Origin of the sequence: Nocardia abscessus, assembly GCF_015477775.1 — a bacterium.
In the GTDB taxonomy this organism is placed as follows: Bacteria; Actinomycetota; Actinomycetes; order Mycobacteriales; family Mycobacteriaceae; genus Nocardia; species Nocardia abscessus_A.
Genome location: NZ_JADLQO010000004.1, coordinates 344261 through 400914 on the forward strand (window position 1 = coordinate 344261; position 56654 = coordinate 400914).

A 56654-nucleotide genomic window follows, 5' to 3' on the forward strand; every position below is an offset into this window, starting at 1 on the left:
CTACACCACCGGCTCGCTGCCGGTGCAGTACTTCAAGGCGTGGCGCACGATCCTCAAGTTGTCGCTGCCGAACAAGTACCTGAAGGCCACCGCCGACGATGCCCCCGAGACGGCTTCGGAACGCAGGTTCGGCGGCACCACCAAAGCCACCGTCGATCCGGTGACCGGTCGGCGCCGCGGCCTGCGCACCGCGCTGACCCAAGGCCGTCGCCGGCTCGCCAGGCGCACTGTTTCCGCAACCCGCTGAACTTCGCGTGGCGGGGGTCGGGGTTCGGGGCATCCGAGCCGACCACCCCCGCCGTGTGCGGAGAGATCGCCGGGTTTGATTGACTCGGGCGGTGCATCCTGAGGTTCTGAGCGTCTACGAGGTGATCCGGCGGCGCCGTGACGTGCGCGCGGAGTTCACCGGCGAACCCGTGGACGACGCGACACTGTGGCGGCTGCTGGATGCCGCGCACCGGGCGCCCAGCGTGGGAAACTCGCAACCCTGGGACTTCGTGGTCGTTCGCGAACCGGCGACGCTGCGCAAGTTCGCCGACCATGTGGCGCACAAGCGCGTGGAGTTCCGGGACGCGCTGCCACCCGAGCGCGCCGCGACCTTCGAGCCGATCAAGATCGAGGGCATTCTGGAGAGCGGCACCGGCGTCGTGGTCTGCTACGACCACGCCCGTGGCGGACCCCAGGTACTCGGCCGGGCCACGGTGCCCGAAACGGGCATCTATTCCGCGGTGCTCGCCATCCAGAACCTGTGGCTGGCCGCTACCGCCGAAGGCATCGGCGTCGGTTGGGTGTCGTTCTACGACCCCGTATTCCTGGCCGACCTGATCGACCTCCCGGTGGGCGTCCGCACGGTCGCTTGGCTCTGTGTCGGGCCGGTGCGCGAATTCCAGCGCGTTCCCGATCTGGAGCGCTTCGGCTGGCGCGCCGGGAGACCGCTGACGGAGGCGGTGCACCAGGAAACCTATCGCGGCTGACCGTCCCGCACCGGTGCCGCATCGTTACCCAAATGTGTGGATCGTTCATGGTTCAATCGGATTCCGACTGGGTACGACAAGGGCGAAACTGCTTCGCACGCAGTGCTGTTCACGATAGTGTTCGCCGGTTCCAGGAGGTTTGTGCAATGGCCAATGTCGATGCTGTTCGGCTGTCGAGCGAGCTGGGCATCGATCTGGCACAGGCGATGTTGCGCCTGCGTCGGGAAGGCTTCCCCGGCGAGACCAAGCACCAGACCTGTCTGCGAATCATCGCGGACGAGGGACGCAAGCGGCGGGGCACCACCGGCAAGCCCTGACACCACCTGCCGTAGACCGGTAGCGGGCCCGCCGACCGCGCAGGGTCTTCCCGGTCGGCGGGCCGCGCGACTGCGTCAGACGCGTTCGAGCACCGCCGAGGCGCCGATCCCGCCCGCGGCGCAGATGCCCAGCAGAGCCGTGCTCTTCCCCGTGCGCGCCAACTCGTTGGCCATGGTGGTCACCATGCGCGCCCCGGTGGCGCCGAAGGGGTGGCCGAGCGAGATCGAGCCGCCGTGCACGTTCAGCCGGTCGATGTCCACCTCGCCGACGGCGGTGTCGCGATCCAGCCGGGTCTTCGCCCACTCGTCGCTGGCCAGCGCGGTCAGCACCGACAAGGTCTGGGCGGCGAAAGCCTCGTGGATGTCGACGAGATCGGCGTCCTCCAGCGTCATTCCGGCCTTCTCCAGCGCCCGCGGCATCGAGATGGCGGGCCCGATCAGCACTTGATCGGTCGGATCGACGCTCACGTAACTCCACGACCGGAACGCCGCCAGCGGCCGATATCCGAGGGCGTGCGCTTTCTCTTCGCTCATCAGCAGCACCGCGGCAGCCCCGTCGGTGAGCGGGCTGGCGTTGCCCGCGGTGACGCTGCCGTCGGTCGCGAAAACCGGCTTCAGACCGGCTAGTTTCGCGACGCTGGTGTCGCCGCGGACCAAACCGTCGCGCAGGATCTCCGCGTCCTCGGGCGTGCGCACCCGCAGCACCTCGTCGTCGAACCGGCCCGACCCGATGGCCGCCGCCGCGCGGTGATGCGAGCGGGCGGCGAACTCGTCCTGGTCGGCGCGGCCGACGCCGTGGATGCGGGCCATCTTCTCGGCCGACTCGCCCATCACCTCACCGGTGGTGCGCTCGGCGATCCTGGGCCGGCTCGGCAGCAGGTCGGTGAACGGCGCCAGGCGCGCGACGGCGGACAGGTAGTCCTTCGGCTTCGGCTTGCCCAGCGCCAGCGGCGCCGCCGCGTGCACGACCTTCTGCGGCAGTTTGACCTCGGCGTTCGAGGTGGAATCACTGCCACCGGCGATCATGATGTCGTACTCGCCCCGCTCGATCGCCGCCGCGGCCGACGTGACGGCCTGCAAGCCGGAGGCGCAGGCCCTGGTCACCGTGTAGCCCTCGCAGCCCGGGTCCAGCCGGAGGTCCAGCGCGATCTCCCGGGCGATGTTCGGCGCCGCGCCGGGCAGGATGACACCGCCCCAAACGATCGCCTCCACCTGCGCGCCGGGCAGCCCGGTCCGCTCCAGCAACCCGCGGACCGCGGCGTCGGCGAGCGCGATGGAGTCCATCGTGGTGTAGCCGGTGAACGCCCGCAGGAACGGCGTGCGCGCACCGGACACGATCACGGCACGGCGAGCAGCTTTGGTGGCCATGCGATTTCCTTTCGAAAGCCTGAGACCACCGAACTTACTCTAAAGTAAGTTCACCGTCGACCCCCTTCGCCGACGGTGAACCCCCAACGCAGCGACGATCCCCTCCACCGCCGCTGAACCGACCTGCCACGCGCCGTTGAGCAGCAGGCCGGAGACGTCCGTCCCGGCGAACGCCCCTGCCCGTTCCGGAACCGGCCGCATGGCTCCCCGGCCATCCGACGCAAAACACCGTATCAAACTTTCGTCCTGTTTTCCAAACAGTTTCTATTGGTTTGCCAAACACCTACGAACGGCTTACCATGAACTCACTATGCATAGCCCTTCGGAGCTGTCGCGGCAGAAGAGATTCGGGCGAATCATCAGAGAACGCCGGGACGAGCTCGGCCTCACCCAGCTACAGATCGGCGACCTCGGGGGACCTTCGGCGCCGACCATCCGGAAGATCGAAGACGGCGAGGCCGCGATCAGCATGCAGACGCTGAACAAGCTCGACGCCCCGCTGCGATGGCTGCCGGGCAGCGCCGCACGCACGTACGCGGGCGGTGTGCCCGCCACCGACGAACCCGCCGACGCCTCCCGTCCCGCGGGAGAATCCGTGGTGGCCGGGCCCGACGCCATTCGCTTCGAAATCTCCGATCTCACCGGGCTTCTCGCGGCATCGGGCCGGCTCACCGACGCCGTCGAGAACGGCCGCACCAGCGACCCGCAGGTGGTCGCGGCGATAGCGGAACTCAACCGGGTGGTTTCCAAACTCTCGGCGCGCTACGCCACCGCCATGCTCGAACGCAACGGCGGGCCGGGCAGGCAATTGCACCCCCTGGTGGAAATGGCCTTCGCCCACTTGCTCGCGGTCCCCGCGGAGCCGAGCGACCCCGGCGAGCTCCAGGAACGCCGGTACCGCCGCTGGCTGGCCGGTCGATCGGAGGACATCGATGCAGCGACCGAAGCCCGATTCCGCGCACGCTGGCTGGCGGCCAACGCGGCGACGGCATCGGTTCGAAACGGCGAGTGACGAGGCAGGCATGACCGAGAACGGACCGCACGGCACGGCGCTGACCCTGAGCCACAAGATCAATCGGCTGTTCGCCGTGGTGCATCCGCGCTCCGCGCCGGAACGCAGCACCGAATCCGTCGCCGCGCAGGTGAGCGAATTCATCGGACGGCCGGTGCCCGCGAGTTACCTGACGCGCCTGCGCGACGGAGAGTTCGACGACGAGAACGCGGCGGCCACCGCCGATGCCGAGATCCTCGCCGCGGTGACGCGCAGTTTCGGTGTGGCCGCCGACTATCTGCTCACCCGAGGCCCCGCCGCGGGAGCGATCGACCGGGAACTGGAATTGCTCGCCACCATGCGCGACGCGAACGTCGCCAGCATCGCGCTGCGCGGTTCGAACATCGATCGGGCGATGCTGGCCAAGATCATCCAGAGCACGGCGGAGTCGACGCCGCCCAGTCGGTAACATGCTTTTCTACATGGGCCACTGAGCTTTTGTAGGAGACCGATCACATGGCCATCCAGGCCCGGTTCCGGAGCTTGACCCGGGACCTCCCGATACCCCACCCATGGGATCTGCGGACCTACCTCGATGACGTCGCGGAATACCGGGGCCGCAGCATCAGCCTGCTACCGATCGATACCGCGCTGCTGGCCGGCACCGGATGCGGCACGGGCAGCGGCCTGTGGATCGCGAAACAGGACAGCGACGTCATCGTCTACGGCGCCGACACCACCGAATGGCACGCCGAGCACATCATCGTGCACGAACTCGGGCACATGCTGCTGGGACACGGCCCGGAACAGACCGGGCCCGGTGACCAGCTCGTGAGCACGCCGACCGTGGCGGCGGTGGCCGACCTGCTGCCCTCGATCTCGCCGGAGTCGATCGCCCACGTACTCGGCCGCACCGACTACGGCACGCTGCGCGAACGCGACGCGGAGACCTTCGCCGACATGGTGATGCTGCACGCCATGCGTCCGCCGCGCCGCGATTCCCTGCTGCACCGCACGTTCTTCCGCGACCGGCGGCGGTGACCTCGCCGATCCCGGCGCCGATCGCGATACCCGTGATCGTCTTCGTCGCGGTGGTCGCGCTCGGGCGGCGGGTCGCGCTGAACCACGCCACCGTCGACCGCTTGCTCAACCGGGCCATGCTGTGGGGTGTCGCCACGCTGATCCTGCTCGAGCGCGGCATCGCACCCGGCATCGGCAGTCTGCTGCACCAGCTTTCGATGGCCACGCTCCTGATGGAGGTGGCCGGTCTGTACGGCGCGGCTCGGCTCTGGTCCGGCGCGGATCCGGCCTCGGCGTGGGCGCGGCAGCGGGTCTACGACTCGGCCGCGCTGGCCGGGGGCATGCTCATCCTGGTCGTGGGTACCGCGGCCCGACATGAGGGACGGCTGCTGGGGCAAGCACCGGATCTGCCGACGGTGGTGGCCTGGGCGGTCCTGTGGATTCCGCTGTTCGCCACCGGACGGCTGGCCTGGCACGCCGCGGCGCGCGAACTGCGCTCGGACGAAGCGAGCACGCCGGAACGGATCGTCTACGGAACGCTGCTGACCACGCTGATCGTCGCCACCGGCGGCTTGGTCATCTCGGCGCTGCGACTCGCCGGACCCGGCGCGGCCGCCGACCCGGCACTGACGCGCTGGGCCGCACCGACTTTCGCGGCGTCGGCGCTCGGCGCGGCTCTCCTGTCCGTCCCGCTGCTCGCGTCGCTGCGGACCCGAGTGGGCTGGGATCGCGCCGGACGGTACTGCCGCCGCCTGCGGCCGCTGTGGCGCGATCTCACCGCCGCGGTGCCGGAGATCGTGCTCGAGCCGGACCTACCGGTCGCCGAATCCGACGCCCGGCTGATCCGTATGACGGTGGAGATCCGCGACGCCCTGATGCATTTGCAGCGCTACCTGCCCGCGGATGCGAGCGGCACCGACGACGTGCAGCGGATTCGTAAAGCCATCGCCGCCAAGTCGAACGGCGCGGCGGGGGCACAGCCACGGCGGCTCGACGATCCCGCGGGGCGGCCGGTCGGCGACCTCGATTCGGATCTGCGGCTGCTGCTCACGCTGGCACGCCGATGGCCGAGGTCGCGAGCATGCTCCAGCACACTGCTCCGGACATCCGGCCGGTGAGCCGAATGCCCGGAGCAGCGGGAATGCGACAGCGTCGTCAGGCCAGCCGGATGAGACCGTAGTCGAAGGCGTGGCGGCGGTAGACCACCGAGGGCCGGTCGGTCTCCTTGTCCTGGAACAGGAAGAAATCGTGGCCGACGAGTTCCATCTGGTAGAGGGCGTCGTCGACCGACATCGGAGTCGCCGGGTGCTCCTTCGTGCGCACGATGTGGCCGGGACCCGCCTCGTAATCCGGTTCCCTTCCCTCCTCCGCGTGCGCGTGCGCGGCGGACTCATTGAGCCGCTCGAACAGGGAGTCGTCCACCAATTCGGCCGTGGCCTGGGCGACGGAGACCGGTGTCTTGTCGCCATAGTGCACCCGGCGCCGGTCCTTGGTGCGGCGCAGCCGGCTCTCCAGCTTGGCGGTCACCGACTCGAAGGCGGCGTAGAAGCTGTCCGCGCAGGCCTCGGCCCGCACGACGGGACCCTTTCCGCGCGCGGTGATTTCGACGCGCTGACAGTTCTTGCGCTGACGACGGTTGCGCTCGTGGAACAGCTCCACGTCGAACAGGAAGATCGACGGATCGAAGCGTTCTACTCGGGAGAGTTTTTCCGCGACGTAAATACGAAAGTGGTCGGGCACCTCGACGTTGCGGCCCTTCACCACGATGTCGCCGCGTGGCGCACGTGGTCGTTCCGCTGCGGGTTGCTCTAGTGCTTCCTGGGTGCCGGAATCCAGCACCGAAGTAGCGGGATCTTTCACTGAAGGTCGTGAAGAAGTCGTCACGCGTACCTCCCGGATCTGGCCGCACCGACCGATTCCAGTGCGGCGGGATTGAGCGTGCCGAGCGACAAGACTCGGCACAAGATGTCCGAGGCGCCACCTCCAAACTTGCGGTTCGGGTGTGTGTTCGCGACGCTAGTCCGCCAACGGGCTGATCGCCAGTGTTCACGCAAATTTCCCGGAGTCAAGCAGCGCAAGTAACCAGAACGCCATGTGTCGGCAATCCGGCCGACCACAGGGCGCGCACGGACTCGCGGGCTGTGGCTCCGGTGGTCAGCACGTCGTCGACCAGCACCACCTCGGCATTCGCCGGTACCTCCCAGTCGGTGGCGTGACCGGCGAGCACGGTCACCCGCCCATCCAGGTTCCGAGCCCGCTCGGCGGGTGTCAAGCCCACCGAATCACGCACCCCATGCCCCACCCGCAACAGGGGTATCATGCGGCTGCCGGGCAGCCATCGCACAGCTACCGACGCGGTGCGCAGCACCGGATCACCGCCTCTGCGCCGTGCCGCCACGGCTCTGCTCGGTGCGGGCACCAGCACCAGTGGCCGACCCGGCGAACGCAGTTCGGCGAGCGCGGCCGCGAACGCCGCCCCCAGCGGCTTCGCCAGATCCCGCCGTCCGCGTTCCTTGACGGCGAGCACCGCCCGGCGCGCGGGCCCCGTGTACGGACTCAGCGCCCAGCACGGGACGCCAGGGTCGGTGCGCGGCCACACCCGCACCGGTGGACCGGCCAGCGCGACGGCGCAGTCGGCACACCAATCGGCTCCGGGACGTCCGCAGCCCGCGCAGACGGCGGGCAGCACCAGGTCGAGCAGGGTTCGCATCGGCACAGTGTGCGCCGGGCTGCCGACAAGTCCACCCGATCATGTCGACGGCGATCCGCGGCGGAACGCTGCTTTCGTTGCGGCAGCGCTTTTTCCGCGATCCCCAGCAGCGCCACACACCGGTGCGGACCGGACCTACGAGCGTGTGTTGCCGCCGCCTGCTCCGGCCACCGGCCCGTCCTCACGCGACTGCCCACGCGGAGGCATCCGGCCCTACTGCGGGACGTCCCAGCCGATTCCGCCCGAGAACCGACCGAATTCTCAGCCGGGAAGGACGGGGATGGCGTTCGCGCCCAGCCCGGGGACCTCGCGCCAGTAGGGCTGGCCTTGGTCCGGAGCCGAGGTCAGTTCCAGCACCGCGCGCGAGTCGGCGACGTACTGGTGGTCGGCGCTCGCGCTCACCGACCGCACCGGCGCCGTCAGATTCTGCGACGTCAACGGTGTCGGCTCCGAGCCGTCGACCGACACGGTGCTCACCGGGTCGATATTGCCCTCGCGCGCGATGATGATCGAATCCGCGTCCAGCCAGTCCACCGACACCGCGGCCGTGCTGAGTCCGACTCCCACGGGAAGCGCCGAGGCCAGTGAGAGCTTGCCGTCCGGTTGCGGCACGACGACCGCGACGTACACCTTGCCGTCGGCGATCATCGCCGCCCGCACTCCGGTTCGGGAGATCCGGAGTTCGGTGATCGGTAGCCGGGGCGCCGACGCCGAGGAGGCCGCGGTCAAGGCCGAGATGTCGACGTTCTGCACCGACACGTTTCCGGTGCCCCGGTCGTTGACCGCGCGGATGACCCGCTCGCCGTCGACCACCGCCCACGCGGCGCTGCCGTCCGCGGTCCACGACGGACGTGTGATGGTGAAGCCCTCGGCCACCGGGAAAGCGTTTCCGCCGTAGGTGCCGACCATCAGGGTGCGCGAGGGCATGCCCGGTGGCCTCCCGGCTTCCGCCACCGCGGCGACGAACTGACCGTCCGGGGACAGGGTCGCCGACTGCAGGTTGGTCATCCGGCCGAAGTAGCCGGGCGCGGGCGTGATGCCGCCGTTGTCGCCGACCTCCACCAACCCGCCGCCGCGCAGGGCGTGCAGCCCGACCTGATTGCGCCCGGAGGTGGCCGGATTGAACTGCTGCACGTCCGCCACGCTGTATCCGTTCGCGGCGAACCGCTCGTCGAGCGGCTTGCCGTCGGCGAGCAGCTGATAGGGCCCCAGGATGTCGGCGCTGGACAGGGTCAGCACCACTTGCGCGGCGAACAGCTCGCGATCGCGCGGGTTCAGCGCCGACGCGCCGGCGAAGTCGATCCGGACGCCACCGAGCCCGATGCCGACGTCGTCGGGATCACCGTTGATCTTGGTGATCGTGCCGCGCAGCGCGATCGGCGGGGCGAGCTCGTTGCGCAGCATCGACGCCAGCGCGGGCTGCGGCCCCTCGATCAGCGAGCTGAGCAACCGCTGGGGAAGTTCCGGTTTCTGCACCGACATCCAGCGCAGATCCGGGACGGCCGCGTTCCCGCCCGGATCGATGAAGTACAGCACGTAGCGGCGGTAGGACTTGAAGAACGCGGTGGAGTCCATCACGACTCCGTCGGGCAGCTCGTCGATGCGCCACTCGCCGTCGACCTTGGTCAGCTCGATCTTGTTCTCCACCATGATCAGGTCGTCGCTGGGACGGTACCCGCCATCGGCGGCCAGCTCGCCGACCTTGCGCGCGCGGATCTGATAGGTGGCCTTGTCACCGGAGCGCGATTCCCGCAGTGTGTCGGGTTTTTCGACGATGACGGTGCCCGCGGCGTCGTCCCACTGCGTGGAGGCCGCGGGCGTCATGTACTGCCGGGCGGCCAGGTGCCGGTTGGCCGGATCCGCGGTGGCCTGGAGGAAGTCACGCAGCAGCAGATCGGGATCGCGGTTGGCGACCGGCGGCGGCGGGCCCTCGGAGGTCGGCCCGCGGTTGATGGTGCCCAGCGCCTCCGGCGCCGAGGACTCCGGCAGACTGGCGCACGCGGTGAGCGGAACCAGCACCGCCAGGACCGCGGCGGCCAGCACGGTCAGCCGCTGCATTCGCGCAGTTCTGACACGCATGCTCATGACTGTACGTCCCCCGATTCGCGCGATCCCCCGCGCCCGGTCCGCGCCGACTCGGACGTCGGCGATCCGTTCGCTCCGGGTGCCGGCGCGTCTTCCGTCGATGCGCTGTCGGTCGGCGTCGTCGCGCCGGGCGACTCACTCGCGCTCTGCTTCGATGCCTGCTCCGGCGCCGCATTCGATTCGGGGACGCCGGGTTCTGCGGCGTCCTTCTCCGGCGCCTCCGCTTCGGCCGTGTCCGACGTCGGGTCCTCGTCTCCCACCGCTTCCGAACCGACGCGCGCGGCCTCGACCGTCGTCTCGTCGCCACCCGGCTCGTCGCCACCCGGCTCGTCTCCGCTCGGCTCGGAACTGTCCGGCGCGGAGCTGTCCGGCGCGGCCGGTCGGCTCGGATCCTTCGACAGCACGTCCTCCGGCTCGCGGGAACCCGGAGGCATGGCATCGGGGCCACCTGGTTCGGAAGCGCTCGGCTCCCGCAGGGCGTGCGCCACCTGCCCGGTTTCCGAATCGGTCGCCTTCGGCTCGCTAGCCTCGGCGGTCGAGCCGCCCGGTTGCGCGGCCGGTTCGGCGGCATCCCCCTCGGGAGCGCCGGAATCGGCGGGCGGCTCCGGCTCGACCACGCGCATCGACTTGCGGGCCGGTTCCAGCGGCAGCGGGCTCGCGCCGAGCTTCTTGCCGCGCACCAGCGGCAGTGTCAGGCGGAAGCTGGCGCCGAGCCCGGCCTCGCCCCAGGCTTCGAGCCTGCCTTCGTGCAGGTTCGCATCCTCCACACTGATCGACAGGCCGAGGCCGGTACCGCCGGAGCGGCGCATGCGTGAGGGATCCGAGCGCCAGAACCGGTTGAAGACCAGCTTCTCCTCGCCGGGCCGCAGACCGACGCCCTGATCGCGCACGACGACGGCGACGGCGTTCGCGTCGAGGTCGCCGCGCATCCGGATCAGCACCGGCTTGCCCTCGCTGTGGTCGATCGCGTTGGCGAGCAGATTGCGCAGCACCCGCTCCACCCGGCGCGGATCTACCTCGGCGACCAGCGGCTCCTCCGGCATGTCCGTGATCACCTCGACCCCGGCGTCCTTGGCCAGGTGCCGCACGGTCGAGATCGCGGCCCGCGCGCACATCCGCACGTCCAGCGACTCGACCTGGAGTTCGGCGACGCCCGCGTCGTGCCTGCTGATCTCCAGCAGGTCGTTGAGCAGGCCCTCGAACCGGTCGAGCTCGTTGACCAGCAGCTCGGCGCTGCGGGCCAGGGCGGGGTCGAGGTCGTCACTGCTGCCGTGGATGAGGTCGGCGGCCATGCGGACGGTGGTGAGCGGAGTACGCAGCTCATGGCTGACGTCGGAGGTGAACCGGCGCTGCAGGTTGCCGAATTCCTCCAGCTGGGTGATCTGGTTGGACAGGCTCTCGGCCATCTCGTTGAACGCCTGCGCCAGCCGCGCCATGTCGTCCTCGCCGCGCACCAGCATGCGTTCCTTGAGCCTGCCGTCGGCGAACCGGCCCGCGATCCGGGCCGCGGAGCGGATCGGCAGGACCACCTGCCTGGTGACCAGCGCGGTGATCGCGGCAAGCAACACCAGCAGGACGATGCCGCCGACCAGCATGGTGCCGCGCATCAGCGACAGGCTGCGTTCCTCGTTGGCCAGCGGGAAGATCAGATAGATCTCCAGGGTGGGGATCTCCGCGCTCGGGCTGCCGATGATCAGCGCGCGACCGCGGTAACCGTCCGCGTCGTCGACCGTGGCGAACTGGTAGCTGACCTGGTTGCGCTGCACGAACCGGCGCAGTTCGTCGGGCACCTCCTGGATCGGGCCGCGAGGGATCTGCTGCGGCGGCATCCCGCCGATGACACTCAGCGCCGAATCGAAGCTGCCCGCGGCGCCGGTGGATTGGCCGGTGCCGCCACGGTTGGACAACGCGTTGCGGGCCTCTTCCAACCGCTGCGGTTGAGCGCCGATGTCGTGCACACCGGCCAGCTGGCTCTCCACCGTGTTGCGCGCACGGTCCATCTCCTCGACCGCGGCGTTGATCTTGGCGTCCAACAGCCGGTCGGTGATCTGACTGGTCAGCACCACGCCCAGGATCGTGATGACGATCAGTGACAGCGTCAGCGTCGACACGATGACACGCAACTGCAGTGAGCGACGCCAGAGGTGGCCTAAGGCAATACCGACCGCTTGGAACCAGGCCACCACCGGAGCCAGCGATCGTTGGAGACGGGCGATCACGCCATCGATCACGGTGGTCCGGCCTTGTAACCGACACCGCGGACGGTCAGCACGATCTCCGGGTTCTCGGGATCCTTCTCGACCTTCGCCCGCAACCGCTGCACGTGCACGTTCACCAGCCGGGTGTCGGCGGCGTGCCGGTAGCCCCAGACCTGTTCGAGCAGGACCTCACGGGTGAACACCTGGCGCGGCTTGCGGGCCAGGGCGACGAGCAGGTCGAACTCCAGCGGCGTCAGCGAGATCTGCGCGCCGCCGCGGCTGACCTTGTGCGCGGGCACGTCGATCACGATATCGGCGATCGACAGCAGCTCGGCGGGCTCCTCCTCGGTGCGGCGCAGCCGCGCCCGCACCCGGGCCACGAGCTCCTTCGGCTTGAAGGGCTTGACGATGTAATCGTCGGCGCCCGATTCCAGACCCAGCACGACGTCGACCGTGTCGGTCTTGGCCGTGAGCATCACGATCGGAACCCCGGAATCGGCCCGCAGCACACGGCACACATCGATGCCGTTCATGCCGGGCAGCATCAGGTCCAGCAACACCAGATCGGGGCGGATCTCGCGAACCGCCGCCAGGGCCTGTGTGCCGTCGCCGACCACATGCGGGTCGAACCCTTCCCCGCGCAAGACGATCGTGAGCATCTCAGCGAGTGCCATATCGTCGTCGACGACCAGAATCTTCGGCTTCATAACTACTATGTTGTCATCTCCCAGGCCAGGATCGGGCCGCCACGCCAACACTGGTGCGAACCCGCGGCACAGCCAACCTTATCGACCAACGATTTCGGCGATCCGCGCGGCAAGCGCAGCCGGGCCGTCGTCGGATCGGTAGGTCCACCACGGTCCGCGCCAGTCGCGTTCGGCCAGCTCACGGTACACCGCCCCGGTCCGGTGCTGCAGACCGCCGTCGCGCTCGTAGGCGTCGAGCGCGCGCTCGGCGTCGAGTTCGCCACGCCTGCGGGCACGCTCGGTGGCGAGCTCGGTCGGCACGTCCAGCAACACCTGCAGCGCGGGCGCGGGCAGGCCGAACCTGCCGAACTCCAATTCGCCCACCCAGTCGACGATTTCACCGTCGGCCGACTGCCCCAGCCGGGCAGCCGAGTAGGCGGCGTTGGAGGCGACGTAGCGATCCAGCAGCACAATGTCGTTGTCGGCCAACAGCTTCGACAACTCGTCCTGGGCGTCGGCGCGATCGAGCGCGAACAGCAGGGCCATGCCGCTGACCGAGGCGGCGAGGTCGCCGTGCGCGCCGCGCAGCGCCTCGGCGGCCAGATCGGCGTGCACCGAGGCGCGGTAGCGCGGGAAGGCCATCGTCGCGACGCGCAGCCCGCGACCGCGCAGCTCGGCGACGACTCGCTCGATCAGCGTCCGCTTGCCCGCGCCGTCGAGGCCCTCGACCGCAATCAGCACTCCCATGACCAGGCAGCGTACCCCGCCGCCCGCTCTGTGCCCGCACCGGCTGACCAGCGCGGATGTCGAGCTTTCCGGCAGGTGCGCCGACGGCTGCCCGACGGGCCGGTGTCCCGCGGGCAAGCGGCCCGCGGGACACCAGGCGCTGCGCTCAGTAGCGGTAGTGATCCGGCTTGTACGGGCCCTCGACGTCGACGCCGATGTACTCGGCCTGGTCCTTGGTGAGCTTGGTCAGCTCGCCGCCGAGCGCTTCGACGTGGATGCGGGCGACCTTCTCGTCCAGGTGCTTCGGCAGCCGGTAGACCTCGTTGTCGTACTCCTCGGGCTTGGTCCACAGCTCGATCTGCGCGATCACCTGGTTGGAGAAGCTGTTCGACATCACGAACGACGGATGACCGGTCGCGTTGCCGAGGTTGAGCAGACGCCCTTCCGACAACACCAGGATCGAGCGGCCGCTGTCCTGGAACGTCCACAGGTCGACCTGCGGCTTGATGGTCAATTTCGTTGCGCCGGAACGCTCCAGCGCGGCCATGTCGATCTCGTTGTCGAAGTGACCGATGTTGCCGAGGATGGCTTGGTCCTTCATCGCCTTCATGTGCTCGAGGGTGATGATGTCCTTGTTCCCGGTCGCGGTGATGACGATGTCGGCCTCGCCGATCGCGTTCTCCACGGTCACCACGTCGTAGCCGTCCATCAGCGCCTGCAGCGCGTTGATCGGGTCGATCTCGGTGACCTGCACCCGGGCGCCCTGTCCGGCAAGCGATTCCGCGCAGCCCTTGCCGACATCTCCGTAGCCGCAGATCAATATCTTCTTGCCGCCGATGAGCACGTCGGTGCCGCGGTTGATGCCGTCGATCAGCGAGTGGCGGGTGCCGTACTTGTTGTCGAACTTGCTCTTGGTGACCGAGTCGTTGACGTTGATCGCCGGGAACACCAGCTCACCCGCCGCCGCGAACTGGTAGAGCCGCAGCACGCCGGTGGTGGTCTCCTCGGTGACGCCGCGCACCGACTCGGCGATCTTGCCCCACTTGCCCCGGTCGGTCTCGAACCGCTCGCGCAGCAGGTTCAGGAAGACCTTGTACTCGGCCGAGTGGTCCTCGTCCTCCGGCGGCACCACGCCCGCCTTCTCGAACTGCGCGCCGCGCAGCACGAGCATGGTGGCGTCGCCACCGTCGTCGAGGATCATGTTGGCCGGCTCACCCGGCCAGGTGAGCATCTGCTCGGCGGCCCACCAGTACTCCTCCAGCGTCTCGCCCTTCCAGGCGAACACCGGGGTGCCCTTGGGCTCGTCGACGGTGCCGTGCGGCCCGACGACCACGGCGGCGGCCGCGTGGTCCTGGGTCGAGAAGATGTTGCACGAAGCCCAGCGAACCTCGGCGCCGAGACTGGTCAGGGTCTCGATCAGTACCGCGGTCTGCACGGTCATGTGCAGCGAGCCGGAGATGCGCGCGCCCTGCAGCGGCCGCACCTCGGCGTACTCACGGCGCAGCGCCATCAGACCGGGCATCTCGTGTTCGGCCAGACGGATCTCCTTGCGGCCGAAATCGGCCAGCGACAGATCTGCCACCTTGTAGTCGATGCCGTTGCGGACATCGGCGGTCAACGACGTGCGTGCGTGAAGTTCTGAGGTGGTCATCAGCCTCTCCTGGTTCGGCAAGTACCGAGGCAAGGCTAGTCGCTCACGACCCGGCGTGGTCGACGTGCCTGTCCTGCTCGCGCGGCCCGGCGTCCGACCCGCTCCGGCGGCGTCGCTTACGCGACGACCCCGCGGGCCGCCAGGATGCGGCGCCGCTTTCGCGGCTGGATGTTCGCCAGGGTGATGTCGCCGCCGTAATGGGCGAGGACGCGGTCGTCCATCACCCACCGCCACACCGGCGGGATGGCGGCCAGCACGATCATGGCGGCGTACCCCGCGGGCAGTTGCGGAGCCTGCTGCGAGCTGCGCAGCGTCTGATAGCGACGCCCCGGGTTGGCGTGGTGGTCGCTGTGCCGCTGCAGGTGGAACAGGAAGATGTTGGTGACCAGGTGGTCGCTGTTCCAGCTGTCGCGCGGCGAGCAGCGGGCGTACATGCCGTTCGGCCGACGCGCCCGCAGCAGGCCGTAGTGCTCGACATAGTTCACCGTCTCCAGCAGGCCGATGCCGATGACCGCCTGCAGCAGCAGCCAGGGCAGCACCTGGTAGCCGAACGCCGCGATCAGGGCGCCGAACAGCACGATCGTCATCGACCAGGCCTGCAGGATGTGGTTGTCCCTGCTCCACCAGCCCTTGTCCTTGCGCGCGAGCCGCTCGCGCTCGAGCGTAAGCGCCGAGCGGAAGCTCCCCGACACGCTGCGGGGCAAGAACTCCCACAGCGACTCCCCCAGCCGGCCGCTTGCCGGATCCTCCGGGGTCGCCACCCGCACGTGGTGACCGCGGTTGTGCTCGACGAAGAAGTGCCCGTAACCGGACTGCGCGAGCGCGATCTTGGCCAGCCAGCGTTCCATGTGTTCGACCCGGTGCCCGAGTTCGTGGGCGGCGTTGATGCCGATGCCGCTGACGAATCCGAGGGTGGCGGCCAAACCGAGTTTGTCGATCAGGCCCAGTTCGTCACCGGACCACATGAAGCACGCGATCACCAGGCCGATCAGCTGGACCGGGAGCATCAGGTAGGTGCACCACCGGTAGTACCGATCGTTGGACAGCAACTCGTAGTCCTCGTCCCGCGGGTTACTGCCGTCCACGCCGATCGCCCAGTCCAGCACCGGGATGACGATCAGCACGATGATCGGGCCGATCCACCAGAAGACCTCGGCGCCGGTGTGCAGCACGAGTTGCGAGGGCAGCAATGCGGACGACGGCGCGAGCAAGCCGAGAACCCACAGATGGCGTTTGGGATCGGGCGATCCCACCGGTTTGCCAACCGTTTGCACTTTTGCTCCACTCGAAGAAGACCCGAACACCGTCGCCTGAGAATACTTGTTGACTTGTTGTCCGTTACACCAATGCCGTCGGTTGAAACGTGATCGCTATTACAAGCCGTGCAGTCTGTTTTCAATGTGCTGCATATGCGCCGGGTCGCGAGCCGGTTGCCCCGCTCGGGCTCAGCTCTGCACCCGCGCGGCGAGAATCGCTTCGACGTAAGGACTCAACAGCGCGCTCAACTCGGCGGGCGCGTCCCGCCCCGGACCGGGCGGAGTGGGGATGTAGCTGAGGGCGATTCGCACCAGCGCGTGCGCGATGACGTCCGATTCGGCCTCCGTCGAGGCCACCCAGCTGTGTTGGAAGGCGCGCGACAGCCGCTCGGTCGCGTGTTCGAGCAACGGCCCCGCGTCGAGGGTGATCAGGCGCAGCAGATCCAGCTTGACCTCGCCCGCGATCAGCGACTGCACCAGCGGGTCGGACGCCGCGTCGAAGAAGAAGTTGGCCATGCCGTCGCGGAACGCTGCGCGGACGTCACCCACGTTGCCGTTGATCGCCGCGTCGACATGGTCGACCAGGAAGTCGGCCAGGCGCAGGGCGTACGCCTGGGTGAGTCCGCCTCGCGAACCGAACTCGTTGTACAGGGTCTGCCTGCTCACGCCGGCCCTGGCCGCGACGTCGCCGAGCGTGATCTTGGACCAATCCCGCTCGGTGAGCAGCTCGCGCATCGCGTCCAGGACCGACGTCCGCAGCAGGTCCCGCGCGGCCTCCTGGTAGGGAATCCTGGTTCCGTTGCGCGGCATACCCGCGACATTGTCACGGGCGCCTGCCGCAGTCAAAATCTCACGACCGCTCGATTTCGACCATGTAGAAGTCCGCCTTGGCGGCCCCGCAGTCCGGGCAGGTCCAGTCGTCGGGGATGTCGTCCCAGCGGGTTCCCGGCGCGATGCCGTCCTCCGGCCAGCCCTCGGCTTCGTCGTATTCGAAGCCGCACTGGATGCACTGATAGAGCTTGTAGTCGGTCATTTCGTAATCCCCATCGGCTCGAAGTCGATCTTCTCCCGTACGCCGCAGTCCGGGCAGCACCAGTCGTCCGGCACCCTCTCCCAGGAGGTGCCCGGCGGAAAGCCCTCGTGCGGAGCGCCTTTCGCCTCGTCGAAGACGTAGTCGCAGACGGGGCAGCGGTACGCGCTCATGCTGTCCCGCCCGTCTCGGCCGCGCCGGAGCCGTAGCGCGCCAGCACCTTCTCCCGCTTGCCCGGATCGATGTTGGCGCGGGTGATGTCGCCGTTGTAGTGCGCGAGCACCCGCTTGTCCATGACGCGACGCCACAGCGGCGGGAAGTAGGCGAGCAGGATCATGCTGGCGTAGCCGCTCGGCAGGTTCGGCGCGCCGTCCCAGCTGCGCAAGGTCTGGTAGCGCCGGGTCGGGTAGGCGTGGTGATCGCTGTGCCGCTGCAGGTGGTACAGGAAGATGTTGGTGACGATGTGGTCGCTGTTCCAACTGTGCACCGGGGCGGGCCGCTCGTACCGGCCGCTCGCCGTGCGCTGCCGCACCAGGCCGTAGTGCTCCAAATAGTTGACCGCCTCCAGCAGGCTGAAGCCGACCACGGCCTGCAGGATCAGGTAGGGCAGCAGTTCGATGCCGAACACCGCGATCAGCGCCGCGAACAGCACCGCCGACATCAGCCAGGCACTGAGCACTTCGTTGCGCAGGCTCCACGGCTTCTTGCCGAGCCGATCCAGCCGCGCCTTCTCCAACTGCCAGGACGACTTCAGGCTGCCCCACACGGTACGCGGCCAGAAGGCCCAGAAGGTCTCGCCCACCCGGGAACTCGCCGGGTCCTCGGGCGTCGCGACGCGCACGTGGTGGCCGCGGTTGTGCTCGATGTAGAAGTGCCCGTAGAACGACTGGGCCAGCGCGATCCGGGACAGCCAGCGCTCCAGGTCCACCTTCTTGTGGCCGAGTTCGTGTGCGGTGTTGATGCCGATGCCGCCGATCATGCCGACGGTGATCGCCAGGCCTATCTTGTCCACCACGTGCAGCCCGCCGTCGATGCCGAGCCAGCTCACGTCGTCGGCGGTGATCAGGTAGGCCGCCATGAGCAGCGTGGCGTACTGGAACGGCAGGTACAGGTAGGTCAGGTAGCGGTAGTACCGGTCGTTCTCCAGGTACTCCATCACCTCGTCGGGCGGGTTGTCGCCGTCCGGGCCGAAGAAGACGTCCGCGATCGGAATCAGCACGTAGACCAGGATCGGCCCGAGCCAGAACGGCGCCTGCGCGAGGCGGTGCCAGCCGAGCTCGTTCAGGGCCCAGATCAGCGGCAGCCCGATGACGAACAGGCCGGTCGGGGCGAACAACCCCCACAGCCACATATAGCGCTTACGGTCGCGCCAGGCCGGTACCTCGACCGGCTGCGCGGACATGTCGGCGTGCGTCGACATCGTTGTCTCCATTCCGAACGGCACGTGCCCTGTGACGTGCATTACCTCACTTATGGACGATAGAGGGCCATTTGTCGCTTGTCTATACAAATCAGGCAATTTGTAAACCAGCCCCGCGTAGGCATGAGAAAGGCCCCGGTCGATGTGCATCCGACCGGGGCCCGGGCCTCGAAAAGAGGGCTAGCTCAACACAGCAGAACGTCGGCGTCCGCGGGCAGGGCGTCCACCGGCCACCAGCGCAGGTCGGTGGATTCGTGGCTGCGCACCGGGACGGCGCCCGCGGGAGCGGTGAGGCGGAACAGGAGGTCCAGGTGCCTGGTCGGCACGCCGAGCGAGCAGGTGATGGGGTGCGCCTGGGCACCGTAGAGCCCCGGGTGCAGGCGCAGGTCCGCGATACCGGACTCCTCGGTGGCTTCGCGCAGCGCGGCGCCCGCGACCGTGTCGTCGTGCTCTTCGCAGTGGCCGCCGAGCTGGATCCAGCGTCCGACCCGCGGGTGCAGCGTGAGCAGCACCTCGCGGCCGTCGTGGGAGAAGACCACCGCGGAGGCGGTGATGTGGCCGGGCGCGTGCTCGCGCAGGCACCCGCGCGGAGCCGAGCCGAGGAAGGCCAGCATCGCCTCGCGCAGCGAGCGGTCCGATTCGACGGCCGGATTCCATGTTTCGAGCAACTCGACGGCCGAAGCGTGCAGCGACTCCGCGCTCACCGGCGCCCCTCTCGCGCCACGGAATCGCAGCGCGTCACAGCTCGACCAGCCCGGAGCCCGCGCCCGGCGCCTGCCGTGGGGTCGGCTCCTCGAACGGGTGACCGATGGCGATGGCGCCCAGCGGACTCCAGTCCTCGTCCAGGCCCAGGACCGCACGGGTGACCTCCGGGGCGAAGATCGTCGACCCGATCCAGCAGCTGCCGATTCCCTCGGTGGCCAAGGCGACCAGCAGCCCCTGCACCGCGGCGCCCACCGCGACGGTGAACATGGTGCGCTCGTTGGCCCGCCTGCGCTCGTCCGGATAGTCGTGTGCGCCGTCCGGCACGCAGAACGGGATGATCACCTCGGGGGCGTCGAACAGGATGCGCCCGCGCGCGATCCGGCGCTCGACCCGCTCCGGCGTGAGTCCGTCGGCGGTCAGATCGTCGCGCCACCGCTGTGCCATCGCCTCGAGCAAGCGCGTACGCAGCCGCGGGTCGCGCAGCCAGACGAATCGCACCGGGCGGGTGTGGTGCGGCGCGGGCGCGGTCAGCGCGACCGACACCGCCGCGCGGATGCGTTCCGGGTCCACCGGGGTGTCGGCGAACCGGCGGATCGAGCGACGCAGGAGGATCGCCTCCTTGCGACCGCGCTCGATCGCCTCCGCGGTGCCCAGCCAGAACAGGTCCTCGGTGCCGCCGCGCAGCAGATCGGCGGCGCAGGAACCGTCGTCGGTGATCGGCAGCCCGCGCACCACCGCGACCGGGACGCCGCCGAGTTTGCCCTTGACCAGGTCGGCGGCGGCGGCCAGCTCGTCGGCCACGGCCACCTGGGTGACGAACAATTCGTTGCCCTGCCCGTCTACCGCGCCCGCGTAGTCGTGCAGCACCCGCAGGCCCGCGGCGCCGATGGCCGCGTCGGTCTGGCCGTTGCGCCAGGCGCGGCCCATCGTGTCGGTGACGATCACCGCCACGGTCACACCGAGTCGTTCGGCGAGCGCGGCGCGCAGCGCCTTGGCGCTGGCGTCCGGGTCGGTGGGCAACAGCACGAGTTCGCCCTGTTCGACGTTCGAGCCGTCCACGCCGGAGGCCGCCTGCACGATGCCGAGCTTGTTCTCGGTGATCAAGGTGCGGCCCTTGCGGGCGAGCACCCGCACCGCCTCCTGGTCGACGAGCCTGCGCCGGGCGGCGTCGCGTTCCTCCGGGTCCAGCGGCGCTTCCACGATGCGGCCCTCGACCTTGGCGACGATCTTGCTGGTGACCACCAGCACGTCACCGTCGGCCAGCCATGGCGCACAGCGGGCGATGTGCTCGGCGAGGCCGTCGCCGGGCCGGAATTCGGGCAGTCCGGTGATGGGCAGGATGCGCAGCTCTCCGGCCGCGTGATCGGTCGGTGTGGTCACGGGGCGACTCCAGCGAGATCCAGCGCCTGACGCACCATTTCGGCGGTGGTGGGCGGGTCGGTCATCAACAAGGGCACGCTACGCACCTCGACGCCGGGCACGTCGGCGGTGTCGGTGCTGTGGATAAGCCAGCCGTCCAGGATGCCGGTGGCCGAGCGGGCGCCGTAGTACCGGCCGATCGCCTCGGCCGTGGTCTCCACGCCGATCACCGACAGGCATTCGTCGGCCATACCCCGCAGGGGCTTGCCGTCGATCACGCCGGACACGCCGATCACCTTGGCCCGGGTGGTGCGCAGGGCGCCGCGGATACCGGGCACGGCGAGGATGGCGCCGATGCTCACGACGGGGTTCGACGGCGCGAGAAGGACCACGTCGGCGGATTCTATGATATCGATCACATTTGGGGCAGGTTTGGCTTCATCGGCGCCAATTGTGGCGAATCCATGGGTGTCGATGTTCGCTCGGTAGCGAACCCACCACTCTTGAAAATGGATCGCGCGCCGTTCGCCAGGGTTGTCCGGATCGGTCACGACGACATGCGTTTCGCAGCGATCGTCGGTTGCCGGGATCAGTTTCACGCCGGGCTGCCACCGGTTGCACAGCGCTTCGGTGACCGCGGAGAGCCGGTATCCGGCGCGCAACATTTCGGTCCGGATCAGATGCGTGGCGATATCGCGGTCCCCCAAGCCGAACCAGTCCGGCTGGGCGTGATACTTCGCGAGCTCCTCTTTGGCGTGCCAGGTTTCGCCGACGCGGCCCCAGCCCCGCTCGGTATCGATGCCGCCGCCGAGGGTATACATGCAGGTGTCGAGGTCGGGACAGATCCGGAGCCCGTGCATCCAGACGTCGTCGCCGACGTTCACGATCGCGGAGACGTCCGCCTCGGGCAGCAGTTCCCGGACGCCCTGCAAGAAACGCGCCCCACCGACGCCGCCGACCAGCACGGCGATCCGGGGTCCGTTCGCGGGCGTGGCGTCCGCTTGTTGTCCAGTCACATCCGCACAGCCTATGCGCTGGCGTGGCGGCTCCCATTCGCGGCAAATTTGCTGTTTATTTGCTATTGCAGATCACAAGTTGGGATCGGAATGCGGCTGCGGATAGTAACGGAATAGCGACGGCGGCTTGACCATCGACGCGTCCGGCGTGTCTAATCACAGTCATGTCATTCCGGGTTCGCGCGAGAGCTCAACGCGCGAGCCGCTTTTCGAACAGATGTTCGCATAGGTATGACAAGCTCGGGGACGTCCGCGGGACAACGTCGCGGGGTATGGCCGTCGGTGCGCGTGTTGGTCCGACGGAAAGAATCATTCTGCGCTAACACACAGTGAGGAGGCGGAGCGTGGCCAACGAGATGGTCTCGCCGACCGATTCCACAGCAGGCGCAGCACGTGGCGTCTGCGCAGACAACGGCGGCTGGAAGGACCAAGAGGGGGGTGACGGAGTCACGGCGCCCCGGCTCAGCCTGGTCGTGACCGGCTTCGACGAGATGTTCGAATCCATCGAAGAGCAGTGGCAAGAGCGCGCCCTGTGCGCGCAGACCGATCCGGAGGCGTTCTTCCCCGAGAAGGGCGGCTCGACTCGTGAGGCCAAACGGATCTGCATGGGCTGCGAGGTGCGCGACGAGTGCCTGGAATACGCACTCGCGCACGATGAGCGCTTCGGCATCTGGGGCGGGCTCTCCGAGCGGGAGCGCCGCCGCCTCAAGCGCGGCATCGGCTGACAGACATCCGCGGGGCCCGGAGCCGCCCGTTCCACCAGGGCGCTCCGGGCACGCGCGACACGACCGGACGAATCTCCACCGCCTCGATGCGGACGGCCGGACCCGGCTGGCCTAGATTTTGTCTCATGGCACGTTCCCGTAAGCGTCGACCGCCGACCGCGCGGTCGGTTATCCGCCGTGGCCGCGGAGTGCGCGGGCCGATGCTGCCACCCACCGTGCCCGCCTGGCGGACCCGCGGCCAGAAGTTCGACCGGCTGGTGCTGGAGGCGTTCGCCCCGCTGGACACCCGCTGGCACGACCGGCTCACCAAGCTCGACATCGCGGTCGACGACGTTCCGAAAATCCGTCCGCTGCATCCCGATTCGGTCACCTGGCCGGACGAGGTGGTCGCCGACGGCCCGGTTCCCCTGTCCCGGCTCATCCCGGCCGGGGTCGACCGGCACGGCGCGGCGACCAGGGCGCGCGTGGTGCTGTTCCGCAAGCCGCTCGAACTGCGCGCCAGCGACCCCGACGACCTGGTGGATCTGCTGCGCGAGGTGCTGGTCCAGCAGGTGGCGACCTATCTCGGTGTCGACCCGGACGTGATCGATCCGGAAGCCGAGTGAGTCCCGAGTGAGTCCCGAGTGAGTCGCACCCATCCACGCGGCGGTGGCCCTCGAATGCTGTTGCGGGGCAGGCGCCGGCGCGAACACGTGTAGGCCGGCGACCCGCTGGGTACCCCGGAACTCCCCCCTTCGCGACGAGCCGCTCGCGCCGCGCACCCTCTCGGGTCCGGTCGGGCGGGACACCGTTGCGCGAGCCGGGGAAACGTCGTCCAGAACACCGCCGGACGCGCGGCGCGCCCTGCGGGACCCCGTGCTGCCCTCGTTTCGCGACGCGCGGACCGAGATTCTTCAAGCGTGTCTGTCCCCATCGACGCGCCAGGGGGGTTACTCTCATCGGCGTGATTCCCATGCGTCGTTGCTGCCGTCCAGGCTGCAAGAATCCGGCCGTCGCGACGCTCACCTATGTGTACTCGGACTCGACGGCGGTGGTCGGACCACTCGCGACGGTCGCCGAACCGCACTCCTGGGATCTCTGCGAAACGCACGGCTCACGAATCACCGCTCCGAAGGGCTGGGAGCTGGTTCGCCACGAAGGTGGATTCTCCTCCAGCACACCGGATGACGACGATCTGACCGCGCTCGCCGAGGCGGTGCGGGAGGCCGGGCTGCGCCGCCGCCCGCCGGAGCGCGAGCAGCGTGGCTATCGCGACTACGCTCCCCCGCCGCCGCGGACCACGCGAACAGGCCGTCGCGGCCATCTGCGCGTCCTGCCCGACCCGCCGTCCTGAACAGACGAGGACGGTGTCGGACCGGCTCGGCGCAACCACTAGGGTGGTGGGCATGACAGTCGCCCGCTCTGCCGAATTCGTGAACGCGGTGATCAAGGCCTACGACGTTCGCGGCGTGGTCGGTGATCAGATCGACGCGGAATTCGTCAGGGACGTCGGCGCCTCCTTCGCCCGGCTGATGCGCGCCGAGAACGCGACCCGGATCGTCATCGGACACGACATGCGGGACTCCTCGCCCGCGTTGTCGGCGGCCTTCGCCGACGGCGTGCTCGGCCAGGGCCTGGACGTGGTGCACATCGGCCTCGCCTCGACCGACCAGCTGTACTTCGCCTCCGGACACCTGGACTGCCCGGGGGCCATGTTCACCGCCAGCCACAACCCGGCCCGCTACAACGGCATCAAGCTGTGCCGCGCCAAGGCCCTTCCGGTCGGGCAGGACACCGGTCTGGCCACCATCAAGGGCCAGCTGATCGAGGGTGTGCCCGAGTACACCGGCGAGCGCGGCAGCGCGACGGAACTGGACCTGCTCACCGAATACGCGCAGTTCCTGCGCGGCCTGGTCGATCTCGGCGGCATCCGCCCCCTCACGATCGCGGTGGACGCGGGCAACGGCATGGCCGGCCACACGGTCCCCGCGGTGCTGGGCACGCTGCCCCAGGTGACGATCGTGCCGCTGTACTTCGAGCTGGACGGCAGCTTCCCGAACCACGAGGCCAACCCGCTGGACCCGGCGAACCTGGTGGACCTGCAGAAGCTGGTCCGCGAATCCGGCGCGGACATCGGCCTGGCCTTCGACGGCGATGCCGACCGCTGCTTCGTGGTCGACGAGAACGGCGACCCGGTGTCGCCCTCCGCGATCACCGCCCTGGTCGCCGAGCGCGAGCTGGCCAAGGAGCCCGGCGCGGTGATCATCCACAACCTGATCACCTCCCGCGCGGTGCCGGAACTGGTGCACGAACTGGGCGGCACGCCGGTGCGCACCCGGGTCGGGCACTCGTTCATCAAGCAGGAGATGGCCTCCACCGGAGCGGTGTTCGGCGGCGAGCACTCCGCGCACTACTACTTCCGCGACTTCTGGGGCGCCGACTCCGGCATGCTCGCGGCGCTGCACGTGCTGGCCGCGCTCGGCGAGAAGGACCGGCCGGTGTCGGAGCTGATGGCTTCCTACGCAGGCTACGCGGCCTCCGGCGAGATCAACTCCACCGTGACCGACGCCGAGGCGCGGACGTTGGCGGTGGTGGAGGCCTTCGCGGACCGGGCGCACTCGGTGGACCGGCTGGACGGGGTGACCGTGCAACTGGCCGACAACGCCTGGTTCAACCTGCGAGCGTCGAATACCGAGCCGTTGCTCCGGCTGAACGTCGAGGCCCGATCGGCGGAGGAAGTAGACGCACTCGTGACCGAGATCCTGAGCATCGTGCGCTCCTGACTGGAATAGTGGAATCACAGGCCTTGGAGTCGCCCGACTCGGTCTCGGTGTGGCAGCTGGACCGGGTGGGCGCGGGGGCGGAAAAGACACAGCGCGATGAGGGGAGGTGGGACGCCCGATGATCGCTGGAACACCGGTGCTCGACCTCGACGATGCCGCTTCACTCGAGGCCGCCGACGCAGGCGGCGCCCTTCGCTCGGCCGCATCCGGCGGCGCCCAGGTGCGTGCTACCGCGGCGGCCGTCGGTGAGGACGCGCTCGCCCGATTGGCCGATCTGCGCCCACGCAGCGTGGTATTCGTCTCCGGTTCCGGACGTGCCGCGCGTGCCGCCGGACTGCTCATCGCCGCGCTCGGCGACCGTGCGGGCCTACCCGTGGTGCCCGCCGCCGCCCTCCCGCCGTGGGTGGGGCCGCTGGACGTCGTCCTGGTCTCCGGCGACGACGCGGGCGATCCGCGTCTGATCGACGCCGTCGACCGGGCGCTGCGCCGCGGCGCCGAGGTGGTCGTCGCCGCGCCGCACGAGGGGCCGCTGCGCGCCGCCGCGGCCGGACGCGCCGCCGTGCTGGAGCCGCGGGTACCGGTGCTCGGCCACAACCGCCTGTTGCGCTTCCTGGCCGCCGGAATCGCGGTGCTGCGCGCGGTCGACCCGCAGCGCTCCGGCGCCGCCGTCCCCGAGCTCACCGAACTGGCCGACGTGCTGGACGCGGAGGCGCTGCGCGACGGCCCGCACAACGAGGTCTTCCGCAATCCCGCCAAGACGCTGGCCGCGCGCATGCAGCAGCGGGGCATCGTGCTCGCGGGCGATTCGCCCGCCGCCGCCGAACTGGCGGAGCACGGCGCCGAAGTGTTGCTGCAGTCCGCGGGCAAAGTGGCCACCGCGGTGGACCTGGCCGAGGCCGTGGCGGCGCGGACCAGGATGTCCGAGGCGGCAGGCGAATCCGCGCCCGACTTCGATCCGCTGTTCCACGACGAGGAGCTCGACGGCCCCGCGCCGGTGGAGCGCATCCGGGTGTTCGTGCTCAGCGCCGATCGCGATCGCGCGGCCGCGCGCCGACGCCTCGCGGTGTTCGGCGGCGACGGGTCGAACCTGGTCGACGCCGATCTGGTGAACGCCGACGTCGACCTGCTGCACACCGAGATGACCGACCCCGCCGCTCCCACGCAGGCCCGCGCCGAAGAGTCCGCGCCTGCCGAAGGCACCGAACTCGAACAGCTCGCGGTGCTCGCGCTGCGACTGGAGATGGCCGCCGCCTACCTGCGGTTGATCGGCTCGCGCACCGCCTCGGCCGACAGCCAGGGGCAGTACGGGGGAAGCTACTAGTGCACGAACTCGTTGGTGCGCTGCGCTCGTATGCCTGGGGCTCGCGCACCGCGCTCGCTCAGCTGTGCGGCAGGCCGGTGCCGTCGGCGCATCCGGAGGCCGAGTTGTGGTTCGGCACCCACCCCGCCGACCCGGCGTACGTGAAGATCGGTGATCGCACCACTTCGCTGCTGGAGCTGGTCGCCGCCGACCCGGACCGGGAACTGGGGTCCGTCGCAGCGGAATTCGACGCGAAGCTGCCGTTCCTGCTCAAGGTACTGGCCGCCGAGGAGCCGCTGTCGCTGCAGGCACACCCGAGTACGGAACAGGCACGGGCCGGCTTCGACCGGGAGAACCGGGCGAAGGTGCCGTTGGATTCGCCGCTGCGCAATTACCGCGACGACAACCACAAGCCCGAGCTGGTCGTCGCGCTGGACCGGTTCGAGGCGCTGGCCGGTTTCCGCGAGCCGCACCGTACGGTCGCGCTCCTGCGCGCGCTGGCGGTGGACAGCTTGCACTCCTACTGCGAACTGCTTGCCGCCCAGCCGGATTCCGCGGGTTTGCGCACCCTGTTCACCACCTGGATCACGCTGCCGCAGCACGTGCTGGCCACGTTGCTGCCCGCGGTGCTGGACGGCTGCGTGCGATATCTGTCCGGGAAAGGCGCGCGCGAGTTCACCGCCGAGGCGCGCACCACGCTCGAACTCGCCGAGGCCTACCCCGGCGACGCGGGTGTGCTGGCAGCGCTGCTGTTGAACCGGGTGACGTTGGAGCCGGGTCAGGGACTGTTCCTCGCGGCCGGGAATCTGCACGCCTACCTGCGTGGGGTCGGCGTGGAGATCATGGCCAACTCCGACAACGTGCTGCGCTGCGGTCTCACCCCCAAACACGTCGACGTGCCGGAACTGTTGCGCGTGTTGGACTTCGAGCCGATCGGCCTTCCGGTCGTGCTGCCGGAACCCGCGGGCGACGGATCGGTGCGCTACCGAACCCCCGCACCCGAGTTCGCGCTGCGCCGCTTCGACCTGGTCGCCGGAGCCGCACGGGTGCCGCTGACCGCGGCGGGGCCGGGCATCGTGCTGTGCACGGCCGGACGGGTGCGCCTGTTCCAGAACGACTCCGCGCTGGAACTCACCCGGGGCGGGGCCGCCTGGATCTCCGCCGCCGACACCGATATTCGCGCACAGGCGCTGGACGGTGACGTCCAGCTGTTCTGCGCGTGCGTCGGCGCGACCGGCTGACCGATCCGGGACGCCGGATCACCGGTGCCCTAGTCTGGTCGCGGGTATCTCGAAAACAGAGAGGACATGCTTCCATGTCGGCTGGTGGTGGCAAGAAGGCGATCGTCGCGGCGTTGACCGCGAACGCGGGGATCGCCGCGGCGAAGTTCGTCGGTGCGGCGATCACCGGCTCGGGGTCGATGCTCGCCGAGGCGGTGCACTCCGTGGCCGACACGGGCAATCAGGGACTGTTGCTGCTCGGCCAGCAGCGCGCCGCGAAGGAAGCGGACGAACTGCACCCGTTCGGGTACGCCCGCAACCGCTACTTCTATTCGTTCATCGTGGCGCTGGTGCTGTTCACCCTCGGCTCCGGCTACGCCATCTACGAGGGCATCCACAAGATCCAGCATCCGGAGGAGCTGAGTTCGCCGATCGTGGCGGTCGTCATCCTGGTGGTCGCGATCGCGCTGGAGACCTACAGCTTCACCACGGCGGTGCGGGAGTCCAGGCCGCTCAAGGGTGAGGCCAGTTGGTGGCGGTTCATCCGCAACTCGCGCAGCCCGGAACTTCCGGTGGTGCTGCTGGAGGACACCGGCGCGCTGGTCGGCCTGATCTTGGCGCTCGGTGGCGTCGGGCTGACCATGATCACCCACGACCCGATCTGGGACGGCGTCGGCACGCTGGCCATCGGCGGACTGCTCGGCGTCATCGCCGTCGTGCTGATCGTTGAGATGCAGAGCCTGCTGATCGGTGAGGGCGCCACGCCGGAGGAGAACCGGCAGATCCGCGCGAACCTGGTCGACGCCACCCGCATCGATCGGGTGATCCACCTCAAGACCCAATACCTCGGCCCGGAGGAACTGCTCGTGGCGGCGAAGGTCGGCGTGGTGCCCGGTCTGGAGGTCGCGGCGATCGCGAGCGCGATCGATGACGCCGAGGCCCGCGTCCGCGCGGCGGTCCCCGCGGCACGCGTCATCTACCTCGAACCCGATCTGTATCGCACCGAACCCGCCAAGGGATAGGTCCTCGCGGACCGGAGCAGTTCGGCGCACTGCGCGGGAGGCCCGTACCCGGCTGGGTGGTTTCTCAGCGAGGCTGGCGAGCGGGGGTACGCAAGAGATCGAGCGGATCGGTGCGGATATCGAAGCGTTCGCGCAGGGCGTGGCGCGCGGCGTGCAATCCGCTCATGCCGTGCACGCCGGGGCCGGGCGGGGTGGCGGACGAGCACAGGTAGACGCCGGGGATCGGTGTGGCGTAAGGGTTCCAGCGCGGGGTGGGGCGGAACGCGAACTGGCGCAGGGTCATCGCGCCCGCGGAGATGTCGCCGCCGATGTAGTTGGCGTTGTGCGTGGGCATTTCGGCGGCGGTGATCACGTTCTTGGCGACGATCAGATCGCGGAAGCCCGGCGCGAATCGCTCGACCTGGGCGATCACCTCCTCGCTGACATCGCGGGTGGAGCCGTTGGGCACGTGCGCGTAGGTGTAGTAGGTGTGGCCGCCCGCGGGTGCGCGGGTGGAGTCGACCACGCCGGGCTGGATGGACAGCACATAGGGCCGTTCGGCGTGTCGTCCCATGGCCACGGCGTGCTCGGCGGCCATGGCCTCGGCGCGGGTGCCGATCACGTGCACCGTTCCGGCCGACGCGCAGCTCTCGGCTTGCCACGGCACCGGACCGGACAGCGCGAAGTCGATCTTGCAGGCCGCGCCGCCGTAGCGGAAACGCCGCAGCCGCTTCGCGTACCGGGCGGGCAACCGGTGCTCGGCGATCCGCAGCAGTTCGGCCGGGGCGAGGTCGAGCAGAACGGCACGGGCATCGGCGAATTCATCCAGCGAGTCGACCCGGTGCCCGGTGTGCACCCGGCCGCCGAGGCGCTCGAGTTCGGCGATGAGGGCGTCGGGAATCGCCTGACTGCCGCCGCGCGGAATCACCCAGCCCCCGACATGGGCCAGCGTGCCGAGCAGCAGTGCCGCGCCCGCGGCCGTGACGGCGCGCGGCGGAATGATCGCGTGGGTGGCGATGCCGGTCAGCAGGGCGGGTGCGACCTGCTCGCGGAACCTGACGTTCCACAGCGGTGAGCCCTGCTCCAGCGTGCGCAGGCCGAAACGGATCGCGGTCGCGAGCCCGGACGGGACGCGGCGCAGATCCGACATCGCGAGGTCGACCACGTCCGGCCAGTGCCGCACCAGCGGCGCGAACAGCTTGCGCCAGGCCGGGCCGTCCGGACCGAGGTCGTCGACCGTGCGTTCCAGGTCTCGCCAGGCCGCTCCGGCCACGCCGCCGTCGAGCGGATGGGCATAGGAGACCTCGGGGGCGAGCAGCTCCACGCCGTGCGCGGTCAAGTCGAACGCGCGGAACACCGGGGACGCCGCCGCCATCGGATGCGCGCCCGCGCACACGTCGTGCCGATAACCCGGCAGGGTCAGCTCGGCCGTGCGGGATCCGCCCCCGGCCGTCGGCTCGGCCTCGTAGACCTCCACGGCGAGCCCCGCTCTGGCCAGAATCACCGCGGCGGCCAGCCCGTTCGGTCCCGAGCCGACCACAACAACATCAGCCATACCCCCACGCTACCGGCCGACCGACCGCCGACCTGCTCACCGACACCACCACTGGACTGCCGACTCCCCGCAGTCCGGGCACTCCCACTCCGGGCGCGGGCATTTACCCGTGCAAACTCGCGGCCCGCTGCGGACGACCCCTCGCTCGTCGGCGAAGGCCGCCGGCGCGGCCCCTGCTACGCCGCGCCGACGGCGGCGAGCCACTCCGCCACCAGGAGGTCCAATCGCTGGTCGCGCAACTCCGGTTGGATACGGCCGCCGCGTTCGAGGGTGGCCAGGCCGTGCAAGGTGCTCCAGGCGACCTCGGTCCGGGTGCCGAGGTCGGGCCCATCGACCCAGGGGCGGAACATGGCTTCCAGCTCGCCGAACCCCTCGCGCAGCGGCCGGGATGCCTGGAGTCCGAAGATGAGATCGGTGCTCATCAGGAACATCGCGTCGTAGAGCGCCGGATTGGCCGCGGCGAATTCCAGGTAGGCCCGCGCGACCCGGCGCAGGCGGTCCGCGTCGTCGGTGGCCTCCGCGTGCGCCTGCCGCATCACCGTGGTGAGCTCGACGAATCCCTGTTCCGCGACCGCGGAGACGATCGCCGACTTTCCCGTGAAGTGGCTGTACAGCACGGGCTGGCTGTATTCGATCCGTTCGGCGAGGCGGCGTACGGTCACCGCCTCCCAGCCCTGGGCTTCGGCGAGTTCGCGTGCGGTCTCGATGATGCGCTGCCTGCGTTCGGCCCGCTCGCGTTCCTTGCGCGTCTGAGTGCTCATGCCCTGAATTCTAGCGCCGCTAGACAAACTATCGCAGCTCGCTTAGTCTTACTATCGAATCTAGCAACGCTAGATTTCAGAGCAGAGATTTCCAGAGCAGAGATATCGAGCCAGGAGCGCCACCATGACCCTCTCCCGCATCGCCACCGTCCTGTCCGTGATCGGCGCCGCGTTCATCCTCTACATCGGGATCAGCTACCTGTTCGCGCCCGACACCATCGCTCCCGGCTTCGGCCTTCCCGCCTGGCCGGACGGTGACGCGGCGGCGTTCATGACCCTCAAAGGCGTGCGGGACACCGTCTTCGGCGTGCTGATCCTGGTCCTGCTCGGCCTGCGGCAGCGGTACGCGCTCGGCATCGTGACCTTGGTCGTCGCGCTCGTTCCGGTCGGCGACATGCTCACCGTGCTGAGCTGGCACGGTTCGGCCGCCGCGGCCTTCGGCATCCACGGCCTGACCGCCGCCCTGGTCGCGCTGACCGGCGGGCTCTTGCTCCGCGAGCACAGCCTGCGCAAGGGCCGCACGACCGCTTCGGTCGCCGCGACCGCCTGACGGGGTTGCGGGTCCGGCGGACCTCTCGACTGCGCTCGCCGCGACGAGACCTCCTCGCAGTGATCCAAATCACTTCCACCGGGCCGCCGACGATTTTTGGGAGTTCGCTCCGTCATCACCATCGAACGCACGACGAGCAAGGAGATCGACCCATGGCGACCAAGCCGCACGGCCCCGCGTCCTACTTCCCCTCTATCGAGGCAAAATACGGCCGCGCCATCGAGGAGTGGAAGGCCGCCATGCGCGACACCGGACTGACCTCGCACAAGGAACTCGTCGAATGGCTGAAGACCGAGCACGGATTCGGGCACGGCCACGCCACCGCGCTCACCCAGCACCACCTGCACCCGGAGAAGTGGGCGGCCTGACCCGGACGCCACGAAGGGCCCGCAGATCCTGCGGGCCCTTCATCATGCGCCGGGCTGCTGTCTCCCGGCCCGGCGCTGCGCCGCGGACGGACTGCCCGCCGCGCCCTACGCCTTGACCAGATCTACGGCCTCGGCCTCTTGCGTGAGCGGCGCCCCCGGCGTCCCGTGGTCGTCGTCGAGCATGGTCCGCTCGTCGAAAGGCATCTTGCGATCGAGCACCTCGCGCACCCGGTCCACGTCGACGGTCTTGGTCCAGGTGCCGATCAGCACCGTGGCGACCGCGTTGCCGGAGAAGTTGGTCAGCGCCCGCGCCTCGGACATGAAGCGGTCGATGCCGACGATCAGGCCGACGCCGTCGAGCAGTTCGGGCCGATGGCTCTGCAATCCGCCCGCCAGTGTGGCCAGGCCCGCCCCGGTGACGCCCGCGGCGCCCTTGGACGCGATGACCATGAACAGCAGTAGCCCGATTTGCTCGCCGACCGATAGCGGCTTGCCCATCGCCTCGGCGATGAACAGCGACGCCATGGTCAGGTAGATGGCGGTGCCATCCAGGTTGAACGAGTACCCGGTCGGCACGACGACGCCCACGGTCGAGCGCTGCACGCCCATGTGGTCCATCTTCGCGATCAGCCGCGGCAGCGCCGATTCCGACGACGAGGTCGCGACGATCAGCAGATACTCCCGCGCGAGGTAGCGCACCAGCTTGAAGATCGACACTCGCGAAACGCTCCACAGCAGTACGCCGAGCACACCGAAGACGAACACCAGGCAGGTCAGGTAGAACGCGGCCATCAGCGTGCCCAGCTTCACCACCGCGTCCAGGCCGGTCTTGCCGACCACGTTCGCGATCGCGCCGAACGCGCCGATCGGCGCCAGCCACAGGATCATCACCAGGATCCGGAACACGAGTTTCTGCAGCAGCGCCACGCCGCGCACGATCGGCTCGCCCGCCGTGCCCATGGCCTGCACGGCGAAACCGACCAGCAGCGCGACGAACAGCGCCTGCAGGACATTGCCGGTGGTGAGCGAGGACAGCAGCGTGGACGGGACGATGTTCTGCACGAACTCCCAGGTGCCGCCCGCGCTGTGCGCGGTGTTGGCCAGGTCGTGACCGGCTTTGGTCGATTTGGCGATATTCAGGCCGGTGCCGGGTTGCAGCAGATTGCCGACGACGAGACCGATCCCGAGCGCGATGGTCGACATGATCAGGAAGTAGCCGATGGCCAGACCGCCGACCTTGCCGACGGTGGCCGCGGCGCGCACCGAGCCGATCCCGAGCACGATCGTGCAGAAGATGACCGGAGCGATCATCATTTTGATGAGATTGACGAAGATGGTCCCCAGCGGAGCGAACGACTGCGCGACGCCGGGGGCCAGCCAGCCGACGAGGACGCCTGCGACCACCGCGACGATGACGGCCAGATAGAGCCAATGGGTGCGGTCGTGCCGCGTTCGAGTCGAGTCGCTCATAGCGAGGATTTCCCTTCGAAAGGTACCGAAGCGAGGTCGCTGACGCCCGCCAGGCAGAATGATGGTCGGCCGGGTGATCCTGGTCACTGTTTGGTGCATTACGTTCAGCGGAGGAAGAGCTTGTGAGACGCGGTCGGCTCTCCCTCGCCGGTCAGGCGTTCGTCTTCCAGTTGGTCGTGCTCGCGGTGATGATTGCGATCGGCGTGGTGCTCGCCGTGCTGGACGCCAGGCACGACAGCGACGTCACCACCACCCGCGAGGTCATCGACGTCGCGGTGAGTGTCGCCGACGCGCCCTCCACCGTGGCCGCGATCGGAGCGGCCGACCCGACCGCGCTGTTGCAGCCGGTCACCGAGGAGATCCGCCGCGAGACCGGCATGGACTTCATCGTGGTCATGGCGCCGGACCGGACGCGCTACACGCACACCAACCCGGCGATGATCGGGCTGCCGTTCAGCGGCACCATCGATCGCGCGCTGGCCGGTGAGACTTTCACCGAGACCTTCACCGGCACCCTCGGCCCTTCCATCCGGGCGGTGACTCCGGTGTACGACGACGGGCGGATCGTGGCCCTGGTCTCCGCGGGCGTCACCCGCGCGAAGATCGGCGACCAGGTCGCCACCCAGCTCCCGGTGATCCTCGGCGTCGCGGGGGCCGGGCTCGTGCTGGCCGCCGGAGGGTCGTTCCTGCTGAGCCGCAGACTGCGGCGGCAGACGCACGGGCTGGCGCCCGACGAGCTGCGCGCGATGTACGAGCACCACGACGCCGTCCTGCACTCGGTGCACGAGGGTCTGGTGGTGTTCGGGCCCTCCGGCGAGGACGCCGAGGTGGTCAACGACGAGGCGCGCCGCCTGCTCGACCTGCCCGCGGGCGACGTCCGGCGCAGCGACCTCCCGCTGTCGCTGCAGCGGATGAGCTGGGGCACCGTCCGCGACGAGATGCACGTGACCACCGACCGGATCCTGCTGGTCAACCAGGACACCGTCTCATGGGACGGCAGGCCGATCGGCACGGTGATGACCATTCGCGACCACACCGAATTGCAAGCGGTGATGGGCGAACTCGACTCCGTGCGCAGCTTCGCGGAGTCGTTGCAGGCGCAGGCGCACGAGTCCGCCAACCGGCTGCACACCGTGGTCACCATGGTGGAGCTGGGCCATCACCGGGAGGCCGTCGAGTTCGCCACCGCGGAACTCGAGCTGTCCCAGTCGCTGATCGATCGGCTGTTCGCGGCGGTGGGCGCGCCCGCGCTGGCCGCTCTGCTGCTCGGCAAGGTGAACCAGGCGGCCGAACGCGGCATCGAGCTGACGATCACCGACGACACCGCCCTGGACTCGGTGGATCCGCTGTCGCCGCACGAGACCGTGACGCTGGTCGGCAATCTCGTCGACAACGCGATCGATGCCGCGGCGAGCACCACGTCGGGCTGGGTGGAAGTCACCCTGCGCCACCAGCGGGCGGACGCCGCGAACGAGTCGCTCTACATCCGGATCGCCGACAGCGGCCCCGGCATGTCGGCGGAGATGTTCGCGCGCGCGTCCCAGCGCGGCTACTCGACCAAAGCCGACCACCACGGGCTCGGTCTCGCACTGGTCCACCGCCTGGTGGCCCGCCACGGGGGAAGCATCCGCACCCAACGGGATCCCGAGAGCGCGGTGACCGTGACGATTCCACGAAAGGAAGCGCGATGATCCGTGTCCTGATCGTCGAGGACGAGCCGCTGATCGCCGAGGCGCACCGCGCCTATGTGGAGCGCATCACCGGATTCACCCCCGTCGGTGTCGCCCATACCGGACGCGAGGCGATGCGCGCCGCCGCCGACGCCGCGGCCGAGGGAACGCCGATCGATCTGGTGCTGATGGACATCGGTCTGCCGGACGCCAGCGGGCTCGACGTCGCGGCCGCGCTGACCGGCTTGGCGCCGCGCCCGGACGTCATCGCCATCACCTCAGCGCGGGACCTGGCCTTGGTGCGCACCGCCGTGTCGCACGGCGTCGTGCTGTACCTGCTGAAGCCGTTCACCTTCGCCGCGTTCCGCGACAAGCTGGATCGCTATCGTGAGTTCCGCACCGCGCTTCCGGCCGGCGAGAGCGCCATCTCCCAGCACGACATCGACCGGGCGCTGAGCGCGCTGCGCACCCCGGACCAGCGCGCCGCCACCCCGAAGGGCGTCGCGCCGCAGACTCTCGACGAGATCTCCCGCACCGTGCGCGCAGCCGAGGGCGAGGGCGTCACCGCCGCGGACACCGCGACCTCGATCGGGGTGTCACGCATCACCGCATGGCGCTACCTGGAGAAGCTGGCCGACGACGGGTTGGTCGTGCGCCGCTCGGACTACGGCAGAGCGGGACGCCCGAAGACCCGCTACGTCTGGAAGACCACGCCCGGCTGATCAGACCGGTTCCGGCGCGGGCGCGCGCTGACCGAGCCGCACCGGCATCCGTTCGTACCCGTGCAGGGTGAACAGCGCGCGCCGCTTCGGCGCACCGTCCAGGCGCAGGTCGGGGAACCGCTCGAACAGGGCTTGCAGCGCGTAGACGCCCTCCATCCTGGCCAGGCTGGCCCCGAGGCAGACGTGCACGCCGCTGCTGAACGACAGGTGCTCCTTGGCGTTGTCGCGTCCGATGTCGAACCGCCCGGGATCGGCGAAGACCGCTGGGTCGCGATTGGCGCCCGCCAGCGACAGCACCACGGTATTGCCCGCGCGCACCCGGAAACCGTCGATCTCCACGTCGGTCAGCGCGGTGCGCGCTGTGGTCTGCACCGGGGAGTCGAAGCGCAGGATCTCCTCGACGGCGTTGGGCCACAGCTCCGGTTCTTCGCGCAGCCTTTCCAGCTGATCGGGATGGGCCAGCAGTTGTGCGACACCGTTGCCGATCAGGTTGACCGTCGTCTCGAAGCCCGCGCCCATCAGCAGGCTCGCGGTGGCCTTGAGCGCGTAGGAGTCCAGCTCGCCCGCGGTGACCAGGCTGCTGAGGATGTCCTCGCCCGGCGCACGGCGCAACCGTTCGATGTGCTGGTCGAGGTAGTCGTTCATCACCTCCATGGCCAGCAGCGCCTTGCGGTGGGCGCGCCACGGGATGCCGACGTCCAGCAACGGCGTCATCTGATCACCCCAGTCGAGGAACCTGGCCTTGTCCTCGTCGGGGAAGCCGAGCATCTCGGAGATGATCGCGATCGGCACCTGGGAGGCGAAGGAACCGATCAGATCCGCCGAGCCGTGCGCGGGCAGCGCGTCCAGCAATTCCTCGGTGACCGTCTCGACGCGGTCGCGCAGTCTGCGGATCGCGCGCGGGGTGAACGCCGAGGCGACCGGTTTGCGCATCGCCGTGTGCTCCGGCGGATCGATCACCAGCATCGACGGCGGCTCGACCGGGTTCGGCGGCAGCGGGAAGCGCTCGGCCAGCTTCTGCAGCGGCTTGGGGATGTTGAAGCTCTCCGTGGTGCGCACGCCGAAACGGTTGTCGCGCAGGATGGAACGGCACAGCTCGTGATCGAAGGTCGCCCACGCGATGGAGGTGCGCAGCAGTCTCCCCTGCCCGCGCAACCGCTCGATCAGCGGGTAGGGGTCGTCGAAGCCGTCGGGCCCGCCCATCAGTTCGGCGAACGGGTCGCCGCGGCGGGCCTGCAGCCGCAGGACGAGACGAGGCGCGCCCTGCACCGACAACCAGCGGAACCAATAGTGTGGCTTCATAGTCCAACCCCGTCGTTGTGCGATGACTCCACCGTACGGAACGGCGCCGACTTGTAAAACGTCCTCAGGTCGGATGCGGCGCCCATACCGTGGTAGGAGCCGCTACCGGGCGCCGATCGCGATCGGATCGCCGCTCACCCGCGTTGCGCGGTCACCCGTTCGGACGCGATGCGCCGCTCCCGCGCCGCGGGATCCGGATTGACCACCTGCACCAGCGAAGCGCCCGCGGCGAGCACTGCGAGATATCCGTCGATCAGTTCGGCGGGGGTGTCCCACGGCGTGCTGGACAGCACCCGGTCGCCCTCCGCGAAACCCTGGAGCACCGCCGATTTCCTGGCCTCCGCCAGCACCTCGGCGACCGGCATGCCGTCCAGTGCGACACCGGCGCCACGGGGCAGGAACTGGTCGCCGTGCACGCGCACCGAGGTGGCGAAATCGGTGACGCCCACCGGCAGGTCGCGCACCGGGGCGCCCATGGCGTCCAGCGACAGCGCCGCGACCTCGCCCGCACCGTCGGCCTCATCCAGGCGATCCGGGGTCACCAGGGCGAGATCGGCGTCGCCGTCCGGGTGCAGCACCACCTCGGTGCCCGCCCACCAGCAGCCCAGCAGCACCGCGGCGGTCTGCCAGTGCGCCGGGAGCAGAACGGCGACCCTGGCGCCCGGACTGAGGCCGAACTCGTCGCGAATCAGATTGGCGGTTTTGGCCGCCCAGTTCGCCAGTGTCGCGCCGGACAGCTCGATGCGCGCTCCGGTGGCGTCGTCGTAATAGGTGACGCGCGGGCCCGCCGGTTCGCGGGCGAGGATCGGATCGAGTACCGCTTCGGTGAGTGTGTGTACCTGGTCGATGTCACGCATGTTTCAGTTCACGCATTTCGGTCCGTTCTGGCCTGCGTCGATCGGTGGAGCGGGTGGGACTGGTGTGGCGGCGGACGACGTACCGGACAGATCGAACACCCGGCTCGCCGATGAGCCCGGACCAGAATAGTCGCTCGCCAGCACGACGCTCACCGAATCCGGCGACAGGGCCGGATCCGCGAGCACGGTAAGCCCGCCGAGCGCCTTGGCCACCGCCTGAGCCTTCGGGCTCGCGGTGTCCGCCGCGAGCACCCGGCTGCTGGTGACGCGGCCGCCGCTGTAATTGGACACCGTGCCTTGGCGAAATCCCTTGGCGCTCAGCGCCTGCGCGACCTCGGCCGCCAGCCCGCCGACGCCGCCCGCGTTGTAGACGCTGACGGTCACCGTGGCCGGATCGAAGCCCGGCTCGGCGTTGCGTGGGGCCGGCCCGTCGCCCACCAGCGAGGCGATATAGGACTTGACCGCCCTGGGCTCGACCTTGACCACGGATTCGCCGCTGCTGGTCTCCCCGTTGAGATCGGCGACCGGAATGGTCTCGAACTTCACCTGGCCGCCGGTCAGATCCTTCAACCGCTGCAGGAACGCCAGCACGTCCCAGTCCTCGTCCAGCACGATCGTCCGCCCCACCGCGTCGCTGAGTTGCTGGAGCTTGGCCGGATTGGCCAGCGTCTTCGCGCTGAGCACCTGCCGCACCAGCTGCGCCATGAACACCTGCTGGCGCACGATGCGGTCGATGTCGCCGCGCTCCAGATCGTGGCGCTGGCGCACGAAACTCAGCGCCCTCGGCCCGTCCAGGCGCTGACGTCCCGCGGGGAAACGGGCGCCGGACATCCATTCGTCGACCGGGTTCTTCAAGCACACCTCGACCCCGCCGACGGCGTCGGTGAGCAGCGCGAAGCCGAGCAGGCTCACCTCGGCGTAGTGGTCGACGGTGAGGCCGGTGAGGGCGGCCACCGTCTTGATCAGCGCCTGCCTGCCCGCCTGGGTGGACTGCCGCTCCGCGTCGGTCTCGGAAACCCCCTGCTCGGCGAGCTTCTGGAGCTGGCTCGCCTTGGTGGCGCCGTAGGCGGAGTTGATCTTGCCCATGCCGAGGCCGGGGATGCTGACGTAGGAATCGCGCGGAATCGAGATCGCGGTCGCCGAACGCCCGTCGTTGGGCACGCGCAGCAGCACGATCGTGTCGGTATTGGTGCCGACCTCGTCGCCCGCGTGCAGCATGGCCCGCTCGGCGTCCGACAGCGGGTTGCCGTGCGCGTCGGTGCGGCTGTCCACACCCACCAGCAGGATGTCCACCGCGCCGTCCCGGCTGCCGCCGAGGCCGAGATCGCCGATGCGCTCGATGTTGGCGACCAGCGCGTCGACACTGTGCCAGGCGAAACCGGTGAGCACCAGCACGATCACGGCGGCGGCCGCCGCGATCGAGCGCAGCGGACCGTAGGACCGGTCGCGTGCCCCGGTCGGACGCGCCGACGCCGATGTGCCCCTCCGCTGCGACAAGTCTGCATCCTCTCGCCGAAACTCGGTTCCCTGGCGACGCGTGCGCAACCGATCCGCCATCATGGTCACCGCTCGCCCCGCCCGGTTTCGGGATCCCCCGATAGCTCCAGGCTATCGAACGGTTATCGCGAACGGCCGCAACCGCGGACGTGGCGGCGTGCCAGACTTGCGCCGTGACCGACCCCACCGCACCCGAATCCACCACCCCCGCCCGCCTCGTCGTCACCGGGGCGAACGGACAGGTGGGCCGGGAACTGCGGCGTCTCGCTCCGGCCGCAGGCGGCTACGGGCGCGCCGAACTCGACATCACCGACCCCGCTGCCGTGCGCGCGGTACTCGCGCCCGGCGACGTGGTGCTGAACTGCGCCGCCTACACCGCCGTCGACCAGGCCGAAACCGAAACCGAGGCGGCATACGCGGGCAACGCCACCGGACCGGCCGTGCTCGCCGAAGTCTGCGCCGACCTCGGTGCCCGGCTGATCCATCTGTCCACTGATTACGTCTTTCCTGGTACCCAGGATCGGCCGTACGACACTACCGATGTGACCGGACCGACCACCGTCTACGGAAAGTCCAAGCTCGCGGGCGAACAGGCGGTGCTGAGTCGCTGCCCGGACGCACACGTGGTGCGCACCGCGTGGGTATACACCGGGCGCGGCGGCGATTTCGTCGCGACCATGCTGCGGCTGGAGCGCGAACGCGACACCGTCGACGTGGTCGATGACGAGGTCGGCTCGCCCACCTACGCCGCCGATCTGGCCGCCGCGCTGCTGGAACTGGCGGGCCGGCCGGACGCCCCGCGCGTGCTGCACGCCACCAATGCCGGGTGGGCCAGTCGATTCGAGCTCGCCCGCGCGGTGTTCGCGGCTGTCGGCGCCGATCCCGAGCGCGTCCGCCCGTGCGATTCCTCCGCCTTCCCCAGACCCGCACGGCGCCCGGCATATTCGGTGTTGTCGCCACGGGCCTGGAACGACGCCGGGCTGCGGCCACTGCGGGATTGGCGGACCGCGCTGGGGGACGCGCTGGCGCGACGGGCCGACTAGGCGCACCTCCGCCTTCGCGGCGGCCACGCACGGACCACCGACAGACGGCGTCCGACAGCACCTTCGCGGCGTACCTGCGCCTTCGCCATGGCCATGCGCGGACCACCACCGCGACGTCCGGCAGCACTTCCAAGGCGTACCTGCGCCATCACTACAGCCATGCGCAACCACCGACAGACGACGTCCGACAGCACCCCAGAGGCGCACGTCCGCCCTCGCCGCAGCCCATGCGCACACCGACAGGCCGTGTCCGACAGCACCCCAGAGGCGCACTTCGCCCCCACCGCGGCCGTGCACGGGCTATCGACAGACGACGTTCGGTCGCGCCCACTAGAGTTGGCTGTCGTGAGTGATTCCGATTCCGCCGCGCCCACCGGGCTGGCCGTCGTCACGGTGACCTACTCGCCGGGTGAGCACCTCGAGCACTTCATCACCACCCTCGCCGGGGCCACCTCGGAGAAACCCCAGGTGATCCTCGCCGACAACGGGTCGGTGGACGGTGTGCCGGAGCTGGTCGCCGAGGCCAATTCGCACGTGCGACTACTGCGCACCGGCGGCAACATCGGCTACGGCGGCGCCATCAACCGGGCGGTCGCGGAGATCGATCCGGGCATCGAGTTCGTCGTGATCGCCAACCCGGACATCCGCTGGGGCACCGATTCGATCGACACGCTGCTGGCCGCCGCCAAGCGCTGGCCGCGCGCGGGTGCGCTGGGGCCGCTGGTGCTCGAGCCGGACGGCAGCGTGTACCCGTCGGCCCGCCGGGTGCCCGGCCTGCTCGACGGCGCCGGGCACGCGATCCTCGGCACGGTGTGGAAGTCCAACCCGTGGACCCGCCGGTACCGGCAGGAGAACGAGGAGATCTCCGAGCGGGCCGTCGGCTGGCTGTCGGGGTCGTGCCTGCTGGTGCGGCGCGCGGCGTTCGACTCGATCGACGGCTTCGACTCGCGCTACTTCATGTACATGGAGGATGTCGACTTCGGCGACCGGATGGGCAAGGCGGGCTGGCACAACGTGTTCGTGCCGGACGCCGAGGTCACCCATGCCAAGGGGCACGCGGCGGGCCGCCATCCCGAGGTGATGCTGCCCGCCCATCACGCCAGCGCCTACCGCTTCCAGGCCGACCGGCATCCGCACTGGTGGCAGGCTCCGCTGCGGCTGGCGCTGCGGGCCGGACTTGCGATCCGCTCGCGTATTGCGGTTCGATCTGCCCTGCGCCAGCAGGCGCGCGACGCCGGATAGCGGCGGCGGCGAGTACGACCTTGTGAACAGGGGAGCTTGATGGCAGGAAATACAGGCACCGACGCGGTGATCCTGGTCGGCGGGCAGGGCACGCGGCTGCGGCCGCTGACCCTTTCGGCGCCCAAGCCGATGCTGCCGACGGCGGGGCTGCCGTTCCTGACCCATCTGCTCGCCCGCATCGCGGAGGCCGGGATCACCCATGTGGTGCTGGGCACGTCGTTCAAGGCCGAGGTGTTCGAGGAGCACTTCGGCGACGGCTCGGAGCTCGGCCTGGAGATCGAGTACGTCACCGAGACCGAGCCGCTCGGCACCGGCGGCGCCATCCGCAACGTGCTGCCCAAGTTGCGCGCGGACAACGTGATGGTGTTCAACGGCGACGTGCTCGGCGGCACCGACCTCGGTGCGGTGCTCGACACCCACGAGTCGACCCGGGCCGACGTGACACTGCACCTGGTCCGGGTCAGCGACCCGCGCGCGTTCGGCTGTGTGCCCACCGACGAGAACGGCCGGGTCACCGCGTTCCTGGAGAAGACCCAGGACCCGCCGACCGACCAGATCAACGCCGGGTGCTACGTCTTCCGCCGCGAGTACATCGAGAAGATCCCGGCCGGGCGCCCGGTGTCGGTGGAGCGCGAGGTGTTCCCGGCGCTGCTGACCGAGGGCGCCCGCGTCCAGGGTTACGTCGACGCTTCCTACTGGCGCGACATGGGCACTCCCGAGGACTTCGTCCGCGGCTCCGCCGACCTGGTCCGCGGGATCGCGCCCTCCCCCGCCCTGCCCGGTCAGCGCGGCGAATCGCTGGTCCACCCCGGTGCGGGCGTGGCACCGGGAGCGCTGCTCATCGGCGGCACGGTGGTCGGCCGCGGCGCCGAGATCGGCGCGGGTGCGCGCCTGGACGGCGCGGTCGTCTTCGACGGCGCGGTGATCGAGGCGGGCGCGACGGTCGAGCGCACCATCATCGGCTTCGGCGCGCGCATCGGCCCGCGCGCGCTCGTCCGCGACGGCGTCATCGGGGACGGGGCGAACATCGGCGCCCGCTGCGAACTCCTGCGCGGGGCGCGCGTGTGGCCCGGCGTGGAGATCCCCGACGGCGGCATTCGCTTCTCGACCGACGTCTGAGGCGCGCAACGAGCGGTAGCCGGAGCCGGACGGCATGACGAATCCGCACGGTCGGTGTCGAGTTGATCCAGCGCCACCGACCGCGCCGTCACGAGCATTCACTCCGATGGCGGCTTCGGCGGGTGCGAAGAGCGCGCCTAGGAGAAGCCGACGGCCTGTTGGCCCCAGGCAGTGTGCAGGTCACGGTCCGGGTCGTCGACCACTCGATCGACGCTGTCGATGAGCAGAGTGGTGCGGGCGGCGAGGCGGTAGGGCGGCCAGTGTTTGGAGCCGTCGAGGGCGGCGGGGACGCCGTGGGCGGCGAAGGCCAGCCAGCGGCGCATCATCCGGCCGGAGACCTCCATGGCCGCTCTGCGACCACCGAGCCAGAAGGTCGGGTCGAGGTTGAGCGTGCCGAAATTTCCGAAGACGTAGGGCAATTCGGTGGCGTGACCCGCGCCGACCCGGGCCGCCCGCAGCATCGGGGTGGCATAGTCGAAGCGGTACATCCAGGTCGGCGAGTGCTCGGCATGACCGTCGGCCACCCAGTGCGCCGGCATCCGGAACGCCGCGTCGGTGGACATCGCCAGCGCTCCGCGGGCCTTGTTCAGATCGGGATAGGCGGAGGTGATCTCGGCGATGCGCTCCGCGGACCACTCCGGGTGCCCCGCCGCGACGTCCCGCAGCATCGCGTTCACCGCGTCCGGGGTCACCGGCATGATCGGTGAGCGCAGCAGCCGGAACAGTGACGCCTCGTCCTTGTTGGTGCCGATGATCAGCGGCACCTGGTGGGACCGTCCCCGCTGGAACCGGTCGATCGGGTAGGTCGGCAGCAGATCGCCGTCCACCACGGGCGCGGCCGCCAGCCTGCCCGGCTCCTTCAGCGGGATCTCGTCCAGCAAGACGCCTGCGGCCGCGATGATCCGTTCGATCGGGCATTCCAGCAGTTCCTTGGCCCTGGTTCCGGGCAGTTCGATCAGCTCGAGGAATCGCTGCGCCACCGTGGCCGCCCGCTCCGGCCCGAACACCGTGGTCGCGGGCGGGCTCTGGGCGATCGCCTTGTGGAACAACCCGGCGGCGCGGGGCGCGGTGAGCAGCGCGGTGACGCACCCCGCGCCGGAGGACTCGCCGAACAGCGTGACGTTGCCGGGGTCGCCGCCGAACGCGGCGATGTTGTCGCGCACCCATTCCAGAGCGGCGATCTGGTCGTACAGGCCGAGGTTCGGCGCGAAGTCGTCGCCGAGCGAGGACAGGTCGAGGAAGCCGAGCGCGCCGAGCCGGTAGTTGACCCCCACGACCACCACGTCGCCGGTGGCCGCCAGCTTGCGCCCGTCGTAGATCTGCTGCGCGGCGGTACCGAGGCAGTACGCACCGCCGTGCAGCCAGACCAGCACCGGGCGCGGCTCGGCGTCCGGGACGCGGGCAGGATCGCCGGTCTCGGGCCGCGGTGACCAGACGTTGAGCCAGAGGCAGTCCTCACCCATGGTCAGGCCCGAGTCGATGGGGACCATCGTGCCCATGGTCTGCGGCGCGATCTGCCCGTAAGAGGTGCAGTCGCGCACTCCGTCCCAGGGCTGCGGGGGCTCGGGCGAGGCGAAACGGGCCGGGCCGGCGGGCGCCGCCGCGTACGGGATGCTGCGCCAGACGGATATCGAACCTTCGCGCAGGCCGCGCACGTCGCCGTGAGCCGTTCGCGCGATGGGCTCGGCGAAACCGTCGGGACCGGGCACCGCCTCGGAGAACTGAGCGCGCATGGCGGACCTCCTCATACTTCTTTTTCGAGAGTACGTCGAAGATCAGTACGGCAGCGTTTCGATGCCGAGACATTGCTGCGTCGGCTGCTATTCATCCGCTGTTCAGGCCCCTGTCCCAGGGTACGGTGTCGAATCGGTCACGGTGGCCGCGATCGTCCCGTGCGCCCCCTGATAGCGGAAAAGATGCTGCCGGGGTCCCGACGGAGCCGCGCATCAGGATCAGGTGGCGGCCTCCGAGCGCCGGTCCGCGACCGACGCCGGGCCGTCGCCGACATACGCGGCCCACAACCTGCGGTACGGCCCGTCCTCGGCGAGCAGTTGCGCGTGCGTGCCCGTCTGCAGCAACCTGCCCTGGCCGACCACCGCGATGAGATCCGCGTCCGCGGCGGTGGCGAGACGATGGGCGACGACGATGGTCGTGCGCCCGGCGGTGAGCACGTCCACCGCGGCCCTGACCCTGGCCTCGGTCGCCAGATCCAGCGAGGCGGTGGCCTCGTCGAGGATCAGGATGTCCGGCTCGACGAGCTGGGCCCTGGCCAGGGCGAGCAGCTGGCGCTGGCCCGCCGACATACTGCGCCCGTGGTCGCCGATCGGCTGGTAGTACCCGTGCTCGAGCGCGGCGATCATCTCGTGCGCGCCCACCGCTCGCGCCGCCCATTCGATATCGGCGGGCGTGGCCTCCGGCTTGCCGTAGGCGATGGCCGCGCGCACGGTGTCGCCGAACAGGAACGGCTCCTGCGGGACGACGCCCAGCCGCTTGCGATACTCGCGCAGCCGGTAGTCGCGCAGGTCGACACCGTCCACCAGCACGGCGCCCTCGGTCGGGTCGTAGAACCTGGCCAGCAGCTTCACCAGCGTCGATTTGCCCGCGCCCGTCTCGCCCACCAGCGCCACCTTCTGCCCCGGCTCGATCCGCAGGTCGACACCGGAAAGCACCGCCTCGCCGCGGATTTCATAGGCGAACCCGACACCGCGCAACTCGATCGCCCCCGCCAGGCGGCGCACCGGACGCGCGCCCGCGGCGTCCGGAGTGGCGACCGGCGTGCGCAGCAACTCGCCGAGCCGGTCCACGCCGACCACCGCCTGCTGGTAGCTGTCGAAAACCTGGGACAGCTGCTGGATCGGCGCGAACAGCAGGTCCACGTAGAGCAGGAACGCGATGAGCGTGCCCGCCGTGAGCACGTCCTCACGGACCTGGTGCACGCCCACCGCGAGCACGGCCGCGGTGGCCACCACCGACATGAACTCGATGAACGGGAAGAACACCGCCATCAGGAACTGGCTGCGCAGCCGCGCGTCGCGATAGTCCCAGGACCGCCGCTCGAACTCGGCCCGGTTGCGCTCCTCGCGCCGGTAGGCCTGGGTCACCTTGATGTTGTCGACGTTCTCCTGCAAGTAGGCGTTGACGATGCTGACCCGCTCGCGTGCCAGGTTGTAGGCGGGTACCGAGGCGCGCCGGAACGCCGCCGTGGACACCACGAGCACCGGAAGCAACGCCAGGACCACCAGCGCCAGTGGCGCGTCGATGACCAGCAGCGCGATCACCACGCCCGCGATGGTCACCGTGCTGGTGAGCGCGGTGGCCAGACCGGTCTGCAGGAACGCCGAGAGCCCGTCGACGTCGGTGGTCATCCTGGTCATGATCCGGCCGCCGAGTTCGCGCTCGTAGTACTGCAAGCCGAGCCGCTGCAACTGCGCGAAGGTCTTGACCCGCAGGCCGTACAGCAGCCGTTCGCCCACACGTCCGGTGACCCGCACCTGCGCGACGCTGATCGCCCAGTCCACCCCGACCACGAGCAGCGTGAGCGCCGCCGCGACCAGCAGCACGTCCCGCGTGCCCGCCAGCACGCCGTGGTCGATGCCGTAGCGCACCAGGAAGGGAATCAGCACCTGCGCCAGGGCATCCAGCCCCACCAAACCGAGCCCGGCCAGCAGCGGCAACGCGAACGGCCGCAGCAGTCGCGGCAGCGAGAACTCCGGATCCGGCGTGTGCGAGAAGGATTCGGGGACCTCGGGTTCGCCGGTCGGCGGGGGAAGGCGATCGATCAGCTCCTGCACGTCGCCGCTGGGCGGGGCCGAGGCGAGCATCCCGGGGCCCGCGGACCGGCCGATTCCGGTCGGCGCACCGGCGGCGCGCTGGGAGAACGCCTTCGCCACCTGCTCCATGGTCCGGGCGCCGTCATCATCGTCCTCGGCGGGTTCGACCCACAGCGGTGAGGTCGGCGCCTCGGGCCGGACGCGGCCCGCGTTCACGCCGATGCCCGTCACGTCCGGCGGGGTGAACAGCGCGCGGAACAGTTCGCCGGTGCTTTGCAGATCGCGCAGCGTGCCCAGTTCCGCGATCCGGCCGCCGTCGAGCACCGCGACCCGGTCGGCCAGCGCCAGGGTGGACAGCCGGTGTGCGACGACGATGGTGGTGCGGCTGCGCACCTCCGCGATCCTGGCGTAGATCTGTTCCTCGACCTGCGCGTCGATAGCCGAGGTCGCGTCGTCGAGCACCAGGATGGGCGCGTCGGTGAGCAACGCGCGGGCCAGCGCGATGCGCTGGCGCTGTCCCCCAGACAGCCGCTGGCCGCGCTCGCCGACCCTGGTGCCGAGTCCCTCGGGCAGCGCCGCGACGAACTCGTCGGCCGCCGCGAGATACAGGGCGTGCCATACCTGTTCGTCGGTGGCGGCGGGGCGTCCGTAGGCCACGTTGGCCCGGATGCTGTCGGCCATCAGGTGGGTGTCCTCGAACACCATCGCCACCTGGGCGCGGGCGTCGGCCAGGTAGCGGATGTCGACGCCGTCGAACAGGATCGCCCCGCCGTCCGGGTCGACCAGGCGCGGCAGCAATTGCACCAGCGTGGTTTTGCCGCTGCCCGCCCCGCCCGCGATGGCGATGGTCTCGCCCGCCTCGACGGTCAATTCCAGTCCGTGGAGCACCCGCGTGCGGTCGTAACCGAAACCGACGCCGCGGAACTCGACGCGCGGCGGTGCACTGCCGCGCACCGAATCGACCTGTGGGCGCCGCACCGGCGCGGGCGCCTCGATCACCTCGCGCACTCGGTCCAGCGATGCCTTGCCCTGCTGGCTGACCGTCAGCAGCATGGCGAACTGCCGGATCGGGCTGACGAACGAGCCGAGATAGGTCATGAACGCCAGGAAGGTCCCCAGCGTGATGGACTGCGACAGCGCGAGCAATCCACCGGCCACCAGGATCAGCGCCTGCCCCGCCGCGGGCACGGCCTGCATGGCCGGGGTGAACCGGCTGGTGAGCCGCGCGACGCGCAGCCGGGAGCGGTACAGCTCCCGCGCCTGGGCCGCGAGCCCGTCGAGTTCGTGCCGTTCCTGGCCGAACCCCTTCACCACGCGCACCCCGGCGACGGCCGCCTCGACCTGCATGGCCACCTCGGCCGCGCGGGCTTGCGCGTCCCAGTTGGCGGGGAAGAGTTTGCGCTGGCTGCGCCGAGTGATCACCCACAGTGCGGGGACCACCAGCAGCGCGATCACCGTCAACGACGGGGACATCAGCGTCATCAGCGCCAGCGCACCGGCCAGCAACACGACGTTGCCGGTCACCATCGGGATGAGCTGCAGGAACATCTGGATCAGCGTGACGTCGGTGATCGCCCGGCTGACCACCTGTCCGGTGCGCAAGTCCGCCTGCTCGCGGCCGTCCAGCCGCAGCAGCGCGGCGAACAGGTCCCTGCGCAGATCGTGCTGCACGCCCAGCGACAGCTGGGAAGACGCCACCCGGCGGGTGAACGACGACCCGAACCGCGCCGCGCCGACGACGAGCAGCAGCGTCACCCACGGCGCCACCGACGCCGCGGTCGTGCTGAGCGTGTCCACCACGTGCCGCACGATGAGGGGCAGCACCGCCGTCAGCAGCGCCGCCGCGAGCGCGCCCGCGCCCGCGGCCACGACCAGGCGGCGGTGCTCGAGACAGCGGCGCAGCAAGTACCGGATCCATCCCGGCTGGGACGGATCCGGCGCCGCCGAGCTCATCGGGCGACCGCGAGCGAGTCCGCGCTCTCGTACTGGTTGACCGGCCGAGCCAGGCCGTAGTGCCCACGCAAGGTGGTCTCGGTGTACTCGGTGCGGAACAGTCCGCGCTGCTGCAGGATCGGCACCACCTGGTCGACGAAGCGCTCCAGTCCGGAAGGCAGCACGGCGGGCATGATGTTGAACCCGTCGGCGGCGCCCTCCCGGAACCAGTGCTCGATGGTGTCGGCCACCTGCTCGGGCGTGCCCGCGAACGTACGATGCCCGCGCCCGCCGCCGAGCCGGCCGATCAGCTGGCGCAGGGTGAGCCGTTCGCGCCGAGCGAGATTCACGATGAGGGTGAACCGGCTCTTGGCGCCCTGGATGTCGTCCTCGGTGGGCAGGTCCTCGGGCAGCTCGCTGTCCAGGTCGAGTTGCTCGATGGGCAATTTGAAGTGCGCGGCCAGCTGGCGGCGCGCGTACTCCGGCGAGATCAGGCGCTCGAGCTCGGCGTCCAGTTCGCGCGCCTGCTCCTCGGTGTCGCCGATGACGGGCACGATGCCGGGCAGGATCTTGATCGTCTCCGGATCGCGGCCCAGGGCGACGGCGCGCTGCTTGAGGTCGGTGTAGAACGCTTTGCCGTCCTCGAGCGTCTGCTGCGCGGTGAATACCGCCTCCGCGTAGCGGGCGGCGAAGTTCTTGCCGTCCTCCGACGAGCCCGCCTGCACCAGCACCGGATAGCCCTGCGGCGAGCGCGGCACGTTCAGCGGCCCGTCCACCTTGAAGAACTCGCCGTGGTGGCCGATCTTGCGAACCTTGCCCGCGTCGGTGTGGATGCCCAGCGCCTTGTCCGCGACGATGGCGTCGTCGTCCCAGCTGTCCCACAGCTTGGTGGCCACCTCGACGAACTCGGCGGCCTTCTCGTACCGCAGCCGGTGGTCCGGAGTGTCGTCCAGGCCGAAGTTGCGCGCCGCGTCCGCGCCCGCGGTGGTGACGATGTTCCAGCCGACCCGTCCGTTGCTCACCCAGTCCACCGAGGAGAACCGGCGCGCCAGGTTGTAGGGGTCGTTGTAGCTGGTGGACGCGGTGGCGATCAAGCCGATCCGGCTGGTCTGCACAGCCACCGCGGTGAGGATCACGGTCGGCTCCAGCTTGCCGCTCGGCCTGCGGCCCGGATCGCCCATCAGCACCGGGCTGTCGGCGAAGAAGATCGAGTCCAACTTGCCGCGCTCGGCGGTGCGGGCCAGCCCGACGTAGTAGTCGATGTCGGTGTGCGCGTGCGGATCGCTCTCCGGCAGCCGCCAGGCCGCCTCGTGGTGACCCACCGACATCAGGAACGCGTTCAGATGGAGTTGTTTACCGGACATGGTCGGGTCCTTTCAGACAGCGGCCGGGGCGACGCCCAGCGAGGAGAGCAGTGCGCGGCGCACGCGCTGGAATTCGGGCAGGCTCGGGTCGCGTTCGCCGGGCAGGTCCACCGGCACGTCGACCGTGATGCGCCCCTCGTCGAGCACGAGCACCCGGTCGGCGAGGGCGATGGCCTCGTCCACGTCGTGGGTGACCAGCAGCACGGTTGGGCGGCGGCGCCGGATCAGCTCCCGCAGCAGCTCGTGCATCTTGATCCTGGTCAGCGCGTCCAGCGCGCCGAAGGGTTCGTCGGCGAGCAACAGGTCCGGCTCGCCGACCAGCGAGCGGGCCAGCGAAACCCGTTGCTGCTCACCGCCGGAGAGCTGGTTGGGCCACGCCCGTTCCCGCCCGGCGAGACCGACTTCGGCGAGTACCCGCGCCCCGGCGGCCTTGCGCGAACGCGGCTGGCCGTAGAGCACGTTCGCCAGCACCCGCTGCCAGGGCAGCAGGCGGGAGTCCTGGAACACCACCGATGTCTTGGCGGGCACCCGCAGCGTCCCCGACCCGGTCACGTCGTAGTCGAGCCCGGCCAGCGCGCGCAGCAGCGTGCTCTTGCCCGACCCGCTGCGGCCGAGCAGCGCGACGAACTGTCCCGCCGGGATGGTCAGCGTGATGCCGTCGAGAACCGTGCGTTCACCGAAACCGCGAGTGAGTTCGCGGACCTGTACGCCTATCCCGCGATCGTCCGTCGCCACGACAGCACCTTTCGCTCGAGCAGCCGGATGCCCGCATCCGACAGCAGTCCGAACGTGCCGTAGACCGCGAGACCGACCAGGATCACGTCGGCCTGGCCGTAGTTCTGGGCGTTCGACATCATCTTGCCGAGCCCGTCGATGGCATTCACGGATTCGACCACGATCAGCGCCAGCCACGCGCCGGTCACCGAGAGCCGCAGGCCGAGAAAGAATCCCGGCAGGGAGCCCGGCACGACGACCTTCCAGATGAAGGCGGCCCGGGAAACCCCCTGCACCTCCGACAGTTCCACCAGCCGCTGATCGATGGTGGTGAGCGAGGCGTGCGTCTGGATGTACATGGTGACCACCACGCCGAGGGTGATCAGCACGATCTTGAACGATTCGCCGATGCCGAGCCAGAGGATCATCAGCGGGATCAGGCCCAGGCTGGGGATGGCCCGCTTCACCTGGATCGGGCCGTCCACCAGGGACTCCCCGAACCGGGATAGGCCCGCGATCAGGGCCAGCGTCGTGCCGATCAGCACACCGATTCCGAGGCCGATGCCTGCGCGCTGGAGCGAGGCGGCCACGTTCTCCACCAGTGAGCCGTTCACCAGCAGGTCCCAGCCCGTCTCCAGCACGGTCCACGGGGCCGACAGCTTGCGTTCGTCGAGCCAGCCGAAGTGCGCACCGGCCGCCCAGAGGCCGAGCACCACCACCACGCCGAGCATCCGGGCGAACGGCACGGATTTGCGTAGCCCGAGCCTGCGCAACTGCCTGCGTTCGACGAAGCCGTCGGTCCGCGACGGCGGCACCGCTATGGTGCGAGTCAGTGCGATGGTCATGGCGACTCCAGTGTTGTGCGGGCGCTTCGGCGGTTCACCGGGTGTCCTCGGTGCGGTAGGTCGCGGACACCGCCTCGGCGGCGACTCGCTCGAAGCGACGGTCGAACAGCTCGTTCGCGTCGAACGGCTTGCCGAAATACCCGGAGCCGGTGAGCAGGTCGACGGTTTCCTGCTCCCAGGCGATCGCTTTGTCCCAGTTCTCCGGGAAATAGGGCCGCGGTGTCGTATCCAGAATTCGGCGCCCGTCCGCGGCGGAGACTTCCTGATCCTTCACGTAGTAGGACGCGATCCATTCCTCCGGATGCTCCCAGGCCCAGACTTCGCCGCGCGCCCAGAATTCGACGAATTGCCGCACCGCGGCGAGTTTCGCGGAGTCGCGCAGGACGGCGGTCGGCGCCCACAGCACGGTCAGCGCGTCCACCGCGGGCGTGGCCACCGCGGTGGCGCCCTGCGCGCGGTACTTGTCCAGGTATTTGGTCAGCGAGGGCTCGCCGAGCGGCGCGACGTCGATCTGCTTGCCTTGCAGCGCGGTCAGGAACTGCGGGCTGTTCAGTTCGACCAGCTGCACTTCGTTCAGGCCGATGCCCGCGGCACGCAGGGTGCGCAGCACCACCACGCCTTGGGCCTGACCCGGCGAGAAGCCGATCTTCTTGCCGCGCAGCTCCTGGATCGAGTCGACGGCCACGCCGGGGGCGGTGGCCAGCTGATAATTCGGGACGTCACGGACTTTGACGCCGACGATCTTGGCGTCGAGACCGGTCGCGTGGGCATGGATCGGCGGGATGCCCGCGTTCGTCGCGACATCCACCGAGCCGCCGCGGAAGGCTTGGATGACGTCGGGCCCCGCGGAGACGGCGGGCCAGGCCGACACGGTGAACGGCAATTTGCCGATCTCGCCGGAGGATTCCAGCGCGACCCGGGTGGTGCGGACCGACACCGCGAGCGAGGTGCCCGGCGGAACGCTGGTCGGCAGAGCGGCTTTCAGATCGGTGTCGCCGCCCTCATCGGTGGCGCACGATGCGGAGAGCGCGGCGGTGGCCGCGATGACGAGTGCTAATCGTCGAACAGAATTGCGCAAGGTGATTTCCTGGGTCGGATCCGATGTGCTCGGGAATATTTCGTTCCCGGACAACACAGCTGCTGCGATCCGATTTCGGCGATGGTGCGGTTCATTTCTTTCATGAAATAACTCTCCCGAATATCCGCACCGCGCGTCAATATTCGTTCTACTTAAAATAAGTCGGAGTCAAACCGCGGCCTCCAGCGCGCGCAACGGCGTGTGGAACAGATCGTGCAGCACCACCGCGCCTGCGGACATCTCCAGGACCCGTCCCTCGAACGACGAGCCGACCACCAGCTCGGCCGGGTCGGCACAAAGCAGCGAATGCTCCCGCACGGCAGCGAGATACGCCTCCCACACACCGGCGACGCGACGGCCGCGGTCCACAATCACCACCGATTCGGGATCGAGCAGATCGATCAGAGCCGCGACGACCCGGCCCAGCACCCGGGCGCGCTCGAGGAACAGGCCGCGCACGGACGCCCGGTCGGCAGCGGCGGCCACCAGGTCCGGCATCGTCGAGGCCACACCGCAGCGCGTGAGCAGCGCATGATCGGAGTAGTAGTCGTCGAGCGCCGAAACCGGCTGCTGTCCTATGCTTTTCCCCGCGCCGAGGCCGAGCAGCGTCTCGATCGAGCCCGCACCCGACCTCGGTCCGTAGTGCACCTGCCCGTGCACGGCGATGGCCACGTCGATCACGTTCCCGACGAACAGCACCACGGAGCCGGCCGTCGCGCCGGTGCGGCCGAACAGCTGCTCGGCGTGCATCAGCGCTCTGGTGTGACTGTCGAGCTGGGTCGGCAATCCCGTGCGCGCGGCGAGATACTCCCGCACGGGGATGTCGTGCCAGCGCAGGAACGAATGGCCGACGACCGATCCCGCCGCCCGGTCGACCCGGCCGCCGGTCGCGACCCCCAAGCCCACGATCCGCAGCCCGTCCGACTCGTCACGGACCCGGCACACCTCGGCCGCCGCCGTGGCCAGGATGTCGTAGGGGGCGTGCGTGCGATGCGGCACCTTTGTCGTCTGCCGCAGTGTGCCGCCGATATCCACCACCGCGATGGTGGTGTGGGTGGCCGCGATATGCACCGCGATGGCCACGTTGTCGGCGGTGTCCAGCGCCAGCGGACTGTGCGGCCTGCCGATGCCGGAGGCTCCCGCGGTCTCGGGCAGCTCGATGATCAGCCCGGCCTCCAGCAGCGCGCGGGTCTGCCAGGTGACCGTGGCCGGTGAGATGCCCGCGTGTTTCGCGATCGCGCTGCGCGGCGCCGGGCCCAGGTCGAGCAATGCCCGAAGTACCGCTCCCGCGCTGCCGTCCGCCATCGCCGTCACCTCTTCATCGCCGCGCTGCCCAGTCACGGTACGGACGCGGCGCGCGGGTGCGAAGATTTCGGCGCAGTGCGATCCGAACGCAGTGGGGCGCAGGACCTAGACTGAGCGGATGCCGAGTTACAGCTACCGGTGCCGCAGCTGCGGCGACACGTTCGAGGTGACCCGCCCGATGGCGGAGGCGTCGGCGCCCGCGACCTGCCCGACCGGCCACGACGACACGGTCAAGTTGCTGACCACCTTCGCCACCGTCTCCCGGGGCGGCGGGAGCGCGCCCGCGCCGAGTCCCGCCGCGCCCCCGGCCGGCGGCGGCTGCTGCGGTGGCGGCTGCTGCGGATGACCCGGTGCGGCCGGTGCGGTCTCAGTCGCGCCGGTCGACGTGGCCGAGGTCGCGCTCGGGGGCGACCCGGTCGCGCACCCGCTGCTTCAGCACCGCGATGTCGGGGAATCCGCCGTCGGCCTTGCGCTCCCAGATCTGTTCGCCGTCGACGGTGATCCGGTAGATCCCGCCCGAACCCGGGACGAGCGCGACTTCGTCCAGGTCGGTGGCGAACGTGCTGAGCAGTTCCTGCGCCATCCAGCTCGCCCGCAGCAGCCAGCGGCATTGGGTGCAGTACTCGATCGCGACGCGTGCCATGCCCGTCGACGCTACCGGTCAGGCGTCGTGCGTGCCGTCCAGGTACACCCAGGCGCCGTCGGACCGGGCGAACCTGCTGACCTCGCGCAGTGCGCCGCGGCCGTCCGCGTCCCGGTAGTGCGCGACGAACTCCACCGTGCCGGTCTCGTCGAACAGTCCACCCCGGTCGGTCCGGATGATCTCCAGGAACAGCCAGCGCTGCGCCGGATCGAGGGTCAACTCGCGCGGGCGGGTGCGCGGGTGCCAAGAACGCAGCAGATAGTCGACGTCGCCCACGGCGAACGCGGTGTAGCGCGACCGCATCAGCGCTTCGGCGGTCGCGGCGGGACGCTCGCCGCGCAGCACCGGGCCACAGCACTCGTCGTACGCGTCACCGCGCCCGCACGGGCACCGTCGTGCTCCGCTCACGCTGTCTCCTCTCCGGCACGAGCGCGACCCGTCGTGGCCGTGCTGTGCGACCACCTCCGGTGGGAGCCGGTCATGCCATCTCCCGTCCGTGCTCGGCCGGGTCCATCATGATCGCCGTGTCGCGCCGCCTCGGGCAAACCTGAGAGCCGCACGCGGGACCGCCCTGGTCGACCCTCGTCGCACACCCGCAACCAGGTGCGCGACTGCCGAGCGTCAACGGTGCGCCTCGACCGCCGCCAGGTCCGCGGCCAAGGCGACCGTCTGCTCCCGCCAGCGCCGCAGATCGGTGACGCTCGGCGCGAGTTCGTAGTCGTGGTGGTGGGCGGCGCGCGAGAGGGCGGCCCAGAGCACCGCCACGCGCGCCGCCACGTCCGGCCCCGCGAAGGCGCGCAGCGCGATCAGCTGCGCTCGCATCGGGCAGCGGATCAGCGCGGGCGCCAGCCGCAGCCACAGGTCGTCCACGGCCTGTTCCAGGGCGATTCGCAGAATCCAGGCGGTCGCCCGCGACCACAGTCCGCCCGCGTCGGTCACCGATCCGCCGAGCAGCAGATCGACGGTCTCCAGCCGCTCGGCGACCGACGGCCGATTCGCCCGTGACCGGTGCGCGCCGTTCTTCCGCCGCTGCCCGTGCCGGGAACCGCGCCCGCCCTCCGCGGGCCCGCGGCGCGCGCCGACCGGCCGACGCCGCCCGCTCATCGGCGCTTCACCGAGCCAGCCACGCGATGAACTTCTCCGTCTCACCGATCAGCTCGCGCATGTCACGTCCGATCGGCACGTGCGCGCCCGCCGTGGCGTCGCGCAGGGCGTCCACCACCCACCGTCCTTCCCGCGCGATGAGGTTCTTGTTCAGGTCGTCGACCTTGCTGCCGACCCCGAACACCGCCAGCGCCACCTTCGCCCTGGTGGAGTGCGCGGCGTCGATGTGGCGTTCCACCTCGTTGTGGTTCATGCCCTCGGCCAGCAGGGTGCGCCGCGCCCTGGCCAGACTGGCCGCCTCCACCGCCGAGCGGCAGCACGTGGCCACCAGTTCGTCCGCGATCGCCGCGGGCAACTGCGGGGTGCGCACCAAGGCGCGTGCGTCGTCCAGATAGCGGCGGATCGGGTCGCTGGACACCCGCACCTCGACCACCGAGCGGTCGCGGCGCTGCACCTCGAGCACGGTGGCGTCGAGCTGCATCCGCCGCACCGCCTCGGCGAGGCGCTCGTCATGGGTGAACACCACCACCTGACGGCTCCAGGCGACCGTAGCCAGCACTTGCGCCAGGCCGTCCACCTTGGCCGGGTCCATCGCCTGCACCGGGTCGTCGATCATGACGAAGCGGAACGGGCTCTCCTCCACCGTCGCTCGCGGCAGGAACAGCGACAGACCGAGCGCGTGCAACTCGCCTTGGCTCATCACACCCAACGCGGCGCCGTCCACCTCGTCGACGGTCACGTCCAGCAGGACGCGGCGCGCGGTGCCCGCGTTGCCCTGCAAGCGGATCGCGCCCAATTCGACGTTGCTCTGCTGCCGCAGCGTGCGCCAGACCCAGCGGGCCGTCGTTTCCAGCGGCGTCATTCGTTCACCGCGCAGCCCCGCGGTGGCCGACTTAAGCCAATCCTCGGCCTTCTTCACTGTGCGCAGTTCCGCCGCGTGCGCGGCCACTTCGCGCGCGCCGTCCAGCCAGGCCACGATCCGCGGCACCAGCGGCGTCCACACCTCGTCCAAGCGGTCGAGTTCCTTGCGGGTGCCCTTCTGCAGCAGGTCGAGTTCGTCGACCAGCCGCGCATGCGCGACGCGCAGACGTTCGGGCAGGTCAGTGGTGTATTCGGTGGTAGTGAGCGCGGCCCAGTCGGCCCAGGCCCCGCGCACCGCCGTGGTGTCCACCGACGGAGGATTGCGCGGATCGAAATCCAGTTCGGCGGGAACGAGATCGGGA

General features: G+C 69.7%; 54 protein-coding genes and 1 pseudogene (2 of these 55 running past the window's edge). 22 read left to right on the forward strand and 33 right to left on the reverse strand.

What is annotated here, in order from left to right:
* From IU450_RS14580 to IU450_RS14590, 3 genes are all read left to right on the forward strand, one after another.
* Positions 1–247: the 3' end of a fatty acid desaturase family protein gene (locus IU450_RS14580; RefSeq protein ID WP_195150324.1), read on the forward strand. It extends 1010 nt beyond the left edge of the window; the window shows 247 of its 1257 coding nt (coding positions 1011–1257); the start codon falls outside the window, past its left edge; its stop codon occupies positions 245–247.
* A 106-nt stretch (positions 248–353) separates the two neighbouring features.
* Positions 354–974: a 5,6-dimethylbenzimidazole synthase gene (gene bluB / locus IU450_RS14585; protein ID WP_195150463.1), complete on the forward strand. Its 621-nt coding sequence runs from the start codon at positions 354–356 to the stop codon at positions 972–974.
* Between the two features lie 146 nt (positions 975–1120).
* On the forward strand, positions 1121–1291 hold the full coding sequence (locus IU450_RS14590; RefSeq protein ID WP_195150325.1) for a hypothetical protein: 171 nt from the start codon (positions 1121–1123) through the stop codon (positions 1289–1291).
* Positions 1292–1366: 75 nt separating this feature from the next.
* On the opposite strand, the gene IU450_RS14595 is transcribed toward IU450_RS14590, so the two are convergent.
* Positions 1367–2659: an acetyl-CoA C-acyltransferase gene (locus tag IU450_RS14595; protein WP_195150326.1), complete on the reverse strand. Its 1293-nt coding sequence runs from the start codon at positions 2657–2659 to the stop codon at positions 1367–1369.
* Between the two features lie 310 nt (positions 2660–2969).
* On the opposite strand from IU450_RS14595, the gene IU450_RS14600 reads away from it, so the two are divergent.
* Genes IU450_RS14600 through IU450_RS14615 form a run of 4 tightly spaced genes read left to right on the forward strand, consistent with a single transcriptional unit; the run spans position 2970 to position 5788 of the window.
* Positions 2970–3671 carry a helix-turn-helix domain-containing protein gene (locus IU450_RS14600; RefSeq protein ID WP_195150327.1) on the forward strand — a complete coding sequence of 234 codons (702 nt, stop codon included), beginning with the start codon at positions 2970–2972 and terminating at the stop codon, positions 3669–3671.
* A gap of 10 nt (positions 3672–3681) precedes the next feature.
* The gene (locus tag IU450_RS14605; RefSeq protein ID WP_195150328.1) at positions 3682–4119 is read left to right on the forward strand and encodes a hypothetical protein; all 438 of its coding nucleotides are present in this window, start codon (positions 3682–3684) and stop codon (positions 4117–4119) included.
* A gap of 47 nt (positions 4120–4166) precedes the next feature.
* On the forward strand, positions 4167–4691 hold the full coding sequence (locus IU450_RS14610; protein WP_195150329.1) for a hypothetical protein: 525 nt from the start codon (positions 4167–4169) through the stop codon (positions 4689–4691).
* The gene (locus tag IU450_RS14615) at positions 4688–5788 is read left to right on the forward strand and encodes an MAB_1171c family putative transporter (RefSeq protein WP_195150330.1); all 1101 of its coding nucleotides are present in this window, start codon (positions 4688–4690) and stop codon (positions 5786–5788) included. Before IU450_RS14610 ends, IU450_RS14615 begins: the two co-directional genes overlap by 4 nt.
* Before the next feature lie 37 nt (positions 5789–5825).
* Here the strand turns inward: IU450_RS14615 and hpf are convergent, their stop codons facing one another.
* From hpf to cofD, 15 genes and pseudogenes are all read right to left on the reverse strand, one after another.
* A complete protein-coding gene (hpf, locus tag IU450_RS14620; RefSeq protein ID WP_416382867.1) occupies positions 5826–6554 on the reverse strand; it encodes a ribosome hibernation-promoting factor, HPF/YfiA family in 729 nt (242 codons plus the stop codon).
* A gap of 181 nt (positions 6555–6735) precedes the next feature.
* The gene (locus IU450_RS14625) at positions 6736–7380 is read right to left on the reverse strand and encodes a ComF family protein (RefSeq protein ID WP_195150331.1); all 645 of its coding nucleotides are present in this window, start codon (positions 7378–7380) and stop codon (positions 6736–6738) included.
* 261 nt (positions 7381–7641) lie between these two features.
* On the reverse strand, positions 7642–9465 hold the full coding sequence (lpqB, locus tag IU450_RS14630; protein ID WP_195150332.1) for an MtrAB system accessory lipoprotein LpqB: 1824 nt from the start codon (positions 9463–9465) through the stop codon (positions 7642–7644).
* 628 nt (positions 9466–10093) lie between these two features.
* Positions 10094–11648 (reverse strand): annotated as a pseudogene (mtrB, locus tag IU450_RS14635) (MtrAB system histidine kinase MtrB); the annotation flags it as partial.
* Positions 11649–11692: 44 nt separating this feature from the next.
* On the reverse strand, positions 11693–12370 hold the full coding sequence (gene mtrA, locus IU450_RS14640) for an MtrAB system response regulator MtrA (protein ID WP_039800350.1): 678 nt from the start codon (positions 12368–12370) through the stop codon (positions 11693–11695).
* Positions 12371–12448: 78 nt separating this feature from the next.
* Complete coding sequence (locus tag IU450_RS14645; protein ID WP_195150333.1) at positions 12449–13096, reverse strand: dTMP kinase; 648 nt, start codon at positions 13094–13096, stop codon at positions 12449–12451.
* Positions 13097–13241: 145 nt separating this feature from the next.
* Complete coding sequence (gene ahcY, locus IU450_RS14650; protein ID WP_195150334.1) at positions 13242–14726, reverse strand: adenosylhomocysteinase; 1485 nt, start codon at positions 14724–14726, stop codon at positions 13242–13244.
* 116 nt (positions 14727–14842) lie between these two features.
* Positions 14843–15979 carry an alkane 1-monooxygenase gene (locus IU450_RS14655; protein ID WP_324197673.1) on the reverse strand — a complete coding sequence of 379 codons (1137 nt, stop codon included), beginning with the start codon at positions 15977–15979 and terminating at the stop codon, positions 14843–14845.
* A gap of 192 nt (positions 15980–16171) precedes the next feature.
* Complete coding sequence (locus IU450_RS14660; protein WP_195150336.1) at positions 16172–16792, reverse strand: TetR/AcrR family transcriptional regulator; 621 nt, start codon at positions 16790–16792, stop codon at positions 16172–16174.
* Between the two features lie 40 nt (positions 16793–16832).
* Positions 16833–17015, reverse strand: coding sequence for a rubredoxin (locus tag IU450_RS14665; protein ID WP_195150337.1), 183 nt, complete (start codon positions 17013–17015; stop codon positions 16833–16835).
* The gene (locus tag IU450_RS14670; RefSeq protein ID WP_195150338.1) at positions 17012–17185 is read right to left on the reverse strand and encodes a rubredoxin; all 174 of its coding nucleotides are present in this window, start codon (positions 17183–17185) and stop codon (positions 17012–17014) included. The genes IU450_RS14665 and IU450_RS14670 overlap by 4 nt, the downstream gene beginning before the upstream one ends.
* Positions 17182–18432, reverse strand: a complete 1251-nt coding sequence (locus IU450_RS14675) for an alkane 1-monooxygenase (RefSeq protein WP_195150339.1) — start codon at positions 18430–18432, stop codon at positions 17182–17184. The genes IU450_RS14670 and IU450_RS14675 overlap by 4 nt, the downstream gene beginning before the upstream one ends.
* A gap of 185 nt (positions 18433–18617) precedes the next feature.
* A complete protein-coding gene (locus tag IU450_RS14680; RefSeq protein WP_195150340.1) occupies positions 18618–19136 on the reverse strand; it encodes an NUDIX hydrolase in 519 nt (172 codons plus the stop codon).
* 34 nt (positions 19137–19170) lie between these two features.
* Entirely contained in the window at positions 19171–20517 is a 1347-nt protein-coding gene (locus IU450_RS14685; protein WP_195150341.1) for a coenzyme F420-0:L-glutamate ligase, read from the reverse strand.
* Complete coding sequence (gene cofD, locus IU450_RS14690; RefSeq protein ID WP_416382868.1) at positions 20514–21512, reverse strand: 2-phospho-L-lactate transferase; 999 nt, start codon at positions 21510–21512, stop codon at positions 20514–20516. The genes IU450_RS14685 and cofD overlap by 4 nt, the downstream gene beginning before the upstream one ends.
* A 491-nt stretch (positions 21513–22003) precedes the next feature.
* Between cofD and IU450_RS14695 the strand changes: the two genes are divergently transcribed.
* The 7 genes from IU450_RS14695 (at position 22004) to IU450_RS14725 (ending at position 28541) form a co-directional block, all read left to right on the forward strand.
* Positions 22004–22237 carry a WhiB family transcriptional regulator gene (locus tag IU450_RS14695; protein ID WP_029901515.1) on the forward strand — a complete coding sequence of 78 codons (234 nt, stop codon included), beginning with the start codon at positions 22004–22006 and terminating at the stop codon, positions 22235–22237.
* A gap of 125 nt (positions 22238–22362) precedes the next feature.
* Complete coding sequence (locus tag IU450_RS14700) at positions 22363–22842, forward strand: metallopeptidase family protein (RefSeq protein WP_167477524.1); 480 nt, start codon at positions 22363–22365, stop codon at positions 22840–22842.
* Between the two features lie 347 nt (positions 22843–23189).
* Positions 23190–23570 carry a DUF3499 domain-containing protein gene (locus IU450_RS14705; protein ID WP_039800382.1) on the forward strand — a complete coding sequence of 127 codons (381 nt, stop codon included), beginning with the start codon at positions 23190–23192 and terminating at the stop codon, positions 23568–23570.
* 52 nt (positions 23571–23622) lie between these two features.
* Positions 23623–24999, forward strand: coding sequence for a phosphomannomutase/phosphoglucomutase (locus tag IU450_RS14710; protein ID WP_195150342.1), 1377 nt, complete (start codon positions 23623–23625; stop codon positions 24997–24999).
* Positions 25000–25117: 118 nt separating this feature from the next.
* Entirely contained in the window at positions 25118–26320 is a 1203-nt protein-coding gene (locus IU450_RS14715) for a tobH protein (protein ID WP_195150343.1), read from the forward strand.
* Entirely contained in the window at positions 26320–27540 is a 1221-nt protein-coding gene (gene manA, locus IU450_RS14720; RefSeq protein ID WP_195150344.1) for a mannose-6-phosphate isomerase, class I, read from the forward strand. Before IU450_RS14715 ends, manA begins: the two co-directional genes overlap by 1 nt.
* Positions 27541–27614: 74 nt before the next feature.
* Positions 27615–28541 carry a cation diffusion facilitator family transporter gene (locus IU450_RS14725; protein ID WP_195150345.1) on the forward strand — a complete coding sequence of 309 codons (927 nt, stop codon included), beginning with the start codon at positions 27615–27617 and terminating at the stop codon, positions 28539–28541.
* 64 nt (positions 28542–28605) lie between these two features.
* On the opposite strand, the gene IU450_RS14730 is transcribed toward IU450_RS14725, so the two are convergent.
* Positions 28606–30075, reverse strand: a complete 1470-nt coding sequence (locus tag IU450_RS14730) for a phytoene desaturase family protein (RefSeq protein WP_195150346.1) — start codon at positions 30073–30075, stop codon at positions 28606–28608.
* A 176-nt stretch (positions 30076–30251) separates the two neighbouring features.
* Positions 30252–30836: a TetR/AcrR family transcriptional regulator gene (locus IU450_RS14735; protein ID WP_195150347.1), complete on the reverse strand. Its 585-nt coding sequence runs from the start codon at positions 30834–30836 to the stop codon at positions 30252–30254.
* 124 nt (positions 30837–30960) lie between these two features.
* Here IU450_RS14735 and IU450_RS14740 point away from each other — a divergent pair, with 124 nt between their 5' ends.
* Both IU450_RS14740 and IU450_RS14745 read left to right on the forward strand, forming a co-directional pair.
* Positions 30961–31386 (forward strand): DUF4267 domain-containing protein, encoded by a 426-nt coding sequence (locus tag IU450_RS14740; RefSeq protein ID WP_195150348.1) that lies wholly within the window; start codon positions 30961–30963, stop codon positions 31384–31386.
* A 152-nt stretch (positions 31387–31538) separates the two neighbouring features.
* On the forward strand, positions 31539–31754 hold the full coding sequence (locus IU450_RS14745; RefSeq protein ID WP_043730931.1) for a DUF4287 domain-containing protein: 216 nt from the start codon (positions 31539–31541) through the stop codon (positions 31752–31754).
* Positions 31755–31859: 105 nt separating this feature from the next.
* Here the strand turns inward: IU450_RS14745 and IU450_RS14750 are convergent, their stop codons facing one another.
* Positions 31860–33224: a cation:dicarboxylate symporter family transporter gene (locus tag IU450_RS14750; RefSeq protein ID WP_228834546.1), complete on the reverse strand. Its 1365-nt coding sequence runs from the start codon at positions 33222–33224 to the stop codon at positions 31860–31862.
* Positions 33225–33346: 122 nt separating this feature from the next.
* Between IU450_RS14750 and IU450_RS14755 the strand changes: the two genes are divergently transcribed.
* Positions 33347–34915, forward strand: a complete 1569-nt coding sequence (locus IU450_RS14755; RefSeq protein ID WP_324197674.1) for a sensor histidine kinase — start codon at positions 33347–33349, stop codon at positions 34913–34915.
* On the forward strand, positions 34912–35616 hold the full coding sequence (locus IU450_RS14760; RefSeq protein WP_195150350.1) for a response regulator: 705 nt from the start codon (positions 34912–34914) through the stop codon (positions 35614–35616). The genes IU450_RS14755 and IU450_RS14760 overlap by 4 nt, the downstream gene beginning before the upstream one ends.
* Here IU450_RS14760 and IU450_RS14765 read toward each other — a convergent pair whose 3' ends face one another.
* From IU450_RS14765 to IU450_RS14775, 3 genes are all read right to left on the reverse strand, one after another.
* Entirely contained in the window at positions 35617–36918 is a 1302-nt protein-coding gene (locus tag IU450_RS14765; protein WP_195150351.1) for a cytochrome P450, read from the reverse strand. It abuts the gene before it with no gap.
* Positions 36919–37052: 134 nt separating this feature from the next.
* A complete protein-coding gene (locus IU450_RS14770; protein WP_195150352.1) occupies positions 37053–37775 on the reverse strand; it encodes a TIGR03089 family protein in 723 nt (240 codons plus the stop codon).
* A gap of 3 nt (positions 37776–37778) precedes the next feature.
* Complete coding sequence (locus IU450_RS14775) at positions 37779–39332, reverse strand: LCP family protein (protein ID WP_195150467.1); 1554 nt, start codon at positions 39330–39332, stop codon at positions 37779–37781.
* A gap of 113 nt (positions 39333–39445) precedes the next feature.
* Between IU450_RS14775 and rfbD the strand changes: the two genes are divergently transcribed.
* The 3 genes from rfbD to IU450_RS14790 all read left to right on the forward strand — a co-directional run bounded on the left by rfbD (position 39446) and on the right by IU450_RS14790 (position 42676).
* Positions 39446–40315: a dTDP-4-dehydrorhamnose reductase gene (rfbD, locus tag IU450_RS14780; RefSeq protein ID WP_195150353.1), complete on the forward strand. Its 870-nt coding sequence runs from the start codon at positions 39446–39448 to the stop codon at positions 40313–40315.
* Between the two features lie 345 nt (positions 40316–40660).
* Positions 40661–41557, forward strand: coding sequence for a glycosyltransferase family 2 protein (locus IU450_RS14785; RefSeq protein WP_043697026.1), 897 nt, complete (start codon positions 40661–40663; stop codon positions 41555–41557).
* Positions 41558–41596: 39 nt separating this feature from the next.
* Positions 41597–42676, forward strand: a complete 1080-nt coding sequence (locus tag IU450_RS14790; protein ID WP_195150354.1) for a sugar phosphate nucleotidyltransferase — start codon at positions 41597–41599, stop codon at positions 42674–42676.
* 137 nt (positions 42677–42813) lie between these two features.
* Here IU450_RS14790 and IU450_RS14795 read toward each other — a convergent pair whose 3' ends face one another.
* From IU450_RS14795 to IU450_RS14825, 7 genes are all read right to left on the reverse strand, one after another.
* On the reverse strand, positions 42814–44409 hold the full coding sequence (locus tag IU450_RS14795) for a carboxylesterase/lipase family protein (RefSeq protein WP_195150355.1): 1596 nt from the start codon (positions 44407–44409) through the stop codon (positions 42814–42816).
* Positions 44410–44628: 219 nt separating this feature from the next.
* A complete protein-coding gene (locus IU450_RS14800; RefSeq protein WP_195150356.1) occupies positions 44629–48399 on the reverse strand; it encodes an ABC transporter ATP-binding protein in 3771 nt (1256 codons plus the stop codon).
* Positions 48396–49742 (reverse strand): LLM class flavin-dependent oxidoreductase, encoded by a 1347-nt coding sequence (locus IU450_RS14805; RefSeq protein ID WP_195150357.1) that lies wholly within the window; start codon positions 49740–49742, stop codon positions 48396–48398. Before IU450_RS14805 ends, IU450_RS14800 begins: the two co-directional genes overlap by 4 nt.
* A 12-nt stretch (positions 49743–49754) precedes the next feature.
* Positions 49755–50477 carry an ABC transporter ATP-binding protein gene (locus IU450_RS14810; protein ID WP_195150358.1) on the reverse strand — a complete coding sequence of 241 codons (723 nt, stop codon included), beginning with the start codon at positions 50475–50477 and terminating at the stop codon, positions 49755–49757.
* On the reverse strand, positions 50453–51301 hold the full coding sequence (locus IU450_RS14815) for an ABC transporter permease (RefSeq protein WP_195150359.1): 849 nt from the start codon (positions 51299–51301) through the stop codon (positions 50453–50455). The genes IU450_RS14810 and IU450_RS14815 overlap by 25 nt, the downstream gene beginning before the upstream one ends.
* Positions 51302–51335: 34 nt before the next feature.
* On the reverse strand, positions 51336–52379 hold the full coding sequence (locus IU450_RS14820; protein WP_228834548.1) for an ABC transporter substrate-binding protein: 1044 nt from the start codon (positions 52377–52379) through the stop codon (positions 51336–51338).
* A 168-nt stretch (positions 52380–52547) separates the two neighbouring features.
* A complete protein-coding gene (locus IU450_RS14825) occupies positions 52548–53684 on the reverse strand; it encodes an ROK family transcriptional regulator (RefSeq protein ID WP_195150360.1) in 1137 nt (378 codons plus the stop codon).
* Positions 53685–53802: 118 nt separating this feature from the next.
* Between IU450_RS14825 and IU450_RS14830 the strand changes: the two genes are divergently transcribed.
* Positions 53803–54030: an FmdB family zinc ribbon protein gene (locus tag IU450_RS14830; protein ID WP_195150361.1), complete on the forward strand. Its 228-nt coding sequence runs from the start codon at positions 53803–53805 to the stop codon at positions 54028–54030.
* Positions 54031–54051: 21 nt separating this feature from the next.
* On the opposite strand, the gene IU450_RS14835 is transcribed toward IU450_RS14830, so the two are convergent.
* The 4 genes from IU450_RS14835 to IU450_RS14850 all read right to left on the reverse strand — a co-directional run.
* Positions 54052–54327 (reverse strand): SelT/SelW/SelH family protein, encoded by a 276-nt coding sequence (locus IU450_RS14835; protein ID WP_043696962.1) that lies wholly within the window; start codon positions 54325–54327, stop codon positions 54052–54054.
* An 18-nt stretch (positions 54328–54345) separates the two neighbouring features.
* Positions 54346–54735, reverse strand: coding sequence for a YchJ family protein (locus IU450_RS14840; RefSeq protein WP_195150362.1), 390 nt, complete (start codon positions 54733–54735; stop codon positions 54346–54348).
* A gap of 213 nt (positions 54736–54948) precedes the next feature.
* On the reverse strand, positions 54949–55431 hold the full coding sequence (locus IU450_RS14845; protein WP_195150363.1) for a hypothetical protein: 483 nt from the start codon (positions 55429–55431) through the stop codon (positions 54949–54951).
* Between the two features lie 7 nt (positions 55432–55438).
* Positions 55439–56654 carry the end of an AAA family ATPase gene (locus IU450_RS14850; protein WP_228834549.1) on the reverse strand. It continues 1229 nt past the right edge of the window, so only the last 1216 of its 2445 coding nucleotides appear in the window; its start codon lies off the right edge, out of view; the stop codon is at positions 55439–55441.

Excerpts from the sequence above, each read along its gene's own strand:
- IU450_RS14590 (WP_195150325.1), top strand. The coding sequence starts at position 1,121 with ATGGCCAATGTCGATGCTGTTCGGCTGTCGAGCGAGCTGGGCATCGAT.
- IU450_RS14595 (WP_195150326.1), bottom strand. The coding sequence starts at position 2,659 with ATGGCCACCAAAGCTGCTCGCCGTGCCGTGATCGTGTCCGGTGCGCGC.
- IU450_RS14600 (WP_195150327.1), top strand. The coding sequence starts at position 2,970 with ATGCATAGCCCTTCGGAGCTGTCGCGGCAGAAGAGATTCGGGCGAATC.
- IU450_RS14605 (WP_195150328.1), top strand. The coding sequence starts at position 3,682 with ATGACCGAGAACGGACCGCACGGCACGGCGCTGACCCTGAGCCACAAG.
- IU450_RS14610 (WP_195150329.1), top strand. The coding sequence starts at position 4,167 with ATGGCCATCCAGGCCCGGTTCCGGAGCTTGACCCGGGACCTCCCGATA.
- IU450_RS14625 (WP_195150331.1), bottom strand. The coding sequence starts at position 7,380 with ATGCGAACCCTGCTCGACCTGGTGCTGCCCGCCGTCTGCGCGGGCTGC.
- lpqB (WP_195150332.1), bottom strand. The coding sequence starts at position 9,465 with ATGAGCATGCGTGTCAGAACTGCGCGAATGCAGCGGCTGACCGTGCTG.
- mtrA (WP_039800350.1), bottom strand. The coding sequence starts at position 12,370 with ATGAAGCCGAAGATTCTGGTCGTCGACGACGATATGGCACTCGCTGAG.
- IU450_RS14645 (WP_195150333.1), bottom strand. The coding sequence starts at position 13,096 with ATGGGAGTGCTGATTGCGGTCGAGGGCCTCGACGGCGCGGGCAAGCGG.
- ahcY (WP_195150334.1), bottom strand. The coding sequence starts at position 14,726 with ATGACCACCTCAGAACTTCACGCACGCACGTCGTTGACCGCCGATGTC.
- IU450_RS14660 (WP_195150336.1), bottom strand. The coding sequence starts at position 16,792 with ATGCCGCGCAACGGAACCAGGATTCCCTACCAGGAGGCCGCGCGGGAC.
- IU450_RS14665 (WP_195150337.1), bottom strand. The coding sequence starts at position 17,015 with ATGACCGACTACAAGCTCTATCAGTGCATCCAGTGCGGCTTCGAATAC.
- IU450_RS14670 (WP_195150338.1), bottom strand. The coding sequence starts at position 17,185 with ATGAGCGCGTACCGCTGCCCCGTCTGCGACTACGTCTTCGACGAGGCG.
- IU450_RS14675 (WP_195150339.1), bottom strand. The coding sequence starts at position 18,432 with ATGTCGACGCACGCCGACATGTCCGCGCAGCCGGTCGAGGTACCGGCC.
- IU450_RS14695 (WP_029901515.1), top strand. The coding sequence starts at position 22,004 with ATGTTCGAATCCATCGAAGAGCAGTGGCAAGAGCGCGCCCTGTGCGCG.
- IU450_RS14700 (WP_167477524.1), top strand. The coding sequence starts at position 22,363 with ATGGCACGTTCCCGTAAGCGTCGACCGCCGACCGCGCGGTCGGTTATC.
- IU450_RS14705 (WP_039800382.1), top strand. The coding sequence starts at position 23,190 with ATGCGTCGTTGCTGCCGTCCAGGCTGCAAGAATCCGGCCGTCGCGACG.
- IU450_RS14710 (WP_195150342.1), top strand. The coding sequence starts at position 23,623 with ATGACAGTCGCCCGCTCTGCCGAATTCGTGAACGCGGTGATCAAGGCC.
- IU450_RS14715 (WP_195150343.1), top strand. The coding sequence starts at position 25,118 with ATGATCGCTGGAACACCGGTGCTCGACCTCGACGATGCCGCTTCACTC.
- IU450_RS14725 (WP_195150345.1), top strand. The coding sequence starts at position 27,615 with ATGTCGGCTGGTGGTGGCAAGAAGGCGATCGTCGCGGCGTTGACCGCG.
- IU450_RS14730 (WP_195150346.1), bottom strand. The coding sequence starts at position 30,075 with ATGGCTGATGTTGTTGTGGTCGGCTCGGGACCGAACGGGCTGGCCGCC.
- IU450_RS14735 (WP_195150347.1), bottom strand. The coding sequence starts at position 30,836 with ATGAGCACTCAGACGCGCAAGGAACGCGAGCGGGCCGAACGCAGGCAG.
- IU450_RS14740 (WP_195150348.1), top strand. The coding sequence starts at position 30,961 with ATGACCCTCTCCCGCATCGCCACCGTCCTGTCCGTGATCGGCGCCGCG.
- IU450_RS14745 (WP_043730931.1), top strand. The coding sequence starts at position 31,539 with ATGGCGACCAAGCCGCACGGCCCCGCGTCCTACTTCCCCTCTATCGAG.
- IU450_RS14750 (WP_228834546.1), bottom strand. The coding sequence starts at position 33,224 with ATGAGCGACTCGACTCGAACGCGGCACGACCGCACCCATTGGCTCTAT.
- IU450_RS14760 (WP_195150350.1), top strand. The coding sequence starts at position 34,912 with ATGATCCGTGTCCTGATCGTCGAGGACGAGCCGCTGATCGCCGAGGCG.
- IU450_RS14765 (WP_195150351.1), bottom strand. The coding sequence starts at position 36,918 with ATGAAGCCACACTATTGGTTCCGCTGGTTGTCGGTGCAGGGCGCGCCT.
- IU450_RS14770 (WP_195150352.1), bottom strand. The coding sequence starts at position 37,775 with ATGCGTGACATCGACCAGGTACACACACTCACCGAAGCGGTACTCGAT.
- IU450_RS14775 (WP_195150467.1), bottom strand. The coding sequence starts at position 39,332 with ATGGCGGATCGGTTGCGCACGCGTCGCCAGGGAACCGAGTTTCGGCGA.
- IU450_RS14790 (WP_195150354.1), top strand. The coding sequence starts at position 41,597 with ATGGCAGGAAATACAGGCACCGACGCGGTGATCCTGGTCGGCGGGCAG.
- IU450_RS14795 (WP_195150355.1), bottom strand. The coding sequence starts at position 44,409 with ATGCGCGCTCAGTTCTCCGAGGCGGTGCCCGGTCCCGACGGTTTCGCC.
- IU450_RS14800 (WP_195150356.1), bottom strand. The coding sequence starts at position 48,399 with ATGAGCTCGGCGGCGCCGGATCCGTCCCAGCCGGGATGGATCCGGTAC.
- IU450_RS14805 (WP_195150357.1), bottom strand. The coding sequence starts at position 49,742 with ATGTCCGGTAAACAACTCCATCTGAACGCGTTCCTGATGTCGGTGGGT.
- IU450_RS14815 (WP_195150359.1), bottom strand. The coding sequence starts at position 51,301 with ATGACCATCGCACTGACTCGCACCATAGCGGTGCCGCCGTCGCGGACC.
- IU450_RS14825 (WP_195150360.1), bottom strand. The coding sequence starts at position 53,684 with ATGGCGGACGGCAGCGCGGGAGCGGTACTTCGGGCATTGCTCGACCTG.
- IU450_RS14830 (WP_195150361.1), top strand. The coding sequence starts at position 53,803 with ATGCCGAGTTACAGCTACCGGTGCCGCAGCTGCGGCGACACGTTCGAG.
- IU450_RS14835 (WP_043696962.1), bottom strand. The coding sequence starts at position 54,327 with ATGGCACGCGTCGCGATCGAGTACTGCACCCAATGCCGCTGGCTGCTG.
- IU450_RS14845 (WP_195150363.1), bottom strand. The coding sequence starts at position 55,431 with ATGAGCGGGCGGCGTCGGCCGGTCGGCGCGCGCCGCGGGCCCGCGGAG.